The sequence below is a fragment of the Marinobacter alkalisoli genome (assembly GCF_045449855.1).
In the GTDB taxonomy this organism is placed as follows: domain Bacteria; phylum Pseudomonadota; class Gammaproteobacteria; order Pseudomonadales; family Oleiphilaceae; genus Marinobacter.
The window spans coordinates 1-55,443 of record NZ_JBJJLC010000018.1 but is presented as its reverse complement, the minus strand read 5'-3'; the positions used below and the strand labels follow the sequence as shown (position 1 = coordinate 55,443).

General features: G+C 58.6%; 46 protein-coding genes. 12 read left to right on the top strand and 34 right to left on the bottom strand.

Annotated elements, in window-relative coordinates; genetic code table 11:
* Positions 1 to 117: 117 nt before the first annotated feature.
* From ACJO5Y_RS09265 to ACJO5Y_RS09250, 4 genes are all read right to left on the bottom strand, one after another.
* A complete protein-coding gene (locus tag ACJO5Y_RS09265) occupies positions 118 to 783 on the bottom strand; it encodes a response regulator transcription factor (protein ID WP_406986502.1) in 666 nt (221 codons plus the stop codon).
* A 44-nt stretch (positions 784 to 827) separates the two neighbouring features.
* The gene (gene acs, locus ACJO5Y_RS09260; protein WP_406986500.1) at positions 828 to 2,774 is read right to left on the bottom strand and encodes an acetate--CoA ligase; all 1,947 of its coding nucleotides are present in this window, start codon (positions 2,772 to 2,774) and stop codon (positions 828 to 830) included.
* 325 nt (positions 2,775 to 3,099) lie between these two features.
* Entirely contained in the window at positions 3,100 to 4,635 is a 1,536-nt protein-coding gene (locus ACJO5Y_RS09255; protein WP_406986498.1) for a fatty acyl-CoA reductase, read from the bottom strand.
* Positions 4,636 to 4,892: 257 nt separating this feature from the next.
* A complete protein-coding gene (locus ACJO5Y_RS09250) occupies positions 4,893 to 6,212 on the bottom strand; it encodes a MinD/ParA family ATP-binding protein (RefSeq protein ID WP_406986496.1) in 1,320 nt (439 codons plus the stop codon).
* 205 nt (positions 6,213 to 6,417) lie between these two features.
* Here ACJO5Y_RS09250 and ACJO5Y_RS09245 point away from each other — a divergent pair, with 205 nt between their 5' ends.
* From ACJO5Y_RS09245 to ACJO5Y_RS09230, 4 genes are all read left to right on the top strand, one after another.
* Positions 6,418 to 8,406 (top strand): HDOD domain-containing protein, encoded by a 1,989-nt coding sequence (locus tag ACJO5Y_RS09245; protein ID WP_406986494.1) that lies wholly within the window; start codon positions 6,418 to 6,420, stop codon positions 8,404 to 8,406.
* Positions 8,407 to 8,426: 20 nt separating this feature from the next.
* Complete coding sequence (locus tag ACJO5Y_RS09240) at positions 8,427 to 10,598, top strand: putative bifunctional diguanylate cyclase/phosphodiesterase (protein ID WP_406986492.1); 2,172 nt, start codon at positions 8,427 to 8,429, stop codon at positions 10,596 to 10,598.
* A 264-nt stretch (positions 10,599 to 10,862) separates the two neighbouring features.
* Complete coding sequence (locus ACJO5Y_RS09235) at positions 10,863 to 11,519, top strand: class I SAM-dependent methyltransferase (RefSeq protein WP_406986489.1); 657 nt, start codon at positions 10,863 to 10,865, stop codon at positions 11,517 to 11,519.
* 50 nt (positions 11,520 to 11,569) lie between these two features.
* On the top strand, positions 11,570 to 12,577 hold the full coding sequence (locus ACJO5Y_RS09230) for a DUF2156 domain-containing protein (protein ID WP_406986487.1): 1,008 nt from the start codon (positions 11,570 to 11,572) through the stop codon (positions 12,575 to 12,577).
* On the opposite strand, the gene murI is transcribed toward ACJO5Y_RS09230, so the two are convergent.
* Together murI and nudC are read right to left on the bottom strand one after the other, a co-directional pair.
* Entirely contained in the window at positions 12,555 to 13,403 is an 849-nt protein-coding gene (gene murI, locus ACJO5Y_RS09225; protein WP_406986507.1) for a glutamate racemase, read from the bottom strand. The genes ACJO5Y_RS09230 and murI overlap by 23 nt on opposite strands.
* 10 nt (positions 13,404 to 13,413) lie before the next feature.
* Positions 13,414 to 14,235, bottom strand: coding sequence for an NAD(+) diphosphatase (gene nudC, locus ACJO5Y_RS09220; RefSeq protein WP_406986485.1), 822 nt, complete (start codon positions 14,233 to 14,235; stop codon positions 13,414 to 13,416).
* Between the two features lie 166 nt (positions 14,236 to 14,401).
* Here nudC and plsB point away from each other — a divergent pair, with 166 nt between their 5' ends.
* The gene (gene plsB / locus ACJO5Y_RS09215) at positions 14,402 to 16,867 is read left to right on the top strand and encodes a glycerol-3-phosphate 1-O-acyltransferase PlsB (RefSeq protein ID WP_406986482.1); all 2,466 of its coding nucleotides are present in this window, start codon (positions 14,402 to 14,404) and stop codon (positions 16,865 to 16,867) included.
* Between the two features lie 10 nt (positions 16,868 to 16,877).
* Here the strand turns inward: plsB and ACJO5Y_RS09210 are convergent, their stop codons facing one another.
* The 7 genes from ACJO5Y_RS09210 to ppc form a co-directional block, all read right to left on the bottom strand.
* Positions 16,878 to 17,723, bottom strand: a complete 846-nt coding sequence (locus ACJO5Y_RS09210; protein WP_406986480.1) for a class I SAM-dependent methyltransferase — start codon at positions 17,721 to 17,723, stop codon at positions 16,878 to 16,880.
* Entirely contained in the window at positions 17,723 to 18,079 is a 357-nt protein-coding gene (locus tag ACJO5Y_RS09205; RefSeq protein ID WP_406986478.1) for a UDP pyrophosphate phosphatase, read from the bottom strand. The genes ACJO5Y_RS09210 and ACJO5Y_RS09205 overlap by 1 nt, the downstream gene beginning before the upstream one ends.
* Positions 18,080 to 18,164: 85 nt before the next feature.
* Positions 18,165 to 18,962, bottom strand: a complete 798-nt coding sequence (locus ACJO5Y_RS09200; protein WP_406986477.1) for an undecaprenyl-diphosphate phosphatase — start codon at positions 18,960 to 18,962, stop codon at positions 18,165 to 18,167.
* A 32-nt stretch (positions 18,963 to 18,994) separates the two neighbouring features.
* Positions 18,995 to 19,693, bottom strand: a complete 699-nt coding sequence (tsaB, locus tag ACJO5Y_RS09195; RefSeq protein ID WP_406986475.1) for a tRNA (adenosine(37)-N6)-threonylcarbamoyltransferase complex dimerization subunit type 1 TsaB — start codon at positions 19,691 to 19,693, stop codon at positions 18,995 to 18,997.
* A 31-nt stretch (positions 19,694 to 19,724) separates the two neighbouring features.
* Positions 19,725 to 20,378 (bottom strand): adenylate kinase, encoded by a 654-nt coding sequence (adk, locus tag ACJO5Y_RS09190; RefSeq protein WP_406986472.1) that lies wholly within the window; start codon positions 20,376 to 20,378, stop codon positions 19,725 to 19,727.
* Positions 20,379 to 20,582: 204 nt separating this feature from the next.
* A complete protein-coding gene (locus tag ACJO5Y_RS09185) occupies positions 20,583 to 21,953 on the bottom strand; it encodes an HDOD domain-containing protein (RefSeq protein ID WP_406986469.1) in 1,371 nt (456 codons plus the stop codon).
* Positions 21,954 to 22,015: 62 nt separating this feature from the next.
* Complete coding sequence (gene ppc, locus ACJO5Y_RS09180) at positions 22,016 to 24,661, bottom strand: phosphoenolpyruvate carboxylase (protein WP_406986467.1); 2,646 nt, start codon at positions 24,659 to 24,661, stop codon at positions 22,016 to 22,018.
* Positions 24,662 to 24,744: 83 nt separating this feature from the next.
* On the opposite strand from ppc, the gene ACJO5Y_RS09175 reads away from it, so the two are divergent.
* Positions 24,745 to 24,978 (top strand): hypothetical protein, encoded by a 234-nt coding sequence (locus tag ACJO5Y_RS09175; protein ID WP_406986465.1) that lies wholly within the window; start codon positions 24,745 to 24,747, stop codon positions 24,976 to 24,978.
* 72 nt (positions 24,979 to 25,050) lie between these two features.
* Here the strand turns inward: ACJO5Y_RS09175 and ACJO5Y_RS09170 are convergent, their stop codons facing one another.
* From ACJO5Y_RS09170 to cysM, 5 genes are all read right to left on the bottom strand, one after another.
* Complete coding sequence (locus tag ACJO5Y_RS09170) at positions 25,051 to 25,395, bottom strand: pilin assembly protein (protein ID WP_406986462.1); 345 nt, start codon at positions 25,393 to 25,395, stop codon at positions 25,051 to 25,053.
* 147 nt (positions 25,396 to 25,542) lie between these two features.
* Positions 25,543 to 26,385, bottom strand: coding sequence for a nucleoside triphosphate pyrophosphohydrolase (mazG, locus tag ACJO5Y_RS09165; RefSeq protein WP_406986459.1), 843 nt, complete (start codon positions 26,383 to 26,385; stop codon positions 25,543 to 25,545).
* On the bottom strand, positions 26,382 to 28,619 hold the full coding sequence (gene relA, locus ACJO5Y_RS09160) for a GTP diphosphokinase (protein ID WP_406986456.1): 2,238 nt from the start codon (positions 28,617 to 28,619) through the stop codon (positions 26,382 to 26,384). The genes mazG and relA overlap by 4 nt, the downstream gene beginning before the upstream one ends.
* A 58-nt stretch (positions 28,620 to 28,677) precedes the next feature.
* Positions 28,678 to 30,018, bottom strand: coding sequence for a 23S rRNA (uracil(1939)-C(5))-methyltransferase RlmD (gene rlmD / locus ACJO5Y_RS09155; RefSeq protein WP_406986453.1), 1,341 nt, complete (start codon positions 30,016 to 30,018; stop codon positions 28,678 to 28,680).
* Between the two features lie 21 nt (positions 30,019 to 30,039).
* Positions 30,040 to 30,933 (bottom strand): cysteine synthase CysM, encoded by an 894-nt coding sequence (gene cysM, locus ACJO5Y_RS09150; protein WP_406986451.1) that lies wholly within the window; start codon positions 30,931 to 30,933, stop codon positions 30,040 to 30,042.
* Positions 30,934 to 31,194: 261 nt separating this feature from the next.
* On the opposite strand from cysM, the gene ACJO5Y_RS09145 reads away from it, so the two are divergent.
* Entirely contained in the window at positions 31,195 to 34,095 is a 2,901-nt protein-coding gene (locus ACJO5Y_RS09145; protein WP_406986448.1) for an ATP-binding protein, read from the top strand.
* 15 nt (positions 34,096 to 34,110) lie between these two features.
* Here ACJO5Y_RS09145 and pdxJ read toward each other — a convergent pair whose 3' ends face one another.
* The 13 genes from pdxJ to rpoE form a co-directional block, all read right to left on the bottom strand.
* On the bottom strand, positions 34,111 to 34,848 hold the full coding sequence (gene pdxJ, locus ACJO5Y_RS09140) for a pyridoxine 5'-phosphate synthase (RefSeq protein WP_406986446.1): 738 nt from the start codon (positions 34,846 to 34,848) through the stop codon (positions 34,111 to 34,113).
* Entirely contained in the window at positions 34,838 to 35,566 is a 729-nt protein-coding gene (gene recO, locus ACJO5Y_RS09135; RefSeq protein ID WP_406986443.1) for a DNA repair protein RecO, read from the bottom strand. Before recO ends, pdxJ begins: the two co-directional genes overlap by 11 nt.
* A 7-nt stretch (positions 35,567 to 35,573) precedes the next feature.
* Positions 35,574 to 36,491: a GTPase Era gene (gene era, locus ACJO5Y_RS09130; RefSeq protein ID WP_406986440.1), complete on the bottom strand. Its 918-nt coding sequence runs from the start codon at positions 36,489 to 36,491 to the stop codon at positions 35,574 to 35,576.
* The gene (gene rnc / locus ACJO5Y_RS09125; protein ID WP_406986437.1) at positions 36,491 to 37,180 is read right to left on the bottom strand and encodes a ribonuclease III; all 690 of its coding nucleotides are present in this window, start codon (positions 37,178 to 37,180) and stop codon (positions 36,491 to 36,493) included. The genes era and rnc overlap by 1 nt, the downstream gene beginning before the upstream one ends.
* The gene (locus ACJO5Y_RS09120; RefSeq protein WP_406986435.1) at positions 37,177 to 37,566 is read right to left on the bottom strand and encodes a DUF4845 domain-containing protein; all 390 of its coding nucleotides are present in this window, start codon (positions 37,564 to 37,566) and stop codon (positions 37,177 to 37,179) included. The genes rnc and ACJO5Y_RS09120 overlap by 4 nt, the downstream gene beginning before the upstream one ends.
* Positions 37,567 to 37,587: 21 nt before the next feature.
* Positions 37,588 to 38,376 (bottom strand): signal peptidase I, encoded by a 789-nt coding sequence (lepB, locus tag ACJO5Y_RS09115; protein ID WP_406986432.1) that lies wholly within the window; start codon positions 38,374 to 38,376, stop codon positions 37,588 to 37,590.
* A gap of 11 nt (positions 38,377 to 38,387) precedes the next feature.
* Positions 38,388 to 40,190, bottom strand: coding sequence for a translation elongation factor 4 (lepA, locus tag ACJO5Y_RS09110; protein ID WP_406986430.1), 1,803 nt, complete (start codon positions 40,188 to 40,190; stop codon positions 38,388 to 38,390).
* A gap of 104 nt (positions 40,191 to 40,294) precedes the next feature.
* Positions 40,295 to 43,021 (bottom strand): bifunctional diguanylate cyclase/phosphodiesterase, encoded by a 2,727-nt coding sequence (locus ACJO5Y_RS09105; RefSeq protein WP_406986427.1) that lies wholly within the window; start codon positions 43,019 to 43,021, stop codon positions 40,295 to 40,297.
* A 113-nt stretch (positions 43,022 to 43,134) separates the two neighbouring features.
* A complete protein-coding gene (locus ACJO5Y_RS09100) occupies positions 43,135 to 44,535 on the bottom strand; it encodes a DegQ family serine endoprotease (protein WP_406986505.1) in 1,401 nt (466 codons plus the stop codon).
* Positions 44,536 to 44,681: 146 nt separating this feature from the next.
* Entirely contained in the window at positions 44,682 to 45,149 is a 468-nt protein-coding gene (locus ACJO5Y_RS09095) for a SoxR reducing system RseC family protein (protein ID WP_406986424.1), read from the bottom strand.
* On the bottom strand, positions 45,146 to 46,135 hold the full coding sequence (locus tag ACJO5Y_RS09090) for a MucB/RseB C-terminal domain-containing protein (protein WP_406986421.1): 990 nt from the start codon (positions 46,133 to 46,135) through the stop codon (positions 45,146 to 45,148). The genes ACJO5Y_RS09095 and ACJO5Y_RS09090 overlap by 4 nt, the downstream gene beginning before the upstream one ends.
* A 75-nt stretch (positions 46,136 to 46,210) precedes the next feature.
* A complete protein-coding gene (locus ACJO5Y_RS09085; protein WP_406986419.1) occupies positions 46,211 to 46,783 on the bottom strand; it encodes a sigma-E factor negative regulatory protein in 573 nt (190 codons plus the stop codon).
* A gap of 15 nt (positions 46,784 to 46,798) precedes the next feature.
* Entirely contained in the window at positions 46,799 to 47,416 is a 618-nt protein-coding gene (gene rpoE, locus ACJO5Y_RS09080) for an RNA polymerase sigma factor RpoE (protein ID WP_504928331.1), read from the bottom strand.
* Between the two features lie 199 nt (positions 47,417 to 47,615).
* Between rpoE and nadB the strand changes: the two genes are divergently transcribed.
* The 5 genes from nadB to ACJO5Y_RS09055 all read left to right on the top strand — a co-directional run bounded on the left by nadB (position 47,616) and on the right by ACJO5Y_RS09055 (position 51,766).
* Positions 47,616 to 49,220 (top strand): L-aspartate oxidase, encoded by a 1,605-nt coding sequence (gene nadB / locus ACJO5Y_RS09075; RefSeq protein ID WP_406986414.1) that lies wholly within the window; start codon positions 47,616 to 47,618, stop codon positions 49,218 to 49,220.
* A 29-nt stretch (positions 49,221 to 49,249) separates the two neighbouring features.
* Complete coding sequence (locus ACJO5Y_RS09070; protein ID WP_406986412.1) at positions 49,250 to 49,504, top strand: FAD assembly factor SdhE; 255 nt, start codon at positions 49,250 to 49,252, stop codon at positions 49,502 to 49,504.
* Positions 49,488 to 49,856: a hypothetical protein gene (locus tag ACJO5Y_RS09065; protein WP_406986410.1), complete on the top strand. Its 369-nt coding sequence runs from the start codon at positions 49,488 to 49,490 to the stop codon at positions 49,854 to 49,856. The genes ACJO5Y_RS09070 and ACJO5Y_RS09065 overlap by 17 nt, the downstream gene beginning before the upstream one ends.
* On the top strand, positions 49,853 to 50,851 hold the full coding sequence (gene ygfZ / locus ACJO5Y_RS09060) for a CAF17-like 4Fe-4S cluster assembly/insertion protein YgfZ (RefSeq protein ID WP_406986408.1): 999 nt from the start codon (positions 49,853 to 49,855) through the stop codon (positions 50,849 to 50,851). Before ACJO5Y_RS09065 ends, ygfZ begins: the two co-directional genes overlap by 4 nt.
* Positions 50,852 to 50,932: 81 nt before the next feature.
* Complete coding sequence (locus ACJO5Y_RS09055; RefSeq protein ID WP_406986406.1) at positions 50,933 to 51,766, top strand: HDOD domain-containing protein; 834 nt, start codon at positions 50,933 to 50,935, stop codon at positions 51,764 to 51,766.
* 125 nt (positions 51,767 to 51,891) lie between these two features.
* Here the strand turns inward: ACJO5Y_RS09055 and ung are convergent, their stop codons facing one another.
* The 3 genes from ung to prfB all read right to left on the bottom strand — a co-directional run bounded on the left by ung (position 51,892) and on the right by prfB (position 55,320).
* On the bottom strand, positions 51,892 to 52,635 hold the full coding sequence (gene ung, locus ACJO5Y_RS09050; protein WP_406986404.1) for a uracil-DNA glycosylase: 744 nt from the start codon (positions 52,633 to 52,635) through the stop codon (positions 51,892 to 51,894).
* Positions 52,636 to 52,638: 3 nt separating this feature from the next.
* Positions 52,639 to 54,171 (bottom strand): lysine--tRNA ligase, encoded by a 1,533-nt coding sequence (lysS, locus tag ACJO5Y_RS09045; RefSeq protein WP_406986401.1) that lies wholly within the window; start codon positions 54,169 to 54,171, stop codon positions 52,639 to 52,641.
* 53 nt (positions 54,172 to 54,224) lie between these two features.
* A protein-coding gene (gene prfB / locus ACJO5Y_RS09040) for a peptide chain release factor 2 (RefSeq protein ID WP_406986399.1) occupies positions 54,225 to 55,320 on the bottom strand; the annotation gives its coding sequence in 2 pieces (ribosomal slippage) (positions 54,225 to 55,247 and positions 55,249 to 55,320; 1,095 coding nt in all).
* Positions 55,321 to 55,443 lie beyond the last annotated feature (123 nt).

Below are 55,443 nucleotides of genomic sequence, written 5' to 3'. Positions count from 1 at the left end.
GTAGCGTGCCCGTGGAGGGCTCACCCGCCCAGCACCACACACCAAAAGAAGAGGGCTAAAAACAAAAAACGGGAGCCCAAAGGCTCCCGCTTCATAACAAACCAAAAAAGCTGAACGTCAGCTACCAGACAACGACTGATCCGAAGGATCAATCTCCATCTGCTGAATCGCAATCACCGCCTGGGTCCGATTCCGAACCCCAAGCTTCCGGAACACCGCCGTAATATGCGCCTTGATCGTCGCCTCCGACACATCCAGATCATACGCAATCTGCTTGTTCAGAAGCCCCTCGGCCAACATACCCAGCACCCGGAACTGCTGCGGCGTCAACGACGCCAGCTTCTCGGAAAAATCCGTCATATCCGAATGCATCTGCTCAATCTTGTCCGCCACACCCTCCGGCAACCAGACATCCCCTTCCAGGACCGCCTGGATCGCCTCGGTAATGGTCGGCAACGGCGCCGACTTCGGAATGAAGCCGGACGCCCCGTAGTCGATCGAGCGACGCATCACCTGCAATTCCTCCGATCCTGACACAACCACTACCGGCAACCCGGGATACTGCCCGCGCATGAACACCAGCCCGGAGAAGCCGTGGGCACCCGGCATATTGAGATCCAGCAACACCAGATCCGCATCCGGATGCGACTCCACCGCCGCCTGCAGTGCCTTGATGCTGTCGACCTCGACTGTTTTGGCATCAGGTACCGCCTGACTGACCGCCTGCTTCAAAGCTGCACGAAACAGCGGGTGATCATCGGCGACGATAATTGTTTGTGTCATTCAACAGATTCCTCACAGATACACGGCCTGATAACAAGCAGGCCTTACTTGTTCGCACGACCGCTGATCAGGTCATCCACCACACCCGGATCCGCCAGTGTGGAAGTATCACCCAACTGATCATGCTCGTTTGACGCGATTTTACGCAAAATCCGGCGCATAATCTTGCCAGAACGTGTCTTGGGCAGTCCAGGTGCCCACTGGATCACATCCGGAGACGCGATCGGACCTATCTCCTTGCGCACCCACTGGACCAGCTCCTTCTTCAGATCGTCCGAAGGATCCTCACCGTGAACCAGGGTCACGTAGACATAGATGCCCTGCCCCTTGATCTCGTGAGGGTAGCCTACCACAGCCGCCTCGGCGACTTTATCGTGCGCGACCAGCGCGCTCTCCACCTCGGCGGTACCCAGACGGTGACCGGACACGTTCAGAACGTCGTCCACCCGACCGGTGATCCAGTAGTAGCCATCCTCATCACGACGGGCGCCGTCGCCGGTGAAATACATGCCCTTGTAAGTGCTGAAGTAGGTCTGCTTGAAACGCTCATGGTCGCCGTAGATGGTGCGCATCTGGCCGGGCCAGCTGTCCAGGATAACCAGGTTACCCTCAGTCTTGCCTTCCAGGATCTTGCCGTCATTATCCACCAGAGCCGGCTTCACACCGAAGAACGGCACGGTAGCCGAACCCGGCTTCAGGTCGACGGCGCCCGGCAACGGCGAAATCAGGATGCCACCGGTCTCGGTCTGCCACCAGGTATCCACAATCGGGCACTTGCTGTTACCAATCACCCGGTGATACCACTCCCAGGCTTCCGGGTTGATGGGCTCACCCACGGAGCCCAGCAGCCGCAGGCTGTCACGGGTAGTGCCGTTCATGCAGGATTCGCCTTCGGCCATCAGGGCACGGATGGCGGTAGGCGCGGTGTACAGGATGTTCACCTTGTGCTTATCGACCACCTGCCCCATGCGGGAGGTATCCGGATAGTTGGGCACACCCTCGAACAGAACCGTCGTGGCACCATTGGCGAGCGGGCCGTACAGGATATAACTGTGGCCGGTGACCCAGCCGAAGTCGGCGGTACACCAGTAAACGTCGCCATCGTGATAATCAAACACATACTGGTGGGTCATGGAGGTATAGACCATGTAGCCACCGGTGGTGTGCAGAACGCCCTTCGGTGCACCGGTAGAGCCGGAGGTGTACAGCATGAACAGCGGATCTTCCGCGTTCATCGGCTCCGCGGGGCAATCCGTTGAAGCGCTCTTCATAAGCTCTTCGTAGCTCTGGTCACGACCTTCTTTCCAGGGCACATCGCCACCGGTACGCTTGACCACAATCACCTTGTCGACATTGGCGCTGGCTTCATTGTTCAGTGCCGCGTCCACGTTCTTTTTCAGCGGAATCTTGCGACCGCCGCGGACACCTTCGTCGGCGGTGACCACAAAACGGGAATTACCGTTGGCGATACGGGCGCCGAGGGCTTCCGGTGAGAAACCGCCAAAGACGACGGAGTGGATCGCACCGATGCGGGCACAGGCCAGCATGGCAACGCCCGTTTCAACAATCATCGGCATGTAGATGGTGACCACATCACCCTTTTTCACACCCTGAGCTTTCAGGACGTTGGCGAACTTGCAGGTTTCTTCATACAGCTCGCGATAGGTCACGTTGCGGGAATCGGCGGGGTCGTCACCTTCGAAAATAATGGCGGTCTGATCGCCGCGCTTTTCCAGATGCCGATCCAGGCAGTTGGCGGCAGCGTTCAGCTCACCGTCTTCAAACCATTTGATGGAGAGGTTGTCGTAGTCGTAGGTGGTATTCTTGACCCTGGAAAACGGCTTGATCCATTCGAGACGCTTACCGTGCTCGCTCCAGAACGCATCCGGATCCTCGATGGATTGCCGATACATCTCTTCGTACTGATCACGGTTCAGCAGCGCATGTTTCGCCACCTCCGGACTTACCGGATAAACGTGTTTCTCAGTCATTGTGCTCCCCCTATAGTTTAGAGTCTGCTGTCATTATCGGTTTTGTAAAACAGAGCTTGGCGGGCGCCTTGGCCCGGAAGACGGATAGCTGTAGTTCAACATGTGTGCCACCACACAATGAATTAGACTAACGTCCTAATGTTCCTGAACTTTTCTACGAGAAAGCAGCCAAATCCATATGAAAACAACGGGTAATCACGTTATGTGAGAGTCTGAGTAAAAGGATAGCCCTGTCGCAATGAACCGCAAGGTATGGAGACGGGAATCAACGGGGAGACAAAGGAACGGAAATGCCCGGCCGGCAGGCCGGGCACCCCACTGGCCATCAGGCGGCCTTTTTACGCGCTTTCGCACTGCGCAGACTATACAACTTGCGTTCCTTCAGGGCGTACTGGTTCAAGCCGGCCAGATGGATTTTGCGCAAATAGACTGACCAGTCGATCCGGCGTGCGTCTACCGGGAACAGCGCCTGGTCCTGCTCTCCCATTCGGGAAGCTAGAGCCTGCAGCTCATCATTGCGGAAAATGTAATCCGGAGCCGTGTAGAAACCAAAGATGGTCGCCAGGGACCGGCTGGTATCCAGGTTCCGCAGCATCTTCAGTTCACCGTTCTGCCCCAACATTCTCATGATCCGCGCGGTAACACTCAGCGGTACCCGCACTCCACCAACCACCGCATCGAACAGCTTGCGGTTCACCGCGATGAATGGCTTGGTCGGCTGGCGATAGAACAGCTGATCATAGGCAGCGTAATTGGCCTTGGATTCCGCCATCAGATGGTCAATGAACTCACCCAGGGAAATCGGATTGCTGCTGCCGCTACAGCACTGGTAAACCCGGCGCTGCGGCGACTCAGAGAGGGCTTCCGCCAGAGACAGAATAATGGCGTTGGCTACCATATCAACGGGAATCACGTCGATGACGCCGCTGCGCTTGCCAGGGAAGAGCGTCACCTTCTCACGGGCGTAGGCGAGGATAATGGCGTCCGCCACTTTGACCCCTTCAATCCAGCCCGGAGCGGGTTCTTCCAGGGCGCTTTCGATGATAGACGGTCTGACGATAGTCAGCGCACGCTTATCCAGCGCCTTCATCAGCAGTTGCTCACCCAGCCACTTGGTGAAAGTATAGGTATCGCTCCAGCCGTAGTGGTTGGCTTCCTGAATACCGAGATCAACCAGTTTCTTTTCCAGAACCTTGCCGGAGTATCGGGAACGGACGTCGGCAATCTTGTCTTCCAGGAGCCTGACCAGTTCCTCTATCTCATAGTAACCGGAGGTGCTGCGGGGAACGCTTTCACCCGCGGGTTTGATCACCGACTCGGTCACCTGGCCGGAGTTCTTGCCATTCACGTAGCAGGTGGACACCTGGATAACCGCCATGCTGCGGTTTTTCCGGGCCAGCTCTACCACATTGTTCAGACACAAGGTGTTGATAGTCAGGGCCTTGTCCAGCTCTTCGCGGAAATTCACGCTCGCAGCAGAGTTAATGAACGCATCCGTGCGGCTGGCCAGCGCGCTGAAACGCTCCGGCGTCAATCCGAACCCAGGCTTCGTGACTTCACCGGTAATGCAGTGGATCCGTTCATCGATGAAGGTCTCGAAGGCATCGTTATCCTCCTGCCTCAACCTTTCAAAAACCGAGGAGGTGGCAATTTCGTGAAGGAAACGCTCACGGGCATTCGGATGCCGCTTGTTTCCCCGGATCAGCAGATGTATTCCGCCGATATCGGGAACTGCTCGAATAAGTTTTTCCAGAACAACCTTACCCAGGAAGCCGGTTGTACCCGTTACCAGAACGTGCTTTCCCCGCAGTTGTTCCAGAACTGTGGAGGATGACTCTGATGTTTGAAGCTGCTGTACCATTCCGAGAACTCCTTCTCATAAATAATCTGTGGCCACGAATGCTTCTCTCCTGACGACCTGCCGCCCCACTGTGGAAATAAAGGGGGCACTGGAATAGCCGCTGCATTATGCGGGCCACTATCCGAAAGAACGCGGTTAATGTTTGCACGACTTCGATGACGGTGCGATGACACAAAGCAAATTTACGCTACAAAAAGATACAATCAAATGAAAAAAGCTTTAGGTACGGGTATCCCGCAACAGAGAGGAGAATCGGCTCAGGAACGATCTTTGTCAGCCGCCGCCATTGAGCGCAACAACTGATCCAGGGAAATATCGGAAGGCTGTTCCCTGAGCGCCTTAACCAACTGATCCTGCTCGCCAAAACGCCAACGGTCGTAAAATGGCGCCGATGATTCGGGAACCCGGTCAGATACCGGTTCGACGTTTTCCGAAAGGGACGCTATCTGGTCCGCCAGGTGGCGCAGATGTACCGCGAGATGCCTGCGCTGTTTTCCAGGCAGTTTCTCCCACTCAAGAGAGGCCAAACCAGTCTGGATGATTTCGACAGTAGTGTCATCCACGGTGCGCCCTAATAGTGCAAATATACGGTTGAATGCCTCATATCGCAGCAGCGCGGCATCTTTCTCACGCGCCAGCAACTCATCCAACTCTTCCACCAGCTTAGCACTTCTGTCCCTGGCACTGGCAGGAGATTCAGCAGTATTATTGGCTTCCGGCTGCACCGTCTGCTGCGTGTTACTCCTGCGGGAAACCTCATGCCAGTATGCGGCAATACCCGCCTTCCGCGGCCTTACCTGACCAAGGCGCAGAGTCAGCATATCCGCAAGGGTCCGGAACTGCCGGCAAGACGGGTCCGAAGAGGGCATCAGCGCCACCGGCCGCTGGTTCAACACAGACTGCCGCAGGGTTTCATCCCGCCACACTGCTCCTAGATAGTGGAGCGAAAGCCCCAGATGACGTTGTGCCGCGGACTCCAGACGCTGGAACACAGAGCGGGCCTGACTGGCTCCCTGGGCCATATTCACGAGCACGCTGGGCACCCGTTTATAGCCACGGCGCTGGAGCACCTTGATCAGGGAGAAGGCATCGGTCAACGACGCCGGATCGGGGGTGACCACAACGCAGGCCAATTCAGACGCCGCGATCATATGAAGACCGACAGCCTGCAGACCCGCGGCAGTGTCGGTAATGACATAGTCGTACCGGTTTTCCAGCCGGTGTATGGCTTTGAGGATATCCAGGCTGGCCCCGGCATCCAATTCAAGACATTCCTGGACGCCAGAAGCGCCGGGGACAATGTGCAGGCCATGGTCCACCGCCATGATAACGTCGCCCAGGGAGCATTCACCGGCAATCACATTGGCCAGAGTCTTGCGGGGATATTGCCCCAGCATAATGCTGACATTCGCCAGATCCGTGTCACCGTCCAGCAGCAGGACACGGTTGCCTTCCCTCGCAAGGGTCAGCCCGAGGTTCAGCGCCACGGACGTTTTCCCCACCCCGCCCTTGCCGCCGGTAATGGCGACCGTTCGGGGTTGGTTCGTTTTGTGCCTTGCACGCGAAGTAGCCGTCATCGCCAGTTTTGGGTGTCCATGAATGCAGGGGAAAAGCCATCACAACCTGTCTGAATTCTACACATATCACAAACTGGTGAACATAACGTTCAAAATTTCAGCAATAACAGTTTAATAAATCCACGTTATTGTCTAAGCTCTTGACGGACAACAATAATGAACATGTCGTCAGAGTATGCCGACACCAGGCGCTCACAGGTAGCCCATGCAAATTGCCCCTGACATCCAGTTACCAAGTCTTCCGGAGGTTACCCTGCGGGCGCTGGAATCCTGCCGCCAGGACGACAGTTATCGCAAGATCAGTGATATCGTCTCCACCGATACCGCCTTGGTTACCCGGGTGTTGGCGCTTGCCAATTCCGCACTTTACGGTCCTGCCACCAGGATTCGCTCGATAGAGCAGGCCCTGATGCGGCTTGGCACTCATCGCTTCCATACACTGTTAATGACCGCTGCCCTCCGTCAGATGCTGTTCGAGCTGGGCGCGGACCAGTGGCAGCAGCTGCGGGATTTCTGGCGGCACTCCCTGACCACGGCGCTGACGGCACGGGCACTGGCCACCCTCACCCGCTACCCCGAACCTGACCAGGCATTCATGCTGGGCATGCTCCACAACGTCGGCGCACTTGTTGCCCTGAAAACACCGCCCGGAAACACCCGCCAGTACTATCTCAACCATCATGCAGACATTGCAGTGGCACTGGTCAGATCCTGGGGCCTCGGCAGCATGGCGGAAGACGCCATGCGCTACCAGCAGGCCCTGCCTTCGGAAATCCGGGATGCCGGGCACCTGGTCAAACTGATCAGTCTCGCAACCCGGCTGGCGCTGTCCGACGCAGCCGGTATCACCGCCGCTGGCACGGTATTCGGATTGGGTGAGGAGCTGACCCGGGAAATTAACCGCCGCATCGACCGGGAAGTCTCCGGCGTCGCGGAATCCCTCGGCATTTCCCTGAACGACGAATACAATGCCACCGCGGCTCAGCGTCGGTTGAAGCACGCTGTTCTTGAGCAGGCCATGACCAGCCATGCCCTGAACCTGTCCTCCGTCAAGGGCATCCCGGAGAGCGCAATGGCCGAAACCGTCGACAGCCTGACCCTGATCACCGGCCTGCAGGCACTGTGCTTTGGTCGCGAGGATGACGGGCTGACGCTGCTATCCGGAACCATCGGTGACATTCCAAACCTGAGCGTCGCCAGCGACCCGGCTGCCAGCGTCCTGACCGAGGCCTTTACCCGGCAGACAGCCGTGCACCTGGGGCAGCGAAATCAAACGGTTCTGGACCGGCAACTGCTGTCATTACTGCACACACCCTCGCTGCTTGCCATTCCCATTATCGTGGGAAACAGTTGCCCCGGCGTGTTTGTCCTGGGCACGGACGAAACAAACGCGGCCTCGACCGAAAATATGGCGACGCTTTTCACGGCCGAACTGGCAAAATCCATGGCCTGCACAGAAACCGCGCCACCCCGCATCGACGCCCGGGATGACCAGCTGGAGGCGGAACTTGCCCAACAGTCATTGCGTCGGCAGATTCATGAAGTCAGCAATCCACTGACCATTGTTCGTCAGTATATCCACCAGCTTCGTCACCGACTCGACGACGCCGGCGTGCAAAACGAGCTGGACGTTATCCGGGAGGAACTGGACCGGGCCGGAGACCTGTTGCTGCGGATCAGTCGCCCGGAAACGACCGGGGATGCTGACGAAACCACCAGCGCGACCCTGAATCATGAGATTCACGCTCTCAAGGAACTTCTGGAAGACGGACTGTTCGCCGAGGACAACAAACGACTCACGATCTCACTGTGCAGGGAAAACACCGAGGTGACAGCCTCGCCATCGGCAATCCGACAGATCCTCATCAACCTAACTCGCAATGCCGCCGAATGTCTGGCCGAGGGGGGCAAGGTTACCATCAGAACATCAGCCCCCGTCTGGCAGAATGGCCAGACCTGGGTTGAACTTGAAATTTCCGACAACGGTGGCGGCATTCCTGAACCTATCCGGAACACGCTGTTTTCACCGGTAATAACCAGTAAGGGAAAAGGCCACAGTGGACTGGGCCTGAGCATTGTCAAACAGCTCATCGACGACATGGAGGGCAGCATCGCTTGCCGCACGGGGAATGAAGGCACGGTCTTCAGGATGCTATTACCCGCGGCAGGCAACCAGAAGAACGATAACGATTGAAGAATAACAGGCAAACACCAATGACACCTGCTCACTCCGAACAGCCCTTCAGCGACCGGTTACCGGCACGGGTTCTCGTGGTTGATGACGAGCCGAGGCTGCTGGCCAGCCTCGGCTCCCTGCTTCGCAGCCAGGAATACGACGTTACCGAAGCAGACGATGGTCACAGCGCGTGCCAGTTGATCGACGGCCAGACATTTGACCTTGCGATGCTGGATTTGCGCATGCCCGGACTGGACGGGTTCGACGTCATGAGGCACATCGCTGCCCGACAACCGGATTGCGGCATTGTCGTGGTCAGTGGCGAGAGTTCCTTCGACTCAGTGAGCCGCGCCCTGCGCCGGGGAGCGCTGGACTACATCCGCAAGCCATTTGATCCCGACGAGTTGCTGGCCACCGTTGGCAGCGTACTGGAAAAGCAGGCCCTGCTTCGGGCCCACGAACACATTCGCGGACGCCTCGAAAAATCCGAAGCGCTGCACCGCTATATCGTCAACAGTTCTCCGGACATCGTTTTCATGCTGGACGGCGACGGTCACTTCTGTTTCGTGAACAACAAGATCGAGAGCATGCTCGGATACCAGCCGCAGGAGCTGCGCGGTCGCCATTTCCGCCACATACTCGACGACCGGGACGTGGCCCGGGGCACCTACGCTCTCAATGCCCCGAATATATCCGCAGACAATCCCCGCACCCTGGAAATTCGCCTGAAAACCCGGGGCAGCCGTCGCGCCAACCGCCACTTTGAAATCACCGCCTTCCCGATTGACCCGGAAACCTGGCCCCAGGCCGGTGGCGACAAACAGGGTAAATGCCGGGAGGCCCGCTATTACGGTACCGCCCGGGATGTCACGGAGCGCAAGGAAGCGGAAGCGTTTATCAACTTCCAGGCCTACCATGACCTGCTGACACGCCTACCCAACCGCGCCCTGTTCAAGGACCGGCTGGAACTGGCTATTACCCACGCCCGGCGGGGGAACCAGAAGCTGGCGGTGATGTTCCTGGACCTTGATCGTTTCAAGGTGATCAACGACACCCTCGGCCACGCCATGGGAGACCGACTGCTGCAGGCGGTTACCCATCGCCTGGAGCGCTGCCTGCGCAAGGGCGATACCTTGTCGCGGTTTGGCGGGGACGAGTTCACGCTATTACTGCCGTCCATCCACAGCCACGAGGATGCGCGCCAGATTGCGAAGAAACTGATCAAAGCCCTGCGCTCCCCGTTTCAACTGGGCGAACACGAGGTATTTGTCGGCGTCAGCATTGGCATTTCCATCTTCCCGGAAGCCGGGGAAACCATGGATAACCTGATCCAGAACGCGGATATAGCCATGTACCACGTCAAGGCCAAAGGCAAGGACGGCTATCGCTTCTATTCCGAAAGCATGAGCATTGACTCGGCAAACCGACTCGGCCTCGAGCGTGACCTGCGACTGGCCCTGGAGAGGGACGAACTGCGGGTGTTCTACCAGCCCCAGGTCTGTTCAGACAGCAACCGCGTGATCGGCCTGGAAGCCCTGGTGCGATGGCAGCATCCGAAACGCGGCCTGCTCTATCCTCGGGATTTCCTGCCCCTCGCCGAAGAGACCAGGCTGATCTCCCAGGTCAGCGAACGGGTCATGGATCAGGCCTTTCGGGATGTTGGCAACTGGATCCGGTCAGGCCACCGTGACCTGCGACTGGCGGTGAATCTCTCTCCGATCCAGGTCGAACACCCGAAGTTTGTGGACACCCTGATGAACCAGGTCCACGCCAGCGGGTTCCCGCCACAGAACCTGGAAATCGAGATTACCGAAAACCTGATCATGAACGACCTGGAGCAGATCAGCCAGAAATTGCGGGAGCTGGCGGATTTCGGTGTTCGCATCGCGATTGACGACTTTGGCACCGGCTACTCGTCCCTCAACTACATCCACCGCCTGCCAATCCACACCCTCAAAGTGGATCAATCGTTCGTCAAAGCCATACGCAGCGGCGAAGACGGCGCCTGTATCGTCAACGCCATCATTGCCATGGCCCACGGCCTGAAACTGGACATCGTGGCGGAAGGCGTTGAGACGAACGAACAACTGGCCTACCTGAAGCAGCTCGGCTGCCACCAGATCCAGGGGTTTATCCATGGTGCGGCAAGGCCCGCTGAAGTAATCGGGAAGTCCCTGAATCGTCTACCTGCCAAGGCGACCGTTCTCTGACTGCCGCCTGACTCAACCACCTGTTCCGTTCGCTCGCCATACAATTGTCTGACATTCCTATTATAAATGTTGACTTGGTTTGCAAAGCGTTTCACTACGTTACTTTATGTATCTGGAAATGCGCGGTGCTGCACATAATTCCCCCTACCTCTTCCCTAGAGTGAGATTCACAAGGCGTTGTCACCGGAAAGCCGACAGGCAGTCGAGCCAACAATCACAAAAACGGTGACAGCATCCACAGGATCCGGACAGGCAGCAGTGATCATGCGCGACAAGTACAAATACATCGGCCCCGTTTACGATTTCCTCAGCAACCTATACAGCGGCAAGAACATTCACCGGTGCAAGACAGCCATGCTGGACGTGGAGACCGTAGGCCCCGGATCACGCGTTCTGTTTGCTGGGGTGGGCCACGGGCGGGACGCCATCAGGGCCGCGGAACTCGGCGCCGACGTAACGGTGGTTGACCTGTCCGAAACCATGCTGCGCAAATTCGGGGAAGCCCAGGAGAAAGAAGCCCCCCACCTGAGCATTCGCCGCATCCACAGCGACATTATGGAGGTCGGGGAGTTCGGGCAATACGACATGGTCGTTGCCAACTTCTTTCTCAACGTGTTTGACGAGGACATGATGGTGCAGGTGCTGGAGCACCTGATTCGACTGGGCAAGGCAGACGCCAAGGTGGTGGTGGGAGATTTCTGTTACCCCACCGGCAACCTCGTCGCGCGGCTGTTCAAGAAAATGTACTGGTACATGGCCGTCTTCATCTTCTGGCTGTTCGCCAACAACGCTTTCCACAAGATCTACAACTACCCCGAGCACATGCAGCGCCTCGGTCTTGAAGTCACCGAGAAGAAGCACTTCAAACTGCTGAACATGAACTGCTACTGGTCGATCCTGGGTCAGAAACAGGCGCAGTAGCGGGCCCTCAGAACACTCTCTGAACAAGAACAAACCGGGGGAGCATTCACATGTCAGACCAGATTCTTGCACTCGATGATATTCGTTCGCTGGACGAAGGCGCCTTCAGCTTCTCAGAACGGGTGGGCTATCTGAAAAAATACGGCGGTCATTCCCAGTCTTTTTCCACCCTGCAGCCGGGCATGAAGTATTACGACGTGGCCGGTGTCGGCTACATCGCCTACATGCGCAAATGGGGCGGTACGTTTGTCTTGTCGGACCCTGTCTGCGCCCCGGAACATTTTGCCCTCATTCTGGAACGGTTCCACAGTCGCTTTCCGAATGCCTGTTACATTCAGGTCTCCAAGCCGGTGGTGGACTTCCTGCATTTACGTTTCGGGTTGTTTGGCACCCAGTTCGGCAGTGAGTCCCGCATTGACCTGAAACACTGGACCCTGAGCGGGAAGAAAAAGCAGGTCCTGCGTACCGCCCTGAACCAGGCGAAAAAAAACGGGATCACCGTGAAAGAGCGCTTCAGCGACGACCATACCCGGGAAATCTCGGACGCCTGGATCCGCACCCGCAAGTGCAAAAGCAAGGAGATCCGGTTCCTGATTCGTCCCATGGAAATGGATTACCGGGAAAATGAGCGTCACTTCTATGCCTACCAGGACGGCAAGGCGGTGGGCTTTATCTACTTTGATCCGGTTTACCGCAACAATGACATCGTCAGCTATGTGCCCAATATTTCCCGGGCCAACGCCGATTTCAGACAGGGTATCTTTTATACACTGATGGCCCACGCCATGGAGGTGTTCAGGTCGGAAGGTGTGCCCTACCTGGATCTCGGGCTGATTCCGCTGTCGCTGGCCCCGGCTACCGAGCCTCAGGAAAGCCGGTTGCTCAAGCGCTTACTTCATGGCCTCTATGAACGCGGAAATTTCCTGTACAACTTCAAAGGGCTGGAATTCACCAAATCCCGCTTTCGCGGTGATAATTTCAAGACCTACTGCTGCCACCGCAAAACCATCCCGGCACTGGAATTCCTGGCCATGTTCAAGCTGACCCGGCTGTTGTAACCCCTTCATCACCGGGCCAGTGGCCCCGGATGTTATCCGGGGCCAACCCTGACCGTTCCATGTAATGCCTCAACCCGTCGGGCACTTCCCCGGAAAACAGAGCTGCGCATACCGCCCCCCCGGGCAGCGTTGACGGGGGCAAGGACACGCCCTGTTGACTCAGGAGCCACTCGGTGCGACGGGCAATGGCATCTCCGGAATCCACCCAGAAACGCACCTCCGGCAGGCATGCCTGGAGCTGGTCGCGAATCAGAGGGTAATGGGTGCAGCCCAGAACCACCGTGTCGACACCGGTTTCCCGGAACGGCTGCAAGGCTTCCCACAGCGCCTGTTGCGGCAGGTCGTGCCCGATGACGGTGTTTTCAATCCAGCGCACCAACTGCGGATGGCCGATGCGCTCAATCCGGCAATCAGCGGCAAATTCCTGAATCAATTCGTCCAGATAGGGGCGGCGGATAGTCGCCGGAGTCGCCAGGATGCCGATATGGCGGTTCAGACTGCACGCTGCCGCCGGTTTCACTGCCGGTACAACGCCCACCACGGGCACGGATGTCATTGCGCGCAGATTCGGCAGCACCACCGTACTGGCGGTATTACAGGCCACCACGATAACGTCACAGGGATACATCCGCAGTGCCCCGGAAATCAATTCCCGGCAACGCCGGATAACCACTGGTTCGGGCTGGTCACCGTAGGGAAAACCGGCGTTATCCGCGACATACACCTGCTCGGCGTATGGCAGGCGCTGCCGGATACAGGCAGACACACTGAGACCACCAATACCGGAATCAAACACCAGAATACGGGGTACCGTCACACTACCCATCCTGCCAGTTTCATCGACCTTGCCATTCCCGCTCCAGCTCATGCGCCATCTCCCGGATCAACCGCCCGGCGATGGTGGTTGTCGGCGGCACCGGCGGTAAATCGTTGGGGATAAACCAGTCAGCGTCTGCCAGCTCATCCTCCTGGAGCACCAGATCGCCACCGCTGTAATCGGCGAAAAAGCCAACCATCAACTGGTGCGGGAAGGGCCAGGGTTGGGACGAACGATAGCGGATATTGGTCACATCCAGGCCGGTTTCTTCCTTTACTTCGCGGACAACCGCCTCTTCCAGGTTCTCTCCGGGCTCCACAAAACCGGCAATCAGACTGTAAAAGTGCCGTTTGACCCGGGACGATCGGGCCAAAAGCATACGATTTTCCCGGCAAATAACCACGATGACGCAGGGAGCAACCCGTGGATACCAGGGAATACCACAGGACTCACACCACTTTGCCCGCTCCAGTGGATGGAGCCCGGTGACGCCACCACAACGACCACAAAAACGATGATCCCGCCACCACTGCCAGACCTGGAAACCGGTTCCCAGCATGTCCGCGGGAGCCTCTTCCATCATCAGGATCGCGTCCCTCAACGGAATCACTTCCATCGTCTCCGGTAACCGGTCGGCGGCCAGTTCAACCACGTAAAGCGGCTGGCCGCCCCACTGGCCAAGGTTTACCGGCACCAGATCACTTGCGGCGTATGGTTCCGCCTGGTGCCAGCGAGTCAGCCACTGACCGCCGGTCCTCACCACGTTCTGCCCGGTGATTGCCAGCACCGGATCACCCGGAGCGGGAGGCGTTGTTGTCCAGCCTGGCTGCCATGACGTCATAAACAGAACCTGAAACAATAATTGAAGGATTTAACGATCAGACGGTGATTCCTGTCAGCGGGAAATGTATCACACGGAGCTCCGCAGCAGAACGCCGGCACGTCTTTCCGCACCGCACACAACCAAGTAAACTTAGCGCCTGTTCAGTAGACCGGAGCAACACTTTATGCGAATTTTACAGGCCCTTCGCAGCCTGATTCTGACTTTTTTCCGCAAGATTCTGTTTCTGTGGGTCAGGACCGATGTCAGTGGTAACAGCCGCGAAGCTCTCGGGCTCGATCCCGACAAGCCTGTCTGCTATGTGCTGCAGTACAGCTCCATGTCCAGCCGACTGGTCCTCGAACAGGAAGTATTACGGGCCGATCTGCCCGGCGCCGAAGCGTCACTACCCGTCAAGAACGGGCCGGTGCATTCGTTTTTCTTCCTCTATCGACGCATTGGCGGGCTGTTCCGGAAGCGGCAAACCCCGGTGCCCACATCGGAATTCAAGGCGCTGGTTCGCTATGGTCTCGAGCACCCTGACAAGGACGTGCAGATTGTGCCGGTATCGCTGTTCTGGGGCCGCTCTCCGGATAAGGAGAAATCCCTGGTCAAGCTGTTGCTCTCCGATACCTGGTCTGTTGCCGGCCGGTTGCAGAAACTGCTGATCATCATGCTTCACGGCCGCAGTACCTACGTCCAGTTCAATCAGCCGCTATCCCTGAAACAGGTCATCGATGAATACCGTCACAGTGAAGAGCGCGCCAACCGCAAGCTGGCTCGCATCCTTCGCACCCATTTCCGCCGCGTTCGCCAGGCCGTACTCGGTCCCGACCTGTCCCACCGCCGTACCCTGGTGGAAGGACTGGTGCGCACCCAGGCGGTAAAGGAAGCCATCCGGGAGACCGCCCGCCAGGACGACATCCCGCCGGAAAAGGTGCGGGCGAAAGCCTACAAGTACGCTGACGAAATTGCCGCCAGCATGTCCATCGTCACCATCCGTTTCCTGGAAGTGGTGCTGTCCTGGCTGTGGAACCGCATTTACAACGGTATTGCGGTGAACAACATCCGCGTTGCCAAGGAAGTCGCCCAGGACAATGCCGTGGTGTATGTGCCCTGCCACCGCTCCCACATTGACTACCTGCTGCTGTCCTACGTGCTTTTCAAGAACGGCCTGATGCCACCGCACATTGCCGCCGGCATCAACCTGAACATGCCCATTGTCGGCCCCATACTGCGTCGCGGCGGCGCCTTTTTCATGCGCCGCAGCTTCAAGGACAATCCGCTCTACGCCACGGTGTTCAACGAATACATGCACGTCATGTTCACCCGCGGTTATTCAGTGGAATATTTCGTGGAAGGTGGCCGCAGCCGCACCGGCCGTATGCTCCAGCCCAGGCCCGGAATGCTGGCGATGACCGTCCGCAGTTTCCTGCGTAACCACCGCAAACCCATTGTGTTTGTTCCGGTGTACGTGGGCTATGAGAAGGTTATGGAGGGTCGCTCCTACCTCGGTGAGCTTCGCGGCAAGAAAAAACAGAAGGAAAGTGTATTTGGTCTGGCCAAGACCGTGCGCAAGCTCAGCAACTCCTTTGGCCGGGTCGCGGTCAATTTTGGCGAGGCCATTCCCCTGGAAGACGTACTGAACGAGGTTCATCCGAGCTGGCGCGATGAGGCTTACGACGCCGAGTATCGTCCCTCCTGGCTGCCAGAAGCGGTGGACAGCCTTGCCACCCGCGTGGCGGCCAATATCAACGCGTCGGTGGCCGTGAACCCCATCGGTATGACCGCAACCGTGCTGCTGGGCACTGACCGGCTGGCTATGGACGAAGGTCAGCTTATCCGTCTGATGGACCAGTACGCCAACCTGCTGAAGGCTTTCCCCTATGCCAGCACCGTCACCATGCCCGAGGGCAGTGGCAAGGACTGGGTAGCCTACTGCGAAAATATGGGACTGGTGACCCGCCAGCCTCAAAAGCTGGGGGACATCATTGCTCTGGAAGGTAGCAATGCCACGCTGATGACCTATTACCGCAACAACATCCAGCACCTGTTCGCGTTGCCGTCGCTGATTGCCAGCCTGTTCGAGAACAAGGATTCGCTGCAGCGGGACAAAATCGTGTTCCTGGCCAGTGTCGCCTACCCCTACCTTCAGTCCGAGCTGTTCCTGAAATACCAGCCGGACGAAGTGGAAGGCGTGATCAATCAGTGGATCGACCTGATGATCGAACAGGGGCTTATATTCGAAAGGGACGAGCGCATCTGCCGGCCGGAAGAAGGCACCGATGCCATGCTGCGGCTACGGGTTCTGTCACGCTTTATCATCCAGACTCTGGAACGCTACCACATTGCCATTGGCATCCTGCGAAAATACGGTTCCGGCCGCATCAGCGCTGCCGAGCTTGAAGAACAAAGCACCCTGCTCGCGGAGCGTATGTCGATCCTGTTTGGATTGAACGCCCCGGAGTTCTTCGACAAGAGCCTGTTCCGCAACTTCATTGCCAATATGCAGAAAAACGGCGTCATCACCACCGATGACAACGGTCTGCTCAGTTATACCGAAGGATTAAACGAAGTGGCGGAAGACGCCCGCCTGGTTCTGAGTGTTGAGAAACGCCAGGCCATCCAGCAGGTCACCATGCTCGGTGCCTGAGCCCGGGCTATCAGGCGTTACCGCTGGGTAGCGCCTTGAGCGGGTATATATCGTAGCGGCTGCTCTTGCCTTCAATGCGGGTAGCCGGTTCGGGACCATCAATGGCCGGCGCCTTGCGAGGACGCTTGACCACCACCCGGTAGGTGGCGGCTTTCAGTGCTGCGGCCAGCAGCTCCGCAGCATCGTCGTCGTCCCCCACCACCGTGCGGAACACCTGCATTTCCTTTTTCACCAGTGCGGACTTGTCGCGATGGGGAAACATGGGGTCCAGGTACACAATATCCGCTACGTCTTCGTCCGCAGTTTCTCCCGCTCCTTCCCCCAAACTTTCAAGCCACGCCCTGCTGCTGCCAGCCCGCAGCGTCATCCTGGCAATGATGGGGGCACAGTCGGTATTCAGGGCCGCCCTGGCCAACCCGTCCGCCAGCAGGGCGTGAATGACCGGGTTGCGTTCAAAAAGGGTGACCCGGCACCCCAACCCGGCCAGCACAAACGCGTCCTGCCCCAGGCCTGCCGTGGCATCCACCACATGCAGTGTGGCGTGGGTCTTTTGCAGCCCAATGGCCTTGGCAACCAGTTGCCCGGTACCGCCACCATGTTCACGACGGTAGCCGGCCTTACCTGTTACAAATTCCGCCCGCACCGGTCCGGGCGCCCCTTTCCCGGTCACTTGCAGGCTCAGGCCCAGCTCATCAAACATTAACAGTACGGGAAAATCGTTCACCAGTTTGGGTTTAACGGCCCCCAGAAAAGGAATGGCCAACTGCGCGGCCAGTTCATGGGCCTGAGACGCATCACCCAGCGGACTGCAGGCAACGGCAAGGGAAAGTTCTGAAGCGGGAGATTCCGGAGACATCAAACCAGGATATCAATACCGGCCAGGCCATTCTCGCCGTTATCACCGCGGGCCGCGATATCGGTGAACGTGGACAGGGCACGGGAGGTGGATAACGGCAACTCATCGGCGCGAAAGCGTTCCAGGCGGGCGTCTTCCGCAGCCCGACGCGCCTCCACACGACGATCCAGGGATTCGGTATTAATCGGGCGGGGGGCAGTCTCAGGACGTCCCTCCGCCAGATCACGGCGTACTCCCTCGGCACTTCTGTCAGGTGAGGACGCAGGCGTTCGCGCTACATCACTACGCTCCCGGACTGGATTGCTGTTACCAGACTGGAACGGGTAGTTGTTGTTGGGATTAACGCCGCCGATCATGGACTGAAACCGGAAAAATGGGTGGAATTCGAGTATGAAAGATCGTCACGCAATTTGAAAGCCCGACGAACAGTTTTTAACCAACCTACCACAGCATGACAACAAGCAGCAGCCCCAACAGCAAGCGGTAGATCACAAATGGCATCATGCCCAGACGCTCGAGGAACTTCAGGAACAGATGAATGCACACGACAGCGCTGACGAAGGACACCAGGGTTCCCAACAGGATAGCGGTCCAGTCGGTGGCACCGCCCTGCTCGATCAGTTCCAGGGTCTTGAGCAGTCCTGCGGCCAGAATCAGGGGAATGGACAGCAGGAACGAGAATTTTGCAGCCGCTTCCCGTTTCAACCCGAGAAACAGCGCCGCTGTGATGGTAATGCCCGAGCGCGAGGTACCGGGAATCAGGGCCAGAGCCTGCGCCAGTCCGACGATTACGGCGTCCTTCATGGTCAGTGCCGGCAACTCCCTGGCCCGCCGCCCCACGGCATCAGACCACCACAACACCAGACCAAAACCGATGGTGGAGGCGGCTATCACCAGCCCCGACCTCAGCTCCGTTTCAATAAAATCATTCAGCAACAGACCTGCAAGGCCCGCCGGTATGGTACCGACAATCACCGCCCAGGCCAGCCCACTGTCCTGGCCTATCCGCCCACGGGTCGTGTCGCCCACCCAGGCCACGGTCAGCCGATACACTTCGCGGCGAAAATACCACATCACCGCTGCCAGCGTGCCTACGTGAACGGCCACATCAAAGGCAAGCCCCTGGTCCGGCCAGCCCAGCAGTTGCGAGGGTAAAATCAGGTGAGCGGAGCTGCTGATCGGAAGAAACTCCGTCAACCCCTGCATAACCGCCAGGGCAATGATGTGCCACAGTTCCATGGGCAAAGATTCCGGTAACGGGTAAGAGTGGATCAGCGGCCTGGTAGTTTCTTCCAGGTCACTTCGTCACGAACGTACACTGGTTGCGCCTCCGCAGCGGACACACCACCGCCGGCAGCCAGTTCATGACTGGCGAGGCGGGCCACATGGCTGGCACGCGGTACCAGCGTGTCATCCAGCCGCGACATGGTCGCCACCAGGGCTTGTGGCATCTGATCCTGCAATTGCCAGCCCTGACCAGCCCCATACCAGCTGCCAGTGATCACCGAGGGCAGGCTGACGGATGCCGGGGCACAGACCTGTTCGGGCACAAGCAGCCGGGGCAAGCCCTCACTGGCCTGAAAACATCCCCAGTAGACTTCCCCCATACGTGCATCAAAGGCAATGGCAAGACCGTCGCCTTCGGCAACATTGAGGGTTTCCATTGCACTGAGGGCCACCGCAGCCAGGGAGGAAACAGGGACAACCGGTACTTCCAGCCCCCATGCCAGGCCCTGGACCACGCCTGTGGCGATACGCAGCCCGGTAAAAGATCCCGGGCCCCGCGCAAAGGCCAGTGCATCAAGCTCCGCCGGCGCCAGCCCCTGTTCGGCAAGCAACTCGCGGATCATCGGCATCAGCAGTCGGGTATGACCACGGGGGGCCAGAGCAAAGCGCTCGGTCAGGCTGCCATTGATCAGCAGCGCAGCCGAGCAGCCTTCCGATGAGGTATCCAGTGCCAGTAACTTCACGGATGCTGCCGTTGCCTCAAGATTAGGTAGTTTACTTCAGTTGCTGGAGAATCTGATCGCGGATCGCGTCCAGGCTGCCGACACCTTCCACTCGCACGTATTTCGGTGCGGCGCTGGCGTCTTTTTCAGCCCAGTCGTGATAATAGTCAACGAGCGGAGCGGTCTGCTCGTGGTAGATGGACAGGCGCTTGCGCACGGTTTCTTCCTTGTCGTCCTCGCGCTGAACCAGGGGCTCCCCGGTTTCGTCGTCCTTGCCTTCCTGCTTGGGCGGATCGTACTTGACGTGGTATATGCGACCGCTGCCCTCGTGGACGCGACGACCGGACAGGCGGCTGACGATTTCCTCGTCATCCACGGCGATTTCGACCACGTAGTCGATAGCGATGCCCTGGTCTTTCAGCGCCTCGGCCTGTGGGATGGTGCGGGGGAAGCCATCCAGCAGGAAGCCATTCTTGCAATCCGGCTGCTGGATACGCTCTTCGATCAGCGCAATGATGATATCGTCAGACACCAGGCCACCGGTCGCCATCACTTCCTTGACCTGCTTGCCCAGCTCGGACTCGGCCTTGACCGCCGCACGCAGCATGTCGCCGGTAGAGATCTGGGGGATGTCGAAGCGCTCGGTAATAAACTGGGCCTGGGTCCCCTTACCTGCGCCCGGTGCGCCTAACATAATAATTCGCATAACGCTGTGCTCCCATAATATTTAGTCATTATCGTTTGAAAAGCTATGGCAAAAACGTCTGCCTTTGCGAAAGCCTCTCGACCAGGAACAGGTGCAAGCCGGAGCCGGCGAAGGCGCATTATACGAAGTCAGCCGCCTTAGAGAAAGTCGACCTCCGTATCATGCACCAAAACGGGACATGACTGCCCAGAATGCCAGACAGGATCAGGATGACAGGGAGACGGCCAATGCGTCCAGTTCAGCGGCCACGTCATCGATACTGGTACCAATGGCCGAGATTGCGTTGTCGTCCAGGCCCAGTAACCTGGCCAGCGCGGGCACGTCATCCGGATTGAACTCGTCACCAATACCGCGCTCTTTCAGCAACCCGTTGGCGAGCTGCACCATCAATACATAGTGTTCATGCTCACCGTGGTATCCGGATTGCTGATGCATACCGGCCGCCTTGACGACCGGATCGGGCAATTGCCACAAGCGATGCAGGATCCCGCCGATGGCGCCATGGCCGACGGCCAGCACTTCCTGGCCATGCCCCGCCCCGAACACCTGCTGCTCCAGGGAGTGCATGCTTGCTTCGGGGTTCGCTTCCCGCAAGGTGTTCAGGTCCTCAAACTCGCTGGGGAACAGGTGTCCCACCAGCAAGAGCCCGAAATTGTGCAGAAGGCCGCACAGATACGCCAGGCCTTTGTCCTCGTTACAGTAGGACGCGATACGCTGGCACAGGAAAGCACAGTACAGGGAGTGCCGCCAGAAACTGTCCATCCCCAGCATTCCGTGACGGGGCACATCGAATGCCCGAACCGAGGCAATACCCAGGGCAATATGGGCCACCCTGTCGAACCCGAGCACGCGGGTGACCGCCTCCTGGACGGAGTTGATCTGCCCGGGATAATTGAATAGCGCTGAGCGCGCATAACGCATGATTTGCGCCGTCAGGCTGGGATCGAATTCGATCAGCTCCGCCAATTCCCTCGCGGTGGCTTCGGTATTGGCGGTTAACTTGAGGATTTTCAGCGCAAGGGCCGGCATGGGAGGCAGGCGATAAAGCTTCTGCAGCTTGTTCGCGACCTCTTCCAGGGTCAAGACGTCCCGCTCGCCATCACCCTGCCCCCTTATAACCAGGTGCCCGCCACGCGCCCCCGCCAGCGCAAGGCGTAACGCACCACCATCGAGCTCAATCAGGGTATGATCATTCCCGCTGGTCATCAGGGCGCGGGAACAGCCCAGCACATCCTCGTCGACCAGCACCGGAATGTCATAGGCCCCGCCCATCGGCGGCTGGAAACCGGGATCACAATCAGCGAACAGCCGATTACCCTGACGGGCCGTCAGCGGCTGCAGCCGCCGCCCCGTCAATTGCTGCACGGCGTCCATGTCGAGGGCGCTATCGAAACGGTGAACAGCCATGACCACACCTTTGATGTCGATCAGCAGCGTGGCGCGGATGAAATCATCCTGCGGCTGCCCCGATGCAATCACGGCGGCATCCAGGTTGATCACCTGATCAATCGGCCACTCCGTGAAAGAAATCCCCTTACGGGCAAAAAAACGTGCCAGTCGCGCAGCTACAGCCACGGCCTTACTCCTGTTATCCATACTGGCCGACACTCCAGCCAGCCATACATCGTCGGGCCTGATCAGCCGGTATTACGCATACCGGCGGCAATACCCGCCATGGTTACCTTCAGGGCCCGTCCGACCACCTCCGGCACTTCGCCCTTACCCTCGCTTTGCCGGTCACGCTTGAGCAATTCCGCCTGCAGGTAGTGCAAAGGATCAGTATACGGGTTCCTTACGCGCATGGAATGGGCAAACACCGGTTCCCCTTCCAGCAGGGTCTGCTGATCCTTTAACTCCAGCAGCCTGTCAATGCACCCGTTCAGGCGCTCCCGCAGACTGCCCCCCAGTTTCTTCAGGTCTTCATCCTCAACCAGGGTCTGCTCATAGTAACTGGCAATCCGCAAATCGGCTTTTGCCAACACCATTTCCAACATATCCACGTAGGTGCGGAAGAACGGCCAGCCGCTCATCATCTCCCGCAGCACTGGCAGGCGGTCATTGCGGGCCGCTTCTTCCAGCGCCACATCACTGCCGAGCCAGCTTGGCAGCATCAGCCGCATCTGGGTCCAGGCAAAAATCCACGGGATGGCCCGCAGACTCTCGACGCCTCCGCTCGGTTTCCGGCGGGCCGGGCGGCTACCCAGGGCCAGCTTGCCCAACGCCTGTTCGGGGGTGACCTGGCGGAAGTAGGGTACAAAATCAGGGTCTTCCCTCACCACATCCCGATAGGCCTTGAGAGACCTCTCCGTCAGCCAGTCCATGGTTTCACGCCAATGCGGTTCCGGTTCGGGTGGCGGCGCCAGTGTCGCTTCGACCACCGCGGTGGTGTACAGCGTCAGGCTCTGCTCCGCCAGACGCGGCAGACCGAACTTGAAGCGGATCATCTCGCCCTGCTCGGTGATACGGAAGCTGCCATTCACCGACCCGGGCGGCTGGGACAGAATGGCCCGGTTAGCCGGACCACCGCCCCGCCCCACCGTGCCACCACGACCATGGAACAGGGTCAGGTGGACGCCATAGCGGGCAGCAACGGCCGTCAGCTTTTCCTGGGCCTGGTACTGCGCCCAGGCCGCCATCAGCTGGCCGGCGTCCTTGGAGGAGTCGGAATAGCCGATCATCACTTCCTGGCGCCCGCCGCAATAGTTTCGGTACCACTCCACGTCGTACAGCGCCGCCATGCTGTCGGGCGCACCGGTCAGGTCATCCAGAGTCTCAAACAGGGGAACGACCCGCATGGGAAAGGTCATGCCGGATTCCCGCAGCAACAGGATGACGCTGAGCACGTCAGAAGGTTTGCTGGCCATGGAAATCACATAGGAGCCCAGGGCTTCCGGGGTTTGAAGGGCAATCACTTCGCAGGTAGCGAGCACTTCGCGCACCTCTTCCGAGGCTTCCCAATGCCTTGGCACCAGGGGGCGACGCCCCTGCAGTTCTTTCAGCAAAAACTGCTGTCGCTGCTCCTCGGTCCACGACAGGTAATCGCCAAGCCCGAGGTAATCCACCATTTCCGCCACCGCCTGGGCATGCCGGGAGGCCTCCTGGCGGATATCCAGACGGATCAGCGTCAGGCCGAAGGTATGGGCACGCCGGATGGTGTCCAGAAGGGGGCCATTCGCAATGTTCTCCAGACCACAATCCACCAGCGAGCGATAACATATTTCCAGGGGCTCGATGAAATCCCTGTTCTCGAACAGGATGTCCCTGGCATCTCCGGCCCCGCCATTGACACCGGCCTCAGCCCAGTCACGGGTCTTGATCAGCCGGTCCCGCAATCCGGCCAGGATGTAACGGTAGGGTTCCCGGCTGTCTCCCGCCAGCGCTTTCAGTTCGTCATTGGCCTGCCACATGGACAACTCGGCACGCAGCGCCTGGATATCCCGCAGATAGAGGTCCGCGGCCATCCAGCGCCCCAGCAGAAACACCTCGCGGGTCACCTGATGGGTCACGTTAGGGTTGCCGTCCCGGTCTCCGCCCATCCAGGAGGCAATTCGAATAGGCGCCGCATCGAGCGGCAGCCCCTGTCCGGTCACTTCGGTCAGCGACAGGTCGAGGCTTCTCAGAAACCGGGGCAGGGCCTGCCAGAGACTGTTCTCGATCACCGCAAATCCCCACTTGGCCTCATCTACCGCCGTGGGGCGCTCGTGGCGAATCTCGTCGGTATGCCAGGCTTCGGAAATCAACTGGGCCAGCCGGTTCACGATCTCATCCCGCTCTGCCGGCAGCAGATCCTGGTGATCCAGGCGAGCCAGGCAATCGGACATTTCATCGTACTTCATGATCAGGGTGCGACGGGCAACCTCGGTCGGGTGCGCCGTCATCACGAACTCGATACTCAGGCCCGCCACCTGACGATGTAATTCATCGGCACTGATGCCGGACGCCGTCAGGCGCTCAAACACCTCTTCCAGGGACTCCACCATCAGGTCCGACTGGTGACCACGCTTGCGGCGTATGCCATGATACTGCTCCGCCAGGTTGGCGAGGTTCAGGAACTGGTTGAAGGCGCGGGTGACCGGAAGCAGCTCCTCATCTTCCAGCTTCCCCAGCAGACTGATCAGGCGCTGCCCAGAACCGCTTTCCTGGCGACGATCAGCCTTGGCTGCGGCGCGGATTTCCTCAATCAGGTCAAAGCAGTCCTGCCCCGGGTAACGCTGGATGCTCTGGCCCAGCAGTTCACCCAGCATGCGAACGTTTTCTCGAAGGTCGGGATGTAACTCAGTCACATTGACGTCCTTTTAAATTGACGGAAGCGAAGTAAACTAACGATACTAATAACGATTAAAGCCCGTAGTCGCAAGGAGAATTCATGAAAGTTACCGATCTGCCCAAGCATTGGGAAAGCAAGAAGAAAAACGTCGAAAGGACCCACGACTACAACCTGCGGCTGCCGCTGGAAGATGCCGCACGGATCGCCGCGCTGGCAGAACTTTATCCGGACCGGTCGGAGAGCGACATACTCAATGACATGATCGGAGCCGCGCTGGACGACCTGGTCAGGCAAAGTCCACTCAAGGATAAACTCGAAGGAAAAGAAAAGTAGCGCAGAAGGCATGGGTTCGGGGTGGCGGGACCACCCCGACGGGAGAAGCCAAAGGTCAGTGAAGCTGCCGGGTCAGGCAACAGACTCCAGTTGACGGGCTTTCAGGCGCTGGATGTGCTTCTGGCTCAGGCTGACAAAGCGCGGTGTCATACCCTGATCCTCGTAGATCTCGAAGCCGTCCTCATCGTATGCCACCACCTTCGTTCCCTCAACGTACGGGAAGCTGGTTTCCAACTCATCAAGAGCGGCGGAAATCAGATCACGCATCAGGTCCTGGGATGACTTCATCGGATAAAGCGCGGCGAGCTTTTCCAGTCGCTTGTGATGCTGGTCAGACAGCTCCATAAAATAGGCATCGCGGGTCAGACGTCCCCGTGCATGCTTATCCCAGTAATTGACCAGATCTTTGATTTTCATGGTGCCTTCACTCCTGCATCTTCTCTGCGGCCTACGGCGCACTGATAAAGTGCATCCGTTTCAGGAAGTGTAGACGAAGGAAACGCATGCAGGGACAACAAATTGGTAACGGATTGTACTTACCAACTCCTTGCAGGTGCCGGGTTTTCAGCCGTTCTCCACACCTTTGACCTGTTGCCAGATGGCGTCCAGGGCCTCCAGGGTTTCATCGTCCAGGTTGCGGCCTTCGCCTTCCAGGCGCTGCTCAATGGCACGAAAACGCGCATCAAACTTGTGATTGGTTCGATTCAGCGCCTGCTCAGGATTCACCTTCATGAACCGTGCCAGGTTAACGCAGACGAACAGCAGATCCCCGAGCTCATCCTCAACCGCATCACGGGCGCCAGTACCGTTCTCGGCTCCGTGCCAGGCCTCCTTGAGCTCATCGATTTCCTCGTGGAGCTTGTCGAACACCGGTTCAATATCCGGCCAGTCGAAGCCGTGGTTGGCGGCCCGCTTCTGTAGTTTTTCCGCACGAGCCATGGCCGGCAGGGTCCGGGCGATACCGTCCAGTCGACTGCTGTCGCTCGTTTCCGGCTTGGGGTTGAGTGCGCGTTCTTCAGCCTTGATTCGCTCCCAGCTCGCCTTAATCTCGGCCTCGCCAGGCCGATTATCGGGGTCAACCCGGCTCTCGAGGGTGCCTTCGGGGAAAACATGGGGATGGCGACGCACCAGCTTGCGCACCAGATTGTCCACCACCGAGTCAAAATCGAAATGCCCCTGTTCCCGCCCCATCCGGGTGTAGAAAATCACCTGGAACAGCAGGTCCCCCAACTCGTCTTCAAGGTGGGGGTAATCGGCCCGCTCTATGGCGTCCGCCACTTCGTAGGCTTCTTCCAGGGTGTGAGGCACGATGCTTTTAAAGGTCTGCTTGATGTCCCAGGGGCAACCGGTCTCGGGATCCCGTAACCGGGCCATCAGGGTTTTCAGGTCCTCAATGGAGTAACTCATCCTCGCTTGCGCCTCACGTCAATGATGTTGGGCAGGTTACGTATCTGGGCCAGCAGCTTCGCCAGTTGCTCAAGACTGGAAATCTCCACCGTCACGTTCATTATTGCGGTGTTCTCGTCCTTGTTGCTGAGCGTATTCAGGGACAGCACATCGCTTTTGGAGGACGACAGCACCTGAGTGATATCCCGCAGTAGCCCCGAACGATCGTAGGCCTGGATCTCAACGTCCACGGGGTAGACCGCCGCTGGCTGGCCGCCCCAGCTCACCTCAATGATCCGGTTGGGCTCCAGATCCTTCAGGTTCAGGAAGGTGATGCAATCCTGCCGATGCACGGTCACTCCGCGACCAACCGTGATGTAGCCACCGATATCATCCCCCGGCAACGGCTTGCAGCACTTGGCCACCTGGGTCTTGAGTTTACCGACCCCGAGGATGCGGATATCCGATTCCGTGTCATAAGGCTGGCGGCGCTGACCGCTGAGCTTAAGGTCCAGCTGCTCCGACTTGGGCTCCAGCATCTGCTGGGCGACGTTGGCCACATGGGTGGGGCGCAGGTCGCCGGCGCCCAGTGCAGCGAACATATCCTCGGCATCGTGGTAGTTGACCTTGCGGGCCAGATCCCCGAGGTCGACATCGTAAAGGGAGAGACGACGGAACTCGTCCTCGAGAATGGCTCGTCCATCCACGACATTCCGATCGCGATCCTGCTCCTTGAACCAGTGAGTCACTTTCGCCCGGGCGCGGGATGTCTGGATGTAGCCCAGGCTGGGGTTCAGCCAGTCCCGACTGGGCGCCGGATTATTCGAGGTGAGAATGAACACCTGATCCCCGGTTTTCAGGGGATAGGTCAGGGGCACAATCCGGCTGTTGACCCGGGCGCCACGGCAGGCGTGACCAATCTCGGTGTGTACCCGGTAGGCAAAGTCCACCGGGGTAGCCCCCTGGGGCAGATCCACCACATGCCCCTCGGGCGTGAAGACATACACCCGGTCGGAAGCCACGTCGCTTTTCAGGTGATCGGCGAGCCCGGACAGGTCACCCAGCTCTTCCTGCCATTCCAGAACCTGGCGCAACCAGTTGATCTTGGCATCGTAACCGGTAGAGCGATTCCCTGTGTCCGTGCCCTTGTAAAGCCAGTGGGCACAGACGCCCAGCTCCGCTTCCTCGTGCATCTTGTGGGTGCGGATCTGCACTTCCATCACCTTGCCCTCGGGGCCAATCACGGCGGTATGCAGGGACTGGTAGCCATTTTCCTTGGGGTTGGCGATGTAGTCGTCAAATTCGTTGGGGATGTGACGCCACAGCGTGTGCACGATGCCCAGCGCGGCGTAACAGTCCCGCACTTCGGGCACCAGTATCCGCACGGCCCTGACGTCATAGACCTGGGAAAAATCGATGCCCTTGCGCCGCATCTTCCGCCAGATGCTGTAGATGTGTTTGGCGCGGCCCGACAGCTCCCCTTCGATACCAAAATTCTTGAGCTCGGTTTTCAGGGTATCGATCACCCGGCGGATATAACTCTCCCGGTCGAGACGCTTCTCGTCCAGCAGCTTGGCAATTTTCTTGTAGGCCGAGCCATGGAGATAACGGAACGACAGGTCTTCCAGTTCCCACTTGATGTGCCCGATGCCCAGGCGATGGGCCAGGGGCGCATAGATGTCGAACACCTCACGGGCCACCCGCATACGTTTTTCTTCGGACGCGTTCTTGACCGCCCGGATCGCACAGGTTCGTTCCGCCAGCTTGATCAACGCGACACGAACATCGTCAATCATGGTCACCAGCATCTTGCGGACATTGTCGAGCTGGCCTTCACTCTGGCCCAGCACATTGCCCTTCAACGGGTGATGAATCGAGGAGATGGCAGCCATATGCTGAACGCCATTAATCAGCCCGGCAACCTCATCGCCAAACTCCTTACGGATCTCCTCCAGGGGCACCCGCTCCTCACGCACCGCACGGTAAAGTATCGCGGCGACCAGGCTGGCCTGGTCAAGGTGCAGCTCCACCAGCACCTGCGCCATTTCGATGCCGGTGCGGAAACTGCTGGCGCCTTCGGCCCACAGGCGATCTTCGCGGAAAGCCTGCAGATCGATCTCGGCCGCTTTTTCGCAGGCACGGCGAAACTGGTCCACATTCTCCAGGCGGGTCTGGGATTCGATCCGGCGCACCCAGCGCCCGATATCTACCTGTCCATCACCGGTGACTGCGTAATCTTCGCGTACTTTTACCATATCGGTTTTGTTGTTCCCGTTTATTCACCCGGCCATCCCTGACCGGCTGGTTAATCTGTCATTGATCGTCACGCTCAAACATCGCAATGGATTCCACATGAGTGGTATGTGGAAACATATCCATCACCCCCGCCCGCACCAGGCGATAACCATTGCGCACCATAACGCCTGCATCTCTTGCCAGCGTAGCCGGATTACAGGAAACATACACAATACGTCTGGCGCCAAACGCTGTCAGGTATTCACACACTTCCTGGGCGCCCGACCGGGGCGGATCAATCAGGATCTTGTCGAACCCTTCAGCCGCCCACGGCTGGGATGTGAAATCCGCCTGCAAATCGGCACCGTGGAAAGTGACATTGGTCAGGCCGTTGAGTTCCGCATTTTCCCGACCACGGACCACCATGGCGTCATCACCCTCGACGCCGACAACCTGCCCGGCCTTGCGCGCCAACGGTAACGTAAAGTTGCCAAGGCCACAGAACAGATCCAGAACCCGCTCTTCCGGCTGAATATCCAGCCACTCCACGGCCCGGTGAACCATGGTGCCATTGATGCCCGCGTTGACCTGGGTGAAATCCATGGGGTGGAATTTCATGGTCAGGTCAAACTCGTCGAGATGAAAACTCAGGCGCTCCTCGCCACCTTCGGGCCAGATGCGATGCACGGTATCAGGCCCTTTCGGCTGCAGGTAAATATGCAAATCATGGGCCTTGCCAAAGGCAATCAGGGTGGCCCGGTCCGGGTCACTGAGGTCGTCCATGTTTCGGAACACCATTACCGCGACATCATCGCCACAGGCCACTTCGACCTGGGGAATGCGGCTGAAGGCATCCAGCTTGTAGAGCATCTCCCGCAGCGGAGTAATACGCTCGCCAATTCGCGGATCCAGGACCGCGCAGCGGTCAATGTCCGTCAGGAAGCTGTTGCGCTTTTCCCGGAACCCCACCAGCACCGAATCCCGGGCCTGGACATGGCGAACACCGAGACGGGCCTTGCGGCGGTAGCCCAGGGTGTCCGGCGACCGCATCGGCGGTACCCATTCTTCGGGCTCAATGCCCCCGAAATGGGCGAAGTGCTCCCTGAGGGTGTCTTCCTTGAACTGAATCTGGGCATCGGCCCCCATGTGCTGAAGGCTGCAGCCGCCGCACAGATCTGCATAGTCACAGGGAGGCGCCACCCGCGCAGGAGAATCTTCCAGCACTTCCAGGGTTCTCAACTCATCAAACTTGCTGCGGGAACCCACCACCTTCGCCATCACCGTCTCGCCAGGCAAGGCGCCATCAACGAACTGGGTTTTTCCGTCCTGACGGGCAATGCCCCGGCCATCGTGACTCAGGGTTTCAACTACACAACGGACAGGTTCTTTCGGAAGTACCTTCCTGCGTCTTCTGCTCATACTGAATTCTCTTGCTGCGGTTCAGGCGCCGGGAAAGACGCCGGTAGACAGGTAGCGGTCGCCACGGTCACAGATAATGGCCACGATCACGGAGTTTTCAACCTGTCGGGACAACTGCAGGGCCGCGGCAATAGAGCCCCCGGAAGACACACCGCAGAAAATACCTTCCTCGCGGGCGAGGGCTCTCATGGTGTCTTCCGCTTCCTGCTGGCCAATATCCAGCACCTGATCAACCCGACTGGCCTCGTAGATTTTGGGCAGGTAGGCTTCCGGCCAGCGCCGGATACCGGGAATGGATGCGCCTTCCCTGGGCTGCAAACCGATGATACGGATGTCCGGATTGCGTTCTTTCAGGTATCGGGACACTCCCATAATGGTGCCGGTGGTGCCCATGGAGCTGACAAAGTGTGTCACCCGACCTCCGGTCTGCTCCCAGATCTCGGGGCCTGTGGTGCGATAGTGAGCCAGGGGGTTGTCGGGGTTACTGAACTGGTCGAGGACCTTACCCTTGCCATCGGCCTCCATTTGCAGGGCCAGGTCACGGGCGGTTTCCATCCCCTCTTCTTTCGAAACGGTGACGATTTCCGCGCCATAGGCCCGCATGGACGCCCGACGCTCCTCGCTCATGTTCTCCGGCATGATCAACACCATGCGGTAACCCTTGATGGCTGCGGCCATGGCCAGGGCAATACCGGTGTTGCCACTGGTGGCTTCAATCAGCGTGTCGCCGGGGCTGATTTCGCCCCTGCGCTCGGCTTCCTGAATCATGCTCACCGCCGGGCGGTCTTTCACCGAGCCGGCCGGGTTGTTGCCTTCCAGCTTGGCGAGAACGACATTACTGGTATCACCCGGCAGGCGCTGCAAACGGACCAGCGGTGTGTGCCCGACATAATTTTCTATGGTGGGGAAATTCATAACGGAACCTTTCCTCAAATCTGCCTCCTCCCGGCATGCCACATAACCAAGCTGACAATAGCCTGTGGTACACTTCCGGGTTCGCATGATACGCGTTATGGTCGCCGTCTCCCAATACAGCTTCTCGCTATATCCATGACCGGCGGCTATATCCGGAACACTACCGGGCTGTCAGCACAGCACCGATGTTCCGGATCATCTATTCTGACAGGGAAGTAAGGCCAGATAACCGGCTGGTAACGATAACATCGGGAACACGATATGCGGCGTTGGGGCATTCGCAAAAAAGTACTGGTGGTGACGCTGGTCCCCACTCTTCTGACCACCCTGGTCCTGGGGCTATTCTTCACCTATAGCTGGGTCAATAACATTGAAAACCTGCTCCAGGATCGCGGCCAGTCGTTGTCGCGGCAACTGGCGGCAGGCTCCGAGTATGGCCTTTTCACCGCCAACAGAAGTCTGCTGAACAGCCTTTCCAACGCCCTTCTGGAAGAGCAGGACGTACGTTCCATCACGTTTTTCAACGCCGAACGTCAGCGTCTGCTGCATACCGGCCCGGGAAGCACCGACGCTATCTCCGCCGAGGACCTTACGGCGGATCGCCCCTGGCGCATCTTCCGCGAGAACAGCACCCTGTTCGTCACCCCGGTTTTCCTTCAGGACCTGATGATCGAAAGCATGCTGGACCCGGATGCCGGACAGCCCGTTAGTGGGGTGCGGGAGCCTCTGGGCTGGGCGGCCGTGGAGATGTCCCACATCCGCACAGAAAAGGAAACCTACAAGGCGCTGCTGATCTCACTGATGCTGGTACTGGGGGGCGTCATTCTCAGTCTCATCATCGCCATGCGCCTCAGTCGTGCTTTTACCGATCCGGTTTTCGAACTGAACGAGGCCGTTGCCAAACTCAAGGAAGGCAAGCTGGACACCCGCGTACATACCGCCGCTGGCCCCGAGTTCGAGCAACTGGAATCCGGCCTCAACGCCATGGCGGAGGAGCTCAGCAAAGCCCAGGCGGAAATGCAGCAGAACATTGACCAGGCCACCGAGGATCTGCGGGAAACCCTGGAAACCATTGAGATCCAGAACATCGAACTGGATTTCGCCCGCAAGGAAGCCCTGGAGGCCAGCCGGATCAAATCCGAGTTTCTCGCCAACATGTCCCACGAGATACGTACGCCCCTCAATGGCATTATCGGTTTCACCGAACTGCTGATGAAAAGCCCGCTGCCGCGCCAACAGCGGGACCATCTCAGCACCATCCGAAAATCCTCGGAGATCCTGCTGACCATCATCAATGACATCCTGGATTTCTCAAAAATCGAAGCCGGAAAACTGATCCTGGACCGAGTTCCGTTCCAGCTGAGGGACATCGTCGAGGATGTCATGGTCATGCTGGCCCCGGCCGCCCACGGCAAGAACCTCGACCTGGTGCCGCTGGTCTATAACGACGTACCCGACAACATCATGGGCGACCCGTTGCGGGTCAAACAGGTGATTACCAACCTGGTCAATAACGCCATCAAGTTCACCCAGACCGGCGAAGTCGTGCTCCGGGCCAGCCTCGAAGAAGAGGACCAGGAAAGCAACAGGGTGACCCTGCGCATCAGCATCACCGACTCCGGCGTGGGCCTTTCCCGGGCCCAGCAACAATCCCTGTTCAATGCCTTCAATCAGGCGGACGCCTCAACCGCGCGCCAGTATGGCGGTACCGGCCTGGGGCTGGCGATCTCCAAACGGCTGGTCGAGGAAATGGGCGGCAAGATCGGCCTGCAAAGCGACCTTGGCAAGGGATCGACGTTCTGGTTCACCCTCACCTCGGAGCTGTCCTGCTCCGGCGAGGCCATCGCTCCCCGGGACACCCTGCGGGGGGAACGGGCTATTTACCTGGAACAACAGAAGACCACTGGCCTCGCGGTGGAGCACATGCTCAGGGAATGGGGCATGTTGGTCGATGTGGTCGCCTCCCCTGGCGCCATGCAGGAACAGGTGGAAGAGGCCCAGCGCAACCAGTCCGGTTATGCCCTCGCCATCGTCGGGATTACCCGCCATTTGCTGAATTCCAGTCAGTACTGCGGTCTGGTACGGACTCTGGAGCTGGAGCGTGACTGCCGGACACTCCTGTTAACGCCGACCCTGGACACCCACGACACGCCCCTCTCCGGCCTCGCCAGCGGGCACCTGACAAAACCTGTGTGCCGGGATGCCCTATATGACGAGCTATTGTTGCTGGTTCACGGTATCAGCGCCGGACAGAAAACCCTGCTGGAACACCCCGCGCCACCGCTGTGGCAACCGTCCGGAGCCATGCCAAGGATCCTTGCGGTGGACGATAACGACGCCAACCTGAAGCTGGTTATGACCTTGCTGAAAGACTGCCAGGTCAACGCGGAAGGCGCTTCCAGTGGCTTTGAAGCCATCAGCAAGGCCCGCAAAAACCCCTTTGACCTGGTTTTCATGGACCTGCAAATGCCCGGCATGGACGGCGTCGAGACCACGGCCCGGTTGCGCGCCATGGACAGCAAAACCCATCGCACCCCGGTGATCGCCCTCACCGCCCACGCCCTGGCTGACGAGCAGGACCGCCTGGCACGCCAGGGATTCGATGGCTATCTCGCCAAACCTATCAGCAGCAACCAACTGGTCGAAACCATTCGCGAATACACCGGTTATTCCTCTGATGCCTCACCGCAGCCAGAACAAGGCCGGATTCCGGAAGTCAGGGACACCCGCAAGACCCTGAGGCCATCAACCCGCAACCTCCAGCAGGAATCCGTCAGCGTTGAGGAGAGCATTCAGTTGGCCGCCGGCAAGGCGGATCTCGCGGAGGAGCTGTTCAGCATGCTTCTTGAGCAGCTGTCAGCGGATGCGGACAAGGTCCGCAACTTCTGGAGAGAGGGCGATCTTGAACCGCTTCTTGAGTGCGTCCATAAACTGCATGGCGCTACCCGCTACTGCGGCGTTCCGGAACTGCGCGCTGCCGCCAATCAGTTCGAAACCGCGCTCAAGTGTTCTTCGGCGGACATGGCCTACCAGAAAGATCAGTTACTGGCGGCCATAGAGAGACTTCAGATATGGAGCGACCAGACAGACTGGCAATCCCTGTTCCGCCAGCAATCCGAGAGCGGGACAACGGACGCCGAAAACACCAACACGCTGAACTGAGGGCGCTTTCCTGAACTAGCGGCTCCGGGCACTCTCAAGAATGGTCTTCATGTCACGCACCGCATCCTTCAGGCCAGTGAAGACCGCCCGGGCAATAATGGCGTGACCGATATTCAGCTCATTGATGCCGGGAATGGCCGCCACCCGCTCGGTATTGTGATAGTGCAATCCATGGCCGGCGTTCACGATCAACCCCTTTTTACGGGCGTAAGCCACAGCGTCAGCCAGTATCCCGAAAGCCGATTCCACGGCCTGAGGCTCGTCAGCCTCGGCGTATTCACCCGTGTGTAGCTCCACGACGGGTGCGCCGCAGCGAACCGCAGCATCAATCTGCACCGGATCCGGATCAATAAACAGGGACACTTCAGCACCGATCCTCGCCAGACGCTCGCAGGCCTTGGCCACCCGGGCCTCCTGACCGTCAACGTCCAGCCCGCCCTCGGTGGTGAGCTCCTCCCGCTTCTCTGGCACCAGGCAGACGCATTCCGGCCTCACCTGTTCCGCGAACGCCAGCATGGCATCGGTCACCGCCATCTCAAGGTTCATCTTGGTCTGCAGGGTCTCCTTGAGCATCAGCACGTCACGATCCTGGATGTGACGGCGATCTTCCCGTGGATGAATGGTGATCCCGTCAGCACCGGCCTCTTCCGCCAGCAGTGCCGCCTGGACCGGATCAGGATAGCGGGTGCCCCGCGCCTGACGGAGGGTGGCCACGTGATCAATATTCACACCAAGTAACACTCTAGGATTCATTCGGTTCTCTCCGTGCATGACTGAAAAGGCTCCTGCTGTGCAGTGGCCTGCCCTGTAACAGGTAGTCCACCAACACGCGCATGACCCGTTTGGCGGTACGACGGCATTCCGGTGACTGCAGGTCTCCCTCCGCCAGGGCAAGCAAGGTATCTCCCGACAGACGCCTTAACCGTACATTCCGGTCCGGGCGCTGCAAAATGCCCTGCTCCGGATCATAGCAGTAGCTCTGGCCCGCCTCGACCCCGATTCCGGTATCCGTCGCCATGTCCCAGGCGAAGCTGTAACCCAGCGCCTCGGCAAATGAACGCTCAAACCGGCGCAGCACCGGTTCAACGTCGTCCGTGAGCGCCAGTTCGGCGATGACATCAATGTAGGCGGCAAACAGGGAGGGATGGGGATCCGCCACTGGCAGGATCCTCTGCAGCAACTCATTAATATACAACCCGCTGTACAACGCAGTCGTGCGGTTAAGCGAGGGACCACTGCGCACCTCTGCCTGGGTCAGGGTTTTCAGGTTGCTGCGGCCGGTCCAGTCCAGCAGCAACGGCTGGAACGGCTGCAACTGAGCCTTGAGCGGGCTTTTGGCGCTGTTGGCACCACGGGCGATCAACGACTGCCGGCCGGCGTTCAGGGTAAAAACGTCGACCTGCAGGCTGGTTTCCCGCCACGGACGGCGATGAAGCACATACGCCGGTTCCTGTTGCACTGTCCCGGCCATGGCGCGATCAGAAGTCGTTCATGCCCAGGCTCTTCAGGGCCCGGTCACTGTCAGCCCAGCCCCGCTTGACCTTGACCCACAGGCGCAGCATGACTTTGCTGTCAAACAGGCGCTCCATATCCGTGCGGGACTCCTGGCCAATGCGGCGCATACGCTCGCCTTTATCACCGATAATGATCTTCTTCTGGCCTTCCCTTTCCACCAGTATCAGAGCGGATATATGCAGAGTCTTGCCATCACGGCGAAACTCTTCAATCTCCACTGCCACGGAGTATGGCAACTCCGCTCCCAGCTGCCGGGTGATTTTCTCACGAACCATTTCGGCCGCCATGAAGCGCTCGCTGCGATCGGTGATCTGATCGTCCGGATAGAAATGCACGCTCTGGGGAAGGTAGCGACCAACCGCCTCTTCCAGTGGTTGCAGGTTCATTTCCTTGAGGGCCGACAGCGGGATGATTTCGGTGAACTCCCGTTTCTTCGAGAGCATGTCCAGGTGCGGCAACAACGCTTCCCGCTTTTCGATCTTGTCGACCTTGTTGACCGCCAGGATCACCGGGCACTTGAGCTTGGACAGTTTCTCCAGAACCAGTTCATCCGCGGTGGTCCAGGCCATCTGGTCGACGACGAACACCACCACATCCACATCAATCAGCGCCGAAGTCGCGGCCTTGTTCATGTAGCGGTTCAGGGCCCTGGGCTCATCCTCGTGCATACCCGGGGTATCAACATAGATCGCCTGCACCGGCCCCATGGTCTTGATACCCAGCACCTGATGGCGAGTGGTCTGAGGCTTGCGGGAGGTTATGCTCAGCTTCTGGCCGAGAATATGGTTCAGCAACGTGGACTTGCCCACGTTCGGCCGGCCGACGATGGCCACAAAGCCACAGCGGCTGTCCGGATCGTCCGGACTAGTAATATCGTTCATTAGTCGTTCTCCACGCCCAGTTCCTTCAGGGCATTACGGGCGGCCTGCTGCTCGGCAATTCGACGACTGCTGCCAACACCGGAAGTATTACGACCCAGTGACGGCAAAGCGCAGGAAACATGGAAAGTCTGTGCATGGGCTTCTCCGTCCACCGAGATCACATCGTACCGCGGCAGGGGAAACTGGCGCGATTGCAGATATTCCTGAAGACGGGTTTTCGGATCTTTCTGGGTGTCCTGGAGGTCCAGGTTCTTCAAGCGTTGTTCAAACCAGCGCAGAACCTGCTGACGACAGGTGTCGAAATCACTGTCGAGGTAGATGGCGCCGATGATGGACTCTACGGCATCCGCAAGGATCGATTCGCGGCGGAATCCACCGCTTTTCAGTTCACCGGACCCCAGCCTGAGGTATTTTCCCAATTCAAACTCACGCCCGATCTCGGCAAGGGTCACGCCTTTGACCATACGGGCGCGCAGGCGACTTAACTGGCCTTCCCGCGCTTTCTCGAACTGCAGGTAGAGGTGTTCGGCAATAACCATATTCACGATGGAATCCCCCAGGAACTCCAGCCGCTCGTTATTCTGGTTGCCATAACTGCGGTGTGTCAGTGCCAGCAGCAAGCGCTCCGGCGTCTTGAACTGATACCCGATACGACGCTGTAGTTGTTCCAGATCCGGTTGTGAACTCACTGGCCCTTCATCTCGTATTCGTGTTGGAAGTGGATGACAGTATCCACGTTACGGAACAGGTTATTACGCACCTCATAGTCCACCTTAATCACTACAAATTCACCGTTTTTCTCAACACTGATCTGTTTGGCATCAAAACCGCGGACGTTGTTCACGCTCAACCTTTTGTTGATCAGGCTCCTTACCTGGGGAGGCCCCATGGTCGAAAGACCTTCCGTGCCTTCCAGACCCTCAAGAGCTTCCTGAATAGTAATATCATCCAGATAGGCCGGTCCCAGCTTGATCACCAGCGTCAACAAGCTGCCAAAAAACAGCACCATCACCAACATGGTAAGGGCCGAGGCACCGCCCTGACGCCCCATTGAAGAGACTTTATTCTTCTTCATTCAGACTGCACTCCTTGAAAATTATTCAATGGCGCCGACACGATCAAAGGATGGCAGACTGGTCAGTGATTTCCAGTGCATCCAGATGGCAAATGCCTTTCCCACGATCAGTTCATCCGGCACCGTCCCCCAGTAACGGCTGTCGTTACTGTTGTCGCGGTTATCACCCATCACAAAATAATGCCCCTCTGGTATCGTCCATTCGCCCTCACCCGAGCCACCCGGACGCCCCAGGGTCAGGAAGAGGTTGTGTTCGATATCACCCAGGGTCTCACGGCGGAGTTCCATCGGTGGCAGTCGTGCCACAAACCGGGAATCCACCTTGTCGCCATTGATAAACAGATCCTTGTTGCGGTAGCGGACATGATCTCCGGGCAAACCGACCACACGCTTGATGTAGTTGGTGCGTCCATCCTCGGGGTAGCGGAAGACCACCACCTCACCACGATCCGGGTCATCCACATCAAGAATCTTGGTACCGGCCACCGGCAGCCGCAGGCCATAGGCGTACTTGTTCACCAGAATGAAGTCGCCCACTTCAAGCGTCGGTAACATCGACCCCGACGGTATCTGGAAGGGTTCCACCAGAAACGAGCGCAGCACCAGGACGATCGCCAGCACCGGAAAAAAGGAACGGCTCAGATCCACCAGGTAAGGCTCTTTGGGTTGCTCCGCCTCGGTCCCCTGTGCGTCTTCATCGGAGGGCACACCGGCCATTCTGCGCTTGCGGAGAAACAGTCTGTCTGCCAGCCAGATAAGGCCCGTTGCAAACGTCAATACAACCAGGACCAGGGGAAAATCAATATCCATTCAGGTGCCTTTTATTTATCCACTTTCAGTACGGCAAGGAACGCTTCCTGAGGCACCTCAACATTGCCCAGTTGCTTCATGCGTTTTTTACCTTCTTTCTGCTTCTGCAGCAGTTTCTTCTTACGACTTACGTCACCACCGTAACACTTGGCGGTCACGTTCTTGCGAAGCGCTTTCACCGTCACCCGCGACACCACGTGAGTGCCAATGGCAGCCTGAATGGCGATATCAAACATCTGACGCGGGATCAGCTCTTTCATCTTTTCGATCAGTTGCCGGCCCTTGTAGTGGGCCTGATCCTTATGCACGATCAACGCAAGGGCGTCCACCCGCTCGCCATTAATCAACACATCAAGACGCACCAGATTGGCCGTCTGGAAACGGGTGAAATGGTAATCCAGGGAGGCAAAGCCGCGGCTTGCGGACTTGATGCGGTCAAAGAAGTCCATCACCACTTCCGCCATCGGCAACTCATAGGTGAGCTGTACCTGGGTCGACATGAAGTGCATGTTCTTCTGAACACCCCGTTTCTCTTCGCACAGGGCGATAACGTTACCAAGATGCTCCTGGGGCACCAGAATGTTGGCCTCGACGATTGGCTCGCGCATTTCCTCAATGGACCCAACATCCGGAAGCCGTGACGGATTGTCCACCGACAACGTCTCATTCTGCTTGTTCAGCACTTCATAGATGACCGTCGGGGCGGTGGTAATAAGGTCAATGTCGTATTCCCGCTCCAGCCGCTCCTGGATTATTTCCATGTGGAGCATGCCAAGGAAACCGCAACGGAACCCGAAGCCCAGGGCATCGGAGTTTTCCGGCTCGAAAAACAGCGAGGCATCGTTCAGGGTGAGCTTTTCCAGGGCATCCCGGAAATCGTCATAATCGTCCGCACTGACCGGGAACAACCCGGCGTACACCTGGGGTTTCACCTTCTTGAAACCAGGCAGCATGGGCGTTTCCTGGGCGAATTTCTGGTGCACGATGGTATCGCCCACCGGCGCACCATGGATGTCCTTGATGCCTGCAACCACGAAGCCCACATCACCGGACTGGAGAATGTCGGTGTCTTTGGGCTTGGGATTAAAAATACCCACTTTGTCCGCGTTCCAGGCCTTGCCAGTGGACTTGATCACGATCTTGTCACCCTTTTTCAGGGTGCCTTCGGTGACCCGGACCAGGGAGACAACCCCCAGGTAATTATCAAACCAGGAGTCGATAATCAGCGCCTGCAAAGGCGCGTCCCGATCACCTTTGGGAGGCGGTATCTTGCGGATCAGGTCTTCCAGTACATCTTCTACTCCCAGTCCGCTCTTGGCACTGCAACGCACGGCATCGGAAGCCTCAATACCGATGATATCCTCAATTTCAGCTGCAACCCGCTCCGGCTCGGCCTGGGGCAGATCCATCTTGTTGAGCACCGGCACTACTTCCAGCCCCTGCTCGATGGCGGTGTAGCAATTGGCCACGGACTGGGCTTCCACGCCCTGGCCGGCATCCACTACCAGCAGCGCCCCTTCACAGGCGTACAGAGACCGAGATACCTCGTAGGAAAAGTCCACATGCCCCGGGGTGTCGATAAAGTTCAGCTTGTATTCCTGACCATCCCGGGCTTTATAGTTGAGCGTGACGCTCTGGGCCTTGATGGTAATCCCGCGCTCACGCTCAAGGTCCATGGAGTCCAGCACCTGTTCCGCCATTTCTCGGTCGGTCAGGCCGCCGCAAACCTGGATAAAACGGTCCGCGAGTGTGGATTTACCATGGTCGATGTGGGCGATGATGGAAAAGTTACGGATTCGGCTCAGTTCAGTCACAGACAATGAATACTCATATAAGACGAAGGATTGAGCCCGGAGGGGCCGCTACCGCAGTCCGGGAACGGCGTGATTTTACCGGTTACTAGCCGCCATTGCCATGATCAGGAAATAAGCGGCCGCTCATACTGCCGAATCAGGAAGCCAATCAGCGCATCCTCGTCCAGCGGATAGCTGAACAGATTGCCCTGACACTGGGCGCACCCGGCCGTTTTAAGGAAGCTGAGTTGCTGGGGCGTTTCCACACCCTCCGCCACGACGGTCAGGTGCAGCTTCCTGGCCAGGGCAATGACCGCGGACGCCACGTCAGTGGCGCTGACATTATAGGGGATGTCGCGGATAAACCGATGGTCAATCTTGATCACATTCAGCGGCAGTTGCTGCAACGCCACCAGGGAACAGGAACCGGTGCCGAAGTCATCAAGGATCAGACACACACCGAGATCGTGCAGGGACACCAGCAATTCCCGCAACCGACGGGGATCTTCATTCAGCAGTTCCGCCGGCATTTCCAGTTCCAGCCGCTCTGGTGATACTCCGGTTTCGGTAATCACCTGGCGCACCATGTCCAGGAACCCCGGATCAATCAGTTGGTGCACGGACAGGTTCACCGCCATTTTGAGCGATTCGAAGCCGGCGCGCTCAAGCGCCTGCACCTGAATGCAGGCCTGGCGCAGGGCAATCTCCCCGAGCCGTACAATAAGGCCCGTTTCCTCCGCCAGCCCGATGAACTGTTGGGCCGACACCAGCCCCCTCTCCGGGTGATGCCAGCGCAGGAAGGCTTCAACACCGATCACCCGTTCGGTTTCAAGGTCCACCTTCGGCTGATAGTGAAGAACGAAACGATCACCATCCAGTGCGGTCGCCAACTCCTCCTGCTGCAACAGTCGACGCGCCGCCTGGATATTCATCGCCGGGGTAAAGAACTGATAGGTATTCCGGCCCATCTCCTTGGCACGATACATGGCAAGGTCAGCATACTTCATCAAGGTACCGGATTCCTCGCTGTCATGGGGAATCATGGTTATACCGATACTGACGGTAATACCTACTTCGTGCTCGTTCAGGCGGATGCGCTGGCACAGCCGCCTCAGAATGGTTTCCGCCACTTTGCCGGCGGCATCCGGGCTGCTGATTCTCGACAGCAGGACAACAAACTCGTCCCCACCGAGGCGGGCAACGGAATCCTCCTCCCGCACGCAGCCAGTGAGCCACTGGGCAACCTGCTTCAACAGTTCATCGCCGGAATCGTGCCCGAGGGTATCGTTGATCCGCTTGAACCCGTCAAGGTCCAGAAACATCAGCGCGGCCGGCTCCCCGCTACGGCGGCTCCGGCGAACCACGTGATTCAGCCGGTCACGGAACAGCTGACGATTCGCCAGACCGGTCAAAGGATCATAGAACGCGAGGCGATGCAGTTCCGACTGCGCCGCTTTCAATTGCGTCAGGTCCCGCAGGCTCAGCACCACACCGTTCACCCCTGGCACACTCAGCATCGCGGTATATGTGCCTTCCATGTCCCGCCACTGGCCTTCGGCATCACGCACCCGGGCGCGAATAACCGGCATTTGTTTGCCGGGAGTTCCGACTGCATCATCAAATCCGGTCACCAACTGTGGCCAGTCATCGCTGTGAACAATCGACTCGAAGTCCAGCTCATGCAGCCTGTCGGGATCAAAACCAAGTATGTCCAGGCTGGAGGGGCTTGCATACTGCGGCTTGCCATCGCGGCCAAGCACCAGGGTGACATTGGCTGCGCCTTCGGTAATGGCGCGGTAACGGCCTGCACCCACCTGCGCGAGTATGCGGGAGCGGATCAGCGTCAGGACGAACAGGAACAACAACAGACTGATGACAATACCGGCACCCAGCACAATCGGGGGCCTGGGATCGGACGCCAGAAAATCAAAGGCGGGTGTCGAGCGGGTCTGTAACAGCCAGTTCCGACCGCCATGGCGGATGGTCTGGCTCATTTCAAAACTGAATTCGTTATCCAGGGAACCGAGGTTGGAGCCATACATCACCGCGTCCCGGGAGACCCGGTTACCGTCGTAGATACGCACATCCAGGAAAGGCGAAATCAGACCGACGATGCCGTCAATCAGGTTATTCATACGGAATGCACTGAACACGTAACCGGCCAACATCATCCGGCGCTCCGTACGGAGGTCCGGAATCTCCCCGCCCTGGTACACCGGGTAATACATCAGGAAGCTGGCCTGATCTTCCGCCACCTCTTCCTGAACCAGGATCACTTTCCCGGTGACCGTGGGTATGGCATCATCCCGGGCTTCTTCCATTGCGCGGCGATGAATGGGGTCACTGAAAGCATCGTAACCAAGCGCCCTGCGATTGCGTTCCGTACCGGGCTCCAGGTATACCATCGGGTAATAATCCGGTCCGGCCCCCAACGGCGTGACCAGGTAATTGCGCACGCCCTCGGCACGGACCGAGGAAATATGATCCGCCATGCGCCGCACGCCAATACGTTCGACATAGCCAATCCCCTGTATCCCGGGGTAGTAACGGTCTATATCGACCTTGTCCACGTACTCCCGCCACTCATCGCGACTCACCTCGCCGGCTACAGCAAACAGACCCGCGCTGCCGGCCAGTACCTGCTCATAGTTCAGCAACCGTTCTTCGATGGCGGTCTTGAGCTGGAGCGACTGGGTACGGAAACGGGCCTCCGTCCGGTCTTCAACCAGTCGGATGGAAACCTGCCAAAGTAAAAGAGTCACCGCGATACTGGCAGCCAACAGAAGCCACGCAACCCAGGCGTTGCGGAATTTCAGAAGTGTCCTCAGGGGAAGTTCCTTTTTGTTCATCATTCGGGCAGGTCCGGTCCGTGGCCAACGTTCTTGTTTAGTTCCGGAAGTATAACAAAAGCCCCGGGCAATGTCCCTGACCAGACATTACCCGGGGCTTCCAGACCATTGCCGGATCAGGGTTTCATGACAAGGTAGATGGCCCGCCCCTGACGCACGATGCGAACCGACACGGCACGATCATCGGGCAATGAGGATACGACTTCGTGAAACTCCTCGACCGAACCAACCGGCTTGCGGTGGACCTCGGTGATCACGTCCCGCGGACGAATGCCCGCGTTCAAAGCCGGCCCCCGGCCAACATGGGTAACCAGAACACCTGACTCCAGCTCCATGGAATCGGCGAGCTCCGCGGGTATCGGCTCAACCGTCAACCCCAACGGTGCCGACGCCGGGCCATTCTGATCCGTTGCGGGAGCGCGTGCCTGACCATCACCCTGTTCGGGCAGCTTGCCAATCTCCACATCCAGGCTCATCTCCCGACCTTCCCTGAGCACCACCAGTGAAGCGGACTCGCCGACCGGTGTGCGCCCCACCATCGGCGGCAGGTCCGACGATAGCTCGACATCGTCACCGTCGTACTCAAGCACGATATCGCCCGCTTCCAGACCCGCCTTCTCAGCCGGTGACCCTGCCATGACTTCCGCAATCAAGGCGCCCCTGGGACGCTTGAGACCAAAGGATTCGGCCAGGTCCCGATTCACTTCCTGAATCAGTACACCCAGCCAGCCGCGGGCTACCGTCCCCTTGTCACGAATCTGTCTGAAGACATTCATGGCATCATCGATGGGAATGGCAAAGGAAACCCCCATGAAGCCCCCGGAGCGGGTGTAGATCTGGGAATTGATGCCGACCACTTCGCCGTCAAGATTGAACAGCGGGCCGCCGGAGTTCCCCGGATTAATGGCCACGTCAGTCTGGATGAACGGTACATAGTTCTCGGTAGGCAGGGAACGACCGAGCGCACTGACAATACCGGCAGTGACGGTGTAATCAAAACCGAAGGGAGAACCAATGGCCAGCACCCATTCCCCCACTTCCAGGTCCCGGGACTGGCCGATCTTGACCACCGGAAGGTCGTCACCATCCTCAATCTTGAGCACGGCCATATCGGAGCGGGGATCCGTACCCACCAGGGTTGCCTGTAATTCACGCCGGTCACTCAGCCGCACGACAATCTCATCGGCGCCCTCAATCACGTGATTGTTAGTCAGCACATACCCGTCTTTCGAGACAATGAACCCGGACCCCATGGAACGACGAGGCTCTGAACGCCCGGGACTGCCACCAAACGGGGACTGTGGCCCGCGAAAGAAGTCCTGAAAGAATTCCGGCAGCTGTTCCAACTGGCGCTCATCAAACGGCATACCGGGGTAGCCGCCACCACTGTGGGAGGAAGGCGAAGGAGCGCTGGTCGTACTGATGTTGACCACGGCGCCGGAGTTCTCCTCCACCAGTTCGGTGAAATCCGGAAGACTGCGTGCACTGGCTCCCTGGGCCCAGACCAGAGATACCATCAGGCAGAGAACGAATGCCAAAGCCGTGGATGCACCACCGGAGGTTGTGGCCAGCGTTCTGCGCTCTTGGTTTATTGTTAACATTTAGAACCCCCTGTTTATCAGAGCTTTACGAATATTCTGTAGTCAGATACGCGATTTTCAACTTACAAAACGGTAGGATTTGCGGGCACATGTCTGTCGATGGCGGTAGCAATTCGGATCAACCGGGGTTCGTAACGGTGGGCAGAGTGTCGCTGCAGCCAGCGAACCAGCACAAAGCCACCGGCAAGCCCCGCCACCGCGCCAGCGATAGAAGCAGGATCCTGCCCCCCTGATCCCTGATAACCCAGTACCGCACCCACCACCATCAACAACAACGGCACGGCATAAACGAGCAACGACGCCCTCAACAAGGCTGCCTCATCAATGGCCAGGGTGACTTCGTCGCCCACCTGCGCATCCAGGTCATTAGCCACCAGTACCTGGTTGGCCCGGCCACCGGTCGCGCCGGCCAGCGCACGCTGACCACACCCATGACGGGCCGCACAACTCTGGCAGGCGCTATTGCGAATGGTCTGTACCCAGGCACGCGCGCCGTCGACCGCCACAACCTTGCCATTTTCAGTAATCATCGCCGGGCCGTCTCAAACGCCATGGCATCGTCTACCTCCACGGATTCCGCCACTTTCTTCGCCGTTGCCGGGGGCACTTCACCGACCACTGTCACCATAAAGGAACGGTCTCCTGTCTCCAACTGATTGATGTATACGGTAGTGGCGCCAATCCTGGACGCCCCGGTGGGCATGGTAATCCGCCCCGTCGGCTCGACAAACACCGAAAAGGCCGCCAGCCCGTCTGAAAATGCTACCGCCTGACCATTGCCGGAGCGCGGCGCGGCGGCGGGCATAAAACCCTCGGGCTGCCAACGCAGTATCCAGCCATCCATTCGCGGTGCCTGGGAAGACGAATTCCCGTCGCTCAGGGAGCGCTCTATTTCCTGCCCCCGGGTCTGCACCTGAAATTCGCTGTCTGGCAGATTATCCGTGATTTCCAGGCTGGTAAACTGGAAGTGCTCCAACACCTCGTCGGTATCCGAGCGGACATGACTCTTGACCAGCAGACCGGTGGATTTCTCAAGCCACAAGCGGTGACTGTAGCGGTGCTCATCCCGTGCCTGGAGTGCAATTTTCACCACTTCGTAGCCGGCCACCCGGTCCTCCCCCATCAACTCCGGGGTATACCACTGGATTACCGGCATGAGCTGGCTCGAAAACGCTTCTGCAAACGGACCGGAAGGAATCACCTGATCCAGCTGGATACGCCCCTGGTCAGGCAGAACACAGACAACCCGCATGCCCTTGCGGACGATTTCACCACTGCCGCCATCCTGGAGCACCAGGCGCTCCTCAACCACGCCGTCACGGTAGCGATGGGCAATTTGCAGGGAACTGACCTGGTCTCCACGGGCATATACAAACACGCCGCGATAGGAGGTCATATTGAGCGCCGGGCCCAAACGGGCCAGCCATTGTTCAGCAGTCTCTGACGCGGCACCGTTTTCGGATTCTGCGCTGACCGCTACGGCAGGCCAGGCCGCGGAGAGCATCGCGACAGTCACCAAACAGAGTCTGTGAACCCGCCAATACCGGGTGATTGCCCGCCAATTCAACATCGACCATTCCACTCCCGAATATTAGTAAGCCGGGGCTGATGCACTGACCAGCCGGGCATAGCCAACGGATCCCCGGCCAGCTCCCACGCTGTTGTGCTGAGCATGCTCAAGCAGATATCGACTCAGATGTTCCCATTGTTCCTCGTCCAGCCCCTGCAGGGCGACTTCCTGAACCTTGTCATCCACGCCTTCACCTGGCGCAGCGGCATCCGCACTGGAGACTCCGGCAACCTGTCCTTCGAGCGCGGATGAGTCCCAGCCTGCACCGGCGCCAAACCCGACAATCAACGCCAGACTCACCATGGCAACTGCCGGCCAGTGCCAGCTCCTGGCCTGACGCACGTTAACGGCCTCGACTCCGGTACCGGTTCCGGCGGCATCCTGACCTGAGAGCGTGCGCCTGACACCGGCACTGACATCGACAGCATCCGAGGGAACGTGGCAATGGTGCATGAGATCCCGCACTTGCTGCCAGCGCTGCCACTGGGAGCGGACATCGTTCTGCTTACCATGGGACAACAGCCGTCGGACGGATAGCTCATCCGCTTCATCGTCCATCATGGCAGACAGTGTTTCTCTGAGACGATCATCCATGGGATGCAACCTCATTCACGTCTGGGAATTATTGAGTAGCGGCCCGAGCTGTCGATCAACAGCATCCCGGGCCCTGAATATCCGGGACCGGACGGTGCCAATCGGGCACTCCAGTATGCGCGCGATATCCTCATAGCTCAGACCATCATATTCTCTGAGCAGAAAAGCGGAGCGGAGTTCCTCCGGCAGGTTCGATATTGCCCTGCCCAGTTCCTGCTGCAACTGCTCCCGCTGCAGCAGTTTCTCCGGGGACGCGCTGTCCCGCAGCCTGGCGCCGTCTTCAAAGTTTTCCGCTTCGGTGACATCCGCACTCCCCTGCGGCCTTCGACCACGGGCCTCAAGGAAATTTTTGGCGGTATTGACGGCAATCCGGTAGAGCCAGGTATAGAATGCGCTGTCACCACGAAACCGGTCCATTGCCCGAAAGGCCTTCACAAAGGTTTCCTGGGTCAGGTCCTGCACTTCCTGGCTGTCGTAGATATACCGGCTGATGATGGAGGCCACCCGGGACTGATACTTGACGACCAGAAGGTCAAACGCTGCCCGGTCACCATGACGCACTTTGCGTACGAGCTGGAGATCGGTCTGGCTGTCGGGGGTATCCCCCTTGTGCTGATCAGTATCCGGAGTCATGGACGGATTGCCGGGGCGCTCAAGTTTTATAGCCAACTGGCCTGCCTGCCTTGAATTACTTTGCGTCATGATGCTGTCCGGCGTCCATTTGAAAATCGGCCAGGGCCAGGTCAGGCCTTGCCCTCGTCAGGGCAAATAGACAGCAAGCGTAAAGTTTAGTTCAATACACGTCCACATTATGGCCCGCGATAACGACCCAATGCCACAATCTCACGAATACGATGTCCTGATTATCGGCAGCGGTGCTGCCGGCCTTACCGTCGCTCTCAATCTGCCGGAGCACCTGAATGTCTGTGTCGTGAGCAAGGCCGACATCAGCAGTGGGGCCACACTCTGGGCCCAGGGTGGCATTGCGGCGGTACTGGATGACGAAGACTCCCTGGAGAACCATATCCAGGATACGCTGAATGCCGGAGGCGGACTGTGCCATGAAGACGCCGTGCAATTCACCGTCGAACACGGCAAGGAGAGCATCAACTGGCTTATCGACTCGGGAGTGGATTTCACCCGTGACGAACGCTCGCAGTATCACCTGACTCGTGAGGGCGGCCACAGCCACCGACGCATCATTCATGCCGCGGACGCCACCGGACATGCCGTTTCCACCACCCTAACATCTCAGGCACAGGCACGCCCCAATGTCACCCTGATATCGGGCCGGGTAGCGGTGGACCTGATCACCAACCGCAAACTGTCATTGCCGGGCAATCGCTGTGTCGGCGCCTACGTTCTCAACCTGGAAGACAATCACGTTGAGCTGATCCGGGCCCGTTTTACCGTGATCGCCACCGGCGGTGCCAGCAAGGCCTATCGCTACACCACCAACCCGGACGGCGCGTCTGGCGACGGCATCGCGATGGCCTGGCGTGCGGGGTGCCGGGTTTCCAACATGGAATTCAACCAGTTCCATCCGACCTGCCTGTACCACCCTCACGCCAAGTCCTTCCTGATCACGGAAGCCGTAAGGGGTGAAGGCGGCGTGCTCAAGCTTCCGGACGGCAGCCGCTTCATGGACCGGTTCGACAAGCGCGGAGAACTCGCGCCCCGCGACATCGTGGCCCGCGCCATCGACCATGAAATGAAACGCCTGGGCGCCGACCACCTGTACCTGGACATCAGCCACAAGCCGGCCGACTTTATCAAACATCACTTCCCGACCATTTACGAGAAGTGCCTTGAGTTTGGCATCGACATCACCAAAGAGCCCATCCCCGTGGTACCGGCGGCACACTACACCTGTGGCGGCATTGTCAGTGATGACCGCGCCCGCACCGACATCAACCAGCTGTATGTGGTTGGGGAAGCCGCTTTTACCGGCCTGCACGGCGCCAATCGCATGGCCAGCAATTCCCTGCTGGAGTGCCTGGTGTATGGGCGCGCGGCTGCCGCCGACATTACCCGCCGGGAAGCCGACATTCCGCCACCGCCGCCGGTGCCGGACTGGGACGAAAGTCAGGTGCGGGATTCCGACGAGGACGTGGTAATCTCCCACAACTGGGACGAACTGCGCCATTTTATGTGGGACTATGTTGGCATTGTACGAACCACCAAGCGTCTGCAGAGAGCCAAGCACCGCGTCGATCTGCTGTCGCGGGAAATAGGTGAGTTCTACAGCAACTACCGGGTCACCAACGACCTGCTTGAGCTGCGCAACCTGGTTACGGTGTCTGACCTGATCATCTGCTCCGCGCTCCAGCGCAAGGAGAGCCGTGGCCTCCATTACACCCTGGATTACCCGGGGCTGCTCAACGAGCCCGGGGACACGGTATTGTTCCCGACAACGTACAGAACGCTATCACCCTGACACACCCGACCAGCGGAAAGAGAAACCGAATGTCTGACAACACCGAATACAAACGCCTGTGGTGGCACAGCCGCCGGGGAATGCTGGAACTGGACGTATTGCTGGTTCCGTTTGTGGAAGAGGCGTATCCCGACCTGCCCGCAGACGACCAGGCGCGCTACGAGAAACTGCTGACCTGCGAGGACACCGACATGTTTGAGTGGTTCATGCAGCGTAGCCGACCGGAGGATCCGGACCTTCAACGCATCGTGGATATGATCCTGAACCGTGTCCAGCCGGATTAACCTGCCTCTTCGGCCCTCAGCCACCCGGGACTGGTTGCGCAGCCTGTTAAAAGCGGCCAACACCGTTACCGAGCTGACCCTGGATCACGACCAGCTCCAGGCCCGCTTCGGCTCTGGCGACAGCTACCCTGTCGCCGTCGCAGGGGAGAGCCGGCTGAGTCCCCGGCTGACACTCTTGAAAATTCGGCCAACCGACTCCAGATTCCATTCACGCCTGGTTGTTCTGGCCAATTTCGGCCCAGGGTTTCGCAATGTCGATCCCGACGAATTCCGCCGTTTGCGGATGTGGCTGAGACTGGGCCAATCCAACCGTCCCCTCGTCAGCAACACCGATACCGGGAGTGCCCAATGACAGATCCATCGACCCTCGTTGCCGGCCAACCACTGCCTGCTTCAGCCTGGGCCACCCTTGAAGACCAACGCATTGTCCGTATTGCAGGCTCCGGAACCGACAAATTTCTCCAGGGCCAGTTCAGTCAGAACCTGACGGACGTCACCGAGGCCTTCTCGCCCCGAGCTGCGGCCAGCACCCCCAAAGGCAGGGCCTATTGTCTGACGCGCATGGTGCGTGACGGGGATGACGTACTGCTCGCGCTGCCGGAAGACCTGGCCGACCACATCACCAGCCAGCTGCGCAAATACCTGATGCTGTTTCGCGGCACGACTATGGAGGCTGTTGACGGCGCCCGCGTGCTTGGCATCCTTGGCGATGATATTGCCCGTCGCTTCGGTCAGGATGCCGCACACGATCTCCACAATCCCGGCGACAGCCTTGTTGTCGGCCAGCACCACCTGATCAGGACCGAGAATACGGCCGAGGGCCTTCCCCGGTATGAGCTCTGGCAACTGGGTGAGTTTTCGCCGCAACAATCCGAAGCCTTCCCGGAAACCGAACGCACAGAACTCGTCGACTGGCAGGCATCGGAAATCGCGGCTGGTATTGCCAGACTCACGCCGGAATCCTTGGAAGCCTACGTTCCCCAGATGCTGAACTGGCAACACGTGCTCGGCGTTCATTTCAAGAAAGGTTGCTACACAGGTCAGGAAGTCATTGCCCGAATGCACTTCCTCGGCCAGCTCAAGAAAAGCCTGTTTCGCGTTTCCGCCACCGGCGTAGATGCTGCCCCCGCTCCCGGAACAGCGATCAAGGCCGGTGAGAAAACCGTCGGTGAGGTGGTCAATAGCGTTCGTCTGGCAGACCAGTCCGTACAATGTCTGGCCGTTGTCCGTCACAATGCCGTGGATACTCCGCTCCACCTGGACACCCTTCCGGACATCACACTGGAGCGACTGGCACTGCCTTATTCTGTGCCGGAGCAGCAACAATCCGATACGCCAGATACATAAGTTGACAGGCATTCCGACGATTTTTTGCTATAAAGTACGTCATATTTTTGAATATTTTCAGGCGACGGACCTCAACTGACCATGTCGAACATTGTTGAAACCATCAGAAATGATCTGATCAGTGCGATCGAAAATGACAAGCTGGTGCTGCCAACGCTTCCGGAAGTCGCCCTGCAGGTGCGGGAGATCGCCGAGTCGGAGGACTCCGCCATTCTGGATCTGGTCAAAGTCATCAGTAACGATACCGCCCTGTCCGCCCGCATCATCCGTGTCTGCAACAGCCCCCTGTTTCGGGGCAGCCGCGCCATCGAGAACCTGAACATGGCTGTCAGCCGCCTGGGTATGGCCTATACCAGCAATCTGGCGATGGGACTTGCGATGGAGCAGATGTTTCAGGCCACGTCCGACATGATCGACAAGCGTCTGCGGACAACATGGCAGACCAGCACAGAAGTCGCTGGTGTTTGCCACGTTCTGGCCCAGCATTACACCCGGCTGAAGCCGGATCAGGCCACGCTGGCCGGCCTGGTTCATCTGATTGGTGTACTGCCTATCTTGCGGTACGTTGAGGATCAGGATATCCAGATCAGCAGTATCATGCTTGATAATGTCATTGATGCACTGCATCCGCGTATCGGCAACCTGATCCTGAAAAAGTGGGATTTCCCGGCGGAACTCCAGTCCGTGCCACTGGACTATGCCAACTTCCAGCGCGAGGTGCCGGCGCCGGACTACGCTGACCTGGTGATGGTGGCCAATTTGCAGCTGGTGGCAGGTTCCGATCATCCCTGGACTGAGATGGACTGGAAATCCATTTCCGCCTTTGATCGGCTTGGTCTTGATCCCGAGGTGGACATGAGCGAGGAGGAAGACCTCAACGCTCAGATGGAAGCCGCTATGGCCCTGCTTAAGTAACTCTTTGCGGTAGGCCGCTCCAGCGAGTGGCCAGAGCCTCCCAAAACACGCTGTGAATACCTCCCTGTACGCTCGGCTCCGCCATCCATGGCTCCGCACGGTTTTGGGAGGCTCTGGCCACTCGCTTACGCTCGCGACTCTCGACGGTAGCGATCCAGAAGCTCAGCTTTTAAAGGTAGCCCCCAATCTATGGGCTGCATCCCTTCCTGCTTCAGCCAGTCATTAGCGCGTGAGAAATGCTTGCAGCCGAAGAAGCCGCGGTAGGCGCTCAGTGGTGACGGGTGGGGGCCATCCAGTACATGATGTCGGCTGCGGTCGATGTGCTGACCTTTCTTTTTGGCGTAGCTGCCCCAGAGCAGGAACACCACCCCTTGCCGCTCCCGGTTGATGGTTTCGATGACCTTGTCGGTAAAGACTTCCCAACCCTTGCCCTGATGGGCACCGGCCTGGCCCTGAACCACTGTTAACACGCTGTTAAGCAGCAATACGCCCTGTTCCGCCCAGGGTTGCAGGCAGCCGTGGTCCGGCGGCTCGATACTCAGGTCCTCGCGAATTTCCTTGAAGATGTTTACCAGTGACGGGGGCGTGGGTACGTCCGGGCGGACGGAGAAGCAGAGGCCGTGGGCCTGGCCGGGGCCATGGTAGGGGTCCTGGCCGAGGATCACCACGCGCACTTTGTCCAGCGGCGTGCTGTTGAGGGCATTGAAGCAATGATGGCTGGCCGGGAACAGGGTTTTGCCGGCCTGTTCTTCGGCAGCCAGGAATTCCGCGAGCTTTTGCATGTAGGGCTGGCGAAACTCCGTTTCCAAATGTTGACTCCAGCCCCGGTCGGGCCTGAGCTGGCTGGCCAGTACCTCCGCCGGGTGCATGGGTTACTCCTCGTCTTTCCGGGCTTCTGTCTTGTGTTCCGGGCGCATGGCCGGGAACAGGATGACGTCGCGGATCGACTGCGAGTTGGTCAGCAGCATGGCCAGGCGGTCGATACCGATGCCCTCGCCCGCAGTGGGCGGCAGGCCGTACTCCAGGGCCATCACGTAGTCTTCGTCGTAGAACATGGCTTCGTCATCACCGGCGTCTTTCTCGGCGACCTGGGCCTGGAATCGTTCGGCCTGGTCCTCGGCGTCGTTCAGCTCCGAGAAGCCGTTAGCGATTTCGCGGCCACCGACGAAGAATTCGAAGCGTTCGGTGACGAACGGGTCACTGTCCTTGCAGCGGGCCAGCGGCGACACTTCTTTCGGGTATTCGGTGATGAACGTCGGCTGCATCAGGCGGTGCTCGGCCGTGGCTTCGAAGATTTCGATCTGCACCTTGCCCAGACCCCAGCCATCCTTGAGGTGGATGCCCAGATCCTTCGCCACCTGGCGGGCGCTTTCTTCGTTCGCCAGCTGCTCAGCCTTGATGTCCGGGTTGTACCGCAGGATGGCGTCGACCACGGTCAGACGATCGAACGGCTTACCGAAATCGTATTCGATGGTTTCTTCCTCACCGTCCTTCAACGTGCGGGTGTTCACCACCGTGGTGGTGCCCAGTACCTTCTCGGTAATGGTGCGCAGCATGTCTTCGGTCAGATCCATCAGGTCGTTGTAATCGGCGTAGGCCTGGTAGAACTCCACCATGGTGAATTCCGGGTTGTGACGGGTGGAAAGCCCTTCATTGCGGAAGTTGCGGTTAATCTCGAATACCCGCTCAAAGCCTCCGACCACCAGGCGCTTGAGGAACAGTTCCGGCGCAATACGCAGGTACATGTCGATTCCCAAGGCGTTGTGATGGGTCACAAATGGCTTTGCCGTGGCGCCACCGGGGATGACCTGCAGCATGGGGGTTTCCACTTCCATGTAGTCCCGGTCGGTGAAGTACTGGCGCATGGCGCTGATGATCTTCGAGCGTGCGTAGAACACCCGGCGACTGTCCTCGTTCACCATCAGGTCGACGTAGCGGTGACGGTAACGGGACTCGGTATCGGTCAGGCCTTTGTGCTTCTCCGGCAGCGGGCGCAGGGACTTGGTGAGCAGTGTGTACTCGTCCATGGTCACGTACAGGTCGCCCTTGCCGGACTTGCACAGGATGCCACGCACACCCACGATATCCCCCAGGTCCCAGTGCTTGGTGTCTTTCTGGACCTCCTTGGACGCATAGATCTGGATGCGGCCGGTCATGTCCTGAACCACCTTGAACGCCTTGCGGTCAAGCATCATGCGGCCGGCAATGGCCACCTGGATACCCATCTCCGCCAGCTCTTCCTTGGTCTTGTCACCGTATTTGGCCTGCAGCTCGGCGGCCGTCGCGTCACGGCGGAAGTCGTTGGGGAAGGCGTTGCCCTGTTCGCGCATGTCCGACAGCTTGGCGCGGCGCTCGGCAATCAGCTTGTTGTCCTCGTGCGGTGCATTCTGGGTTTGTTCAGTCATGTTGGCTCACTAAAAATCGGGAATTGTCCGGGTTAGCGTGGCGAAGGCGCTGGTTACAGCGCCATCTTCAGGCTGGCTTCGATGAACTTGTCGATGTCACCGTCCAGCACCGACTGGGTATTGCTGGTTTCGACTTTGGTGCGCAGATCCTTGATACGGCTGTCGTCCAGCACGTAGGATCGGATCTGGCTGCCCCAGCCGATATCGGCCTTGGCATCTTCGGCTTTCTGCTTCTCGGCGTTACGTTCCTGCATCTCGCGTTCAAAGAGTTTGGCCTTGAGCTGCTTCATGGCCTGGTCTTTGTTCTGATGCTGGCTTCGCCCGGCCTGACAGGCCACCACAATCCCGGTGGGGTTGTGAGTCAGACGTACCGCGGACTCGGTCCGGTTTACGTGCTGACCACCGGCACCGGACGCACGGTATACGTCAACGCGCAGGTCAGAGGGGTTGATTTCGATTTCAAAGCTGTCGTCCACTTCCGGTGATACAAATACGGAAGAGAAGGAGGTATGGCGACGGTTACCGGAATCGAACGGCGACTTCCTCACCAGACGGTGAACACCGGTCTCGGTGCGCAACCAGCCGTAGGCGTAGTCACCCTGGATGTGGATGGTGGCACTCTTGATGCCAGCCACGTCCCCTTCCTGCAGCTCAACAATTTCCGCCTTGAAGCCGCGACGCTCCGCCCAGCGCAGGTACATGCGCAGCAGCATATTGCCCCAGTCCTGGGCTTCGGTGCCGCCGGAGCCGGCCTGGATATCCAGGTAGGCGTTGTTGGCGTCCATCTCGCCGGAGAACATGCGGCGGAACTCGAGTTTTTCCAGTTCCTTGTCGAGGCTTTCCAGATCGGCCTCGATTTCGCCTACGGTGCCTTCGTCCTCTTCCTCGGCCGCGATTTCCAGCAGGCCGTCGGCGTCTTCAAGGCCGGAGGTGAGGTTGTCGATGGTGCGCACGATCAGTTCAAGGTCCGAGCGTTCCTTACCCAGGGCCTGGGCGCGCTCGGGATCGTCCCACACCGTGGGCATTTCCAGTTCCCGTTCTACTTCGACCAGTCGTTCGCTACGCTGATCGTAGTCAAAGATACCCCCTGAGCGCTTCGGTGCGCTCACGAAGTTCTTTAATCTTCGTCACAATGGGATTAATTTCCATGGAAACCTTACTCGCTATTGAAAATGGAGAGTAAAAACAGAGGCGGAATTCTACCGGAATTCTGTTTGTAAATCAGCCTGTGGGTTTTGTTTGCCTTGGAGTTGGTTCCGGGGTGGGGGTCGC

What these genes read in the sequence shown, in the direction of transcription:
- ACJO5Y_RS09145 (WP_406986448.1), top strand. Translation starts at nt 31,195, where the DNA reads ATGCGGCGTTGGGGCATTCGCAAAAAAGTACTGGTGGTGACGCTGGTC.
- ACJO5Y_RS09235 (WP_406986489.1), top strand. Translation starts at nt 10,863, where the DNA reads ATGCGCGACAAGTACAAATACATCGGCCCCGTTTACGATTTCCTCAGC.
- ACJO5Y_RS09055 (WP_406986406.1), top strand. Translation starts at nt 50,933, where the DNA reads ATGTCGAACATTGTTGAAACCATCAGAAATGATCTGATCAGTGCGATC.
- murI (WP_406986507.1), bottom strand. Translation starts at nt 13,403, where the DNA reads ATGGGTAGTGTGACGGTACCCCGTATTCTGGTGTTTGATTCCGGTATT.
- ACJO5Y_RS09250 (WP_406986496.1), bottom strand. Translation starts at nt 6,212, where the DNA reads ATGACGGCTACTTCGCGTGCAAGGCACAAAACGAACCAACCCCGAACG.
- lysS (WP_406986401.1), bottom strand. Translation starts at nt 54,171, where the DNA reads ATGACTGAACAAACCCAGAATGCACCGCACGAGGACAACAAGCTGATT.
- ACJO5Y_RS09100 (WP_406986505.1), bottom strand. Translation starts at nt 44,535, where the DNA reads ATGGTATCTCTGGTCTGGGCCCAGGGAGCCAGTGCACGCAGTCTTCCG.
- nudC (WP_406986485.1), bottom strand. Translation starts at nt 14,235, where the DNA reads ATGACGTCATGGCAGCCAGGCTGGACAACAACGCCTCCCGCTCCGGGT.
- ACJO5Y_RS09095 (WP_406986424.1), bottom strand. Translation starts at nt 45,149, where the DNA reads ATGATTACTGAAAATGGCAAGGTTGTGGCGGTCGACGGCGCGCGTGCC.
- ygfZ (WP_406986408.1), top strand. Translation starts at nt 49,853, where the DNA reads ATGACAGATCCATCGACCCTCGTTGCCGGCCAACCACTGCCTGCTTCA.
- plsB (WP_406986482.1), top strand. Translation starts at nt 14,402, where the DNA reads ATGCGAATTTTACAGGCCCTTCGCAGCCTGATTCTGACTTTTTTCCGC.
- rlmD (WP_406986453.1), bottom strand. Translation starts at nt 30,018, where the DNA reads ATGAGCAGAAGACGCAGGAAGGTACTTCCGAAAGAACCTGTCCGTTGT.
- ung (WP_406986404.1), bottom strand. Translation starts at nt 52,635, where the DNA reads ATGCACCCGGCGGAGGTACTGGCCAGCCAGCTCAGGCCCGACCGGGGC.
- ACJO5Y_RS09170 (WP_406986462.1), bottom strand. Translation starts at nt 25,395, where the DNA reads ATGAAAATCAAAGATCTGGTCAATTACTGGGATAAGCATGCACGGGGA.
- nadB (WP_406986414.1), top strand. Translation starts at nt 47,616, where the DNA reads ATGCCACAATCTCACGAATACGATGTCCTGATTATCGGCAGCGGTGCT.
- relA (WP_406986456.1), bottom strand. Translation starts at nt 28,619, where the DNA reads ATGGTAAAAGTACGCGAAGATTACGCAGTCACCGGTGATGGACAGGTA.
- acs (WP_406986500.1), bottom strand. Translation starts at nt 2,774, where the DNA reads ATGACTGAGAAACACGTTTATCCGGTAAGTCCGGAGGTGGCGAAACAT.
- ACJO5Y_RS09105 (WP_406986427.1), bottom strand. Translation starts at nt 43,021, where the DNA reads ATGATGAACAAAAAGGAACTTCCCCTGAGGACACTTCTGAAATTCCGC.
- ACJO5Y_RS09200 (WP_406986477.1), bottom strand. Translation starts at nt 18,962, where the DNA reads ATGGAACTGTGGCACATCATTGCCCTGGCGGTTATGCAGGGGTTGACG.
- ACJO5Y_RS09205 (WP_406986478.1), bottom strand. Translation starts at nt 18,079, where the DNA reads ATGATCGGCGGCGTTAATCCCAACAACAACTACCCGTTCCAGTCTGGT.
- ACJO5Y_RS09070 (WP_406986412.1), top strand. Translation starts at nt 49,250, where the DNA reads ATGTCTGACAACACCGAATACAAACGCCTGTGGTGGCACAGCCGCCGG.
- rpoE (WP_504928331.1), bottom strand. Translation starts at nt 47,416, where the DNA reads ATGACTCCGGATACTGATCAGCACAAGGGGGATACCCCCGACAGCCAG.
- ACJO5Y_RS09245 (WP_406986494.1), top strand. Translation starts at nt 6,418, where the DNA reads ATGCAAATTGCCCCTGACATCCAGTTACCAAGTCTTCCGGAGGTTACC.
- era (WP_406986440.1), bottom strand. Translation starts at nt 36,491, where the DNA reads ATGAACGATATTACTAGTCCGGACGATCCGGACAGCCGCTGTGGCTTT.
- ACJO5Y_RS09230 (WP_406986487.1), top strand. Translation starts at nt 11,570, where the DNA reads ATGTCAGACCAGATTCTTGCACTCGATGATATTCGTTCGCTGGACGAA.
- ACJO5Y_RS09120 (WP_406986435.1), bottom strand. Translation starts at nt 37,566, where the DNA reads ATGAAGAAGAATAAAGTCTCTTCAATGGGGCGTCAGGGCGGTGCCTCG.
- adk (WP_406986472.1), bottom strand. Translation starts at nt 20,378, where the DNA reads ATGCGAATTATTATGTTAGGCGCACCGGGCGCAGGTAAGGGGACCCAG.
- ACJO5Y_RS09175 (WP_406986465.1), top strand. Translation starts at nt 24,745, where the DNA reads ATGAAAGTTACCGATCTGCCCAAGCATTGGGAAAGCAAGAAGAAAAAC.
- lepB (WP_406986432.1), bottom strand. Translation starts at nt 38,376, where the DNA reads ATGGATATTGATTTTCCCCTGGTCCTGGTTGTATTGACGTTTGCAACG.
- ACJO5Y_RS09210 (WP_406986480.1), bottom strand. Translation starts at nt 17,723, where the DNA reads ATGTCTCCGGAATCTCCCGCTTCAGAACTTTCCCTTGCCGTTGCCTGC.
- recO (WP_406986443.1), bottom strand. Translation starts at nt 35,566, where the DNA reads ATGGCCGGGACAGTGCAACAGGAACCGGCGTATGTGCTTCATCGCCGT.
- ACJO5Y_RS09255 (WP_406986498.1), bottom strand. Translation starts at nt 4,635, where the DNA reads ATGGTACAGCAGCTTCAAACATCAGAGTCATCCTCCACAGTTCTGGAA.
- cysM (WP_406986451.1), bottom strand. Translation starts at nt 30,933, where the DNA reads ATGAATTTCCCCACCATAGAAAATTATGTCGGGCACACACCGCTGGTC.
- ACJO5Y_RS09085 (WP_406986419.1), bottom strand. Translation starts at nt 46,783, where the DNA reads ATGGATGATCGTCTCAGAGAAACACTGTCTGCCATGATGGACGATGAA.
- ACJO5Y_RS09265 (WP_406986502.1), bottom strand. Translation starts at nt 783, where the DNA reads ATGACACAAACAATTATCGTCGCCGATGATCACCCGCTGTTTCGTGCA.
- mazG (WP_406986459.1), bottom strand. Translation starts at nt 26,385, where the DNA reads ATGAGTTACTCCATTGAGGACCTGAAAACCCTGATGGCCCGGTTACGG.
- pdxJ (WP_406986446.1), bottom strand. Translation starts at nt 34,848, where the DNA reads ATGAATCCTAGAGTGTTACTTGGTGTGAATATTGATCACGTGGCCACC.
- ACJO5Y_RS09240 (WP_406986492.1), top strand. Translation starts at nt 8,427, where the DNA reads ATGACACCTGCTCACTCCGAACAGCCCTTCAGCGACCGGTTACCGGCA.